Origin of the sequence: Streptomyces diastatochromogenes, from assembly GCF_002242805.1 — a bacterium.
Classification (GTDB): domain Bacteria; phylum Actinomycetota; class Actinomycetes; order Streptomycetales; family Streptomycetaceae; genus Streptomyces; species Streptomyces diastatochromogenes.
In genome coordinates, this window is record NZ_MCGQ01000017.1 from 55,488 (window position 1) to 112,039 (window position 56,552).

General features: G+C 72.0%; 54 protein-coding genes (2 of these 54 cut by a window edge). 29 read left to right on the plus strand and 25 right to left on the minus strand.

All coding sequences use genetic code 11. The annotated features are described in order from the left end of the window. The 6 genes from BEK98_RS21865 to BEK98_RS21890 form a co-directional block, all read left to right on the plus strand. Positions 1–1,401, plus strand: the 3' portion of a protein-coding gene (locus tag BEK98_RS21865; protein ID WP_094218323.1) for a phosphatidylglycerol lysyltransferase domain-containing protein. The gene continues 414 nt to the left of window position 1, outside the view; 1,401 of the gene's 1,815 nt are visible here — the last part of the coding sequence; the start codon falls outside the window, past its left edge; its stop codon occupies positions 1,399–1,401. A 136-nt stretch (positions 1,402–1,537) separates the two neighbouring features. Then, the gene (gene folP, locus BEK98_RS21870) at positions 1,538–2,398 is read left to right on the plus strand and encodes a dihydropteroate synthase (RefSeq protein WP_094218324.1); all 861 of its coding nucleotides are present in this window, start codon (positions 1,538–1,540) and stop codon (positions 2,396–2,398) included. Continuing rightward, positions 2,395–2,934 carry a nuclear transport factor 2 family protein gene (locus BEK98_RS21875; protein WP_094218325.1) on the plus strand — a complete coding sequence of 180 codons (540 nt, stop codon included), beginning with the start codon at positions 2,395–2,397 and terminating at the stop codon, positions 2,932–2,934. Before folP ends, BEK98_RS21875 begins: the two co-directional genes overlap by 4 nt. A gap of 249 nt (positions 2,935–3,183) precedes the next feature. Further along, positions 3,184–3,543, plus strand: coding sequence for a dihydroneopterin aldolase (folB, locus tag BEK98_RS21880; RefSeq protein ID WP_094218326.1), 360 nt, complete (start codon positions 3,184–3,186; stop codon positions 3,541–3,543). Next, positions 3,540–4,151 (plus strand): 2-amino-4-hydroxy-6-hydroxymethyldihydropteridine diphosphokinase, encoded by a 612-nt coding sequence (gene folK / locus BEK98_RS21885; protein ID WP_094218327.1) that lies wholly within the window; start codon positions 3,540–3,542, stop codon positions 4,149–4,151. The genes folB and folK overlap by 4 nt, the downstream gene beginning before the upstream one ends. Before the next feature lie 58 nt (positions 4,152–4,209). Then, complete coding sequence (locus BEK98_RS21890; RefSeq protein WP_094218328.1) at positions 4,210–4,698, plus strand: DUF3180 domain-containing protein; 489 nt, start codon at positions 4,210–4,212, stop codon at positions 4,696–4,698. Between the two features lie 46 nt (positions 4,699–4,744). On the opposite strand, the gene folE is transcribed toward BEK98_RS21890, so the two are convergent. The 6 genes from folE to dacB all read right to left on the minus strand — a co-directional run bounded on the left by folE (position 4,745) and on the right by dacB (position 12,366). Continuing rightward, complete coding sequence (folE, locus tag BEK98_RS21895; protein ID WP_094218329.1) at positions 4,745–5,350, minus strand: GTP cyclohydrolase I FolE; 606 nt, start codon at positions 5,348–5,350, stop codon at positions 4,745–4,747. Between the two features lie 130 nt (positions 5,351–5,480). After that, a complete protein-coding gene (ftsH, locus tag BEK98_RS21900; protein WP_094218330.1) occupies positions 5,481–7,520 on the minus strand; it encodes an ATP-dependent zinc metalloprotease FtsH in 2,040 nt (679 codons plus the stop codon). Between the two features lie 195 nt (positions 7,521–7,715). Continuing rightward, entirely contained in the window at positions 7,716–8,276 is a 561-nt protein-coding gene (hpt, locus tag BEK98_RS21905; protein WP_094218331.1) for a hypoxanthine phosphoribosyltransferase, read from the minus strand. A gap of 84 nt (positions 8,277–8,360) precedes the next feature. Beyond that, the gene (gene tilS / locus BEK98_RS21910) at positions 8,361–9,398 is read right to left on the minus strand and encodes a tRNA lysidine(34) synthetase TilS (RefSeq protein WP_094218332.1); all 1,038 of its coding nucleotides are present in this window, start codon (positions 9,396–9,398) and stop codon (positions 8,361–8,363) included. 193 nt (positions 9,399–9,591) lie between these two features. Next, positions 9,592–10,740: a zinc-dependent metalloprotease gene (locus BEK98_RS21915; protein ID WP_094218333.1), complete on the minus strand. Its 1,149-nt coding sequence runs from the start codon at positions 10,738–10,740 to the stop codon at positions 9,592–9,594. 69 nt (positions 10,741–10,809) lie between these two features. Continuing rightward, entirely contained in the window at positions 10,810–12,366 is a 1,557-nt protein-coding gene (dacB, locus tag BEK98_RS21920) for a D-alanyl-D-alanine carboxypeptidase/D-alanyl-D-alanine endopeptidase (protein WP_094218334.1), read from the minus strand. A gap of 124 nt (positions 12,367–12,490) precedes the next feature. Between dacB and BEK98_RS21925 the strand changes: the two genes are divergently transcribed. Both BEK98_RS21925 and BEK98_RS21930 read left to right on the plus strand, forming a co-directional pair. Then, entirely contained in the window at positions 12,491–12,982 is a 492-nt protein-coding gene (locus BEK98_RS21925; RefSeq protein WP_010044289.1) for an inorganic diphosphatase, read from the plus strand. A 108-nt stretch (positions 12,983–13,090) separates the two neighbouring features. Next, positions 13,091–14,746, plus strand: coding sequence for a threonine/serine exporter family protein (locus BEK98_RS21930; RefSeq protein WP_094218335.1), 1,656 nt, complete (start codon positions 13,091–13,093; stop codon positions 14,744–14,746). Between the two features lie 5 nt (positions 14,747–14,751). Here BEK98_RS21930 and BEK98_RS21935 read toward each other — a convergent pair whose 3' ends face one another. Further along, a complete protein-coding gene (locus BEK98_RS21935) occupies positions 14,752–15,687 on the minus strand; it encodes a DedA family protein (RefSeq protein WP_094218336.1) in 936 nt (311 codons plus the stop codon). Between the two features lie 141 nt (positions 15,688–15,828). On the opposite strand from BEK98_RS21935, the gene BEK98_RS21940 reads away from it, so the two are divergent. Next, positions 15,829–16,194, plus strand: a complete 366-nt coding sequence (locus BEK98_RS21940) for a YbjQ family protein (protein WP_094218337.1) — start codon at positions 15,829–15,831, stop codon at positions 16,192–16,194. A gap of 17 nt (positions 16,195–16,211) precedes the next feature. Here the strand turns inward: BEK98_RS21940 and BEK98_RS21945 are convergent, their stop codons facing one another. Further along, complete coding sequence (locus BEK98_RS21945; RefSeq protein WP_094218338.1) at positions 16,212–16,982, minus strand: MerR family transcriptional regulator; 771 nt, start codon at positions 16,980–16,982, stop codon at positions 16,212–16,214. 123 nt (positions 16,983–17,105) lie between these two features. On the opposite strand from BEK98_RS21945, the gene BEK98_RS21950 reads away from it, so the two are divergent. Further along, positions 17,106–18,389, plus strand: coding sequence for an ion channel protein (locus tag BEK98_RS21950; protein ID WP_094218339.1), 1,284 nt, complete (start codon positions 17,106–17,108; stop codon positions 18,387–18,389). A gap of 29 nt (positions 18,390–18,418) precedes the next feature. Beyond that, the gene (gene gad, locus BEK98_RS21955) at positions 18,419–19,825 is read left to right on the plus strand and encodes a glutamate decarboxylase (protein WP_094218340.1); all 1,407 of its coding nucleotides are present in this window, start codon (positions 18,419–18,421) and stop codon (positions 19,823–19,825) included. On the opposite strand, the gene BEK98_RS21960 is transcribed toward gad, so the two are convergent. The 6 genes from BEK98_RS21960 to BEK98_RS21985 form a co-directional block, all read right to left on the minus strand. Beyond that, complete coding sequence (locus BEK98_RS21960; RefSeq protein WP_094218438.1) at positions 19,822–20,550, minus strand: ABC transporter permease; 729 nt, start codon at positions 20,548–20,550, stop codon at positions 19,822–19,824. The genes gad and BEK98_RS21960 overlap by 4 nt on opposite strands. 29 nt (positions 20,551–20,579) lie before the next feature. Further along, complete coding sequence (locus tag BEK98_RS21965; protein ID WP_094218341.1) at positions 20,580–21,530, minus strand: ATP-binding cassette domain-containing protein; 951 nt, start codon at positions 21,528–21,530, stop codon at positions 20,580–20,582. A 74-nt stretch (positions 21,531–21,604) separates the two neighbouring features. Further along, the gene (locus BEK98_RS21970) at positions 21,605–22,246 is read right to left on the minus strand and encodes a PadR family transcriptional regulator (protein ID WP_094218342.1); all 642 of its coding nucleotides are present in this window, start codon (positions 22,244–22,246) and stop codon (positions 21,605–21,607) included. 24 nt (positions 22,247–22,270) lie between these two features. Next, complete coding sequence (locus tag BEK98_RS21975) at positions 22,271–22,810, minus strand: DinB family protein (protein ID WP_094218343.1); 540 nt, start codon at positions 22,808–22,810, stop codon at positions 22,271–22,273. Positions 22,811–22,910: 100 nt separating this feature from the next. Continuing rightward, complete coding sequence (locus BEK98_RS21980) at positions 22,911–24,371, minus strand: aldehyde dehydrogenase family protein (protein ID WP_094218344.1); 1,461 nt, start codon at positions 24,369–24,371, stop codon at positions 22,911–22,913. 92 nt (positions 24,372–24,463) lie between these two features. Further along, a complete protein-coding gene (locus tag BEK98_RS21985) occupies positions 24,464–25,288 on the minus strand; it encodes a helix-turn-helix domain-containing protein (RefSeq protein ID WP_094218439.1) in 825 nt (274 codons plus the stop codon). A 333-nt stretch (positions 25,289–25,621) separates the two neighbouring features. Between BEK98_RS21985 and BEK98_RS21990 the strand changes: the two genes are divergently transcribed. Continuing rightward, a complete protein-coding gene (locus tag BEK98_RS21990) occupies positions 25,622–26,116 on the plus strand; it encodes an ATP-binding protein (RefSeq protein WP_244201926.1) in 495 nt (164 codons plus the stop codon). Between the two features lie 110 nt (positions 26,117–26,226). Here the strand turns inward: BEK98_RS21990 and BEK98_RS21995 are convergent, their stop codons facing one another. From BEK98_RS21995 to rpmG, 6 genes are all read right to left on the minus strand, one after another. Further along, entirely contained in the window at positions 26,227–26,511 is a 285-nt protein-coding gene (locus BEK98_RS21995; protein ID WP_094218346.1) for a DUF397 domain-containing protein, read from the minus strand. A 49-nt stretch (positions 26,512–26,560) separates the two neighbouring features. Beyond that, positions 26,561–26,824 (minus strand): SRPBCC family protein, encoded by a 264-nt coding sequence (locus tag BEK98_RS50070; protein WP_244201927.1) that lies wholly within the window; start codon positions 26,822–26,824, stop codon positions 26,561–26,563. A gap of 68 nt (positions 26,825–26,892) precedes the next feature. Beyond that, the gene (rpsR, locus tag BEK98_RS22005; RefSeq protein WP_094218347.1) at positions 26,893–27,126 is read right to left on the minus strand and encodes a 30S ribosomal protein S18; all 234 of its coding nucleotides are present in this window, start codon (positions 27,124–27,126) and stop codon (positions 26,893–26,895) included. Further along, on the minus strand, positions 27,126–28,301 hold the full coding sequence (locus tag BEK98_RS22010) for a CobW family GTP-binding protein (protein WP_094218348.1): 1,176 nt from the start codon (positions 28,299–28,301) through the stop codon (positions 27,126–27,128). Before BEK98_RS22010 ends, rpsR begins: the two co-directional genes overlap by 1 nt. Continuing rightward, positions 28,298–28,552 carry a type B 50S ribosomal protein L31 gene (locus BEK98_RS22015; protein WP_094218349.1) on the minus strand — a complete coding sequence of 85 codons (255 nt, stop codon included), beginning with the start codon at positions 28,550–28,552 and terminating at the stop codon, positions 28,298–28,300. The genes BEK98_RS22010 and BEK98_RS22015 overlap by 4 nt, the downstream gene beginning before the upstream one ends. Positions 28,553–28,561: 9 nt before the next feature. Beyond that, entirely contained in the window at positions 28,562–28,726 is a 165-nt protein-coding gene (gene rpmG, locus BEK98_RS22020; protein WP_094218350.1) for a 50S ribosomal protein L33, read from the minus strand. 61 nt (positions 28,727–28,787) lie between these two features. Between rpmG and rpmB the strand changes: the two genes are divergently transcribed. The 4 genes from rpmB (at position 28,788) to BEK98_RS22040 (ending at position 30,527) form a co-directional block, all read left to right on the plus strand. After that, on the plus strand, positions 28,788–29,024 hold the full coding sequence (rpmB, locus tag BEK98_RS22025; RefSeq protein WP_094218351.1) for a 50S ribosomal protein L28: 237 nt from the start codon (positions 28,788–28,790) through the stop codon (positions 29,022–29,024). Continuing rightward, positions 29,024–29,329, plus strand: a complete 306-nt coding sequence (gene rpsN, locus BEK98_RS22030) for a 30S ribosomal protein S14 (RefSeq protein ID WP_094218352.1) — start codon at positions 29,024–29,026, stop codon at positions 29,327–29,329. Before rpmB ends, rpsN begins: the two co-directional genes overlap by 1 nt. Positions 29,330–29,429: 100 nt before the next feature. Then, positions 29,430–29,909 (plus strand): hypothetical protein, encoded by a 480-nt coding sequence (locus tag BEK98_RS22035; protein WP_244201928.1) that lies wholly within the window; start codon positions 29,430–29,432, stop codon positions 29,907–29,909. 102 nt (positions 29,910–30,011) lie between these two features. Beyond that, entirely contained in the window at positions 30,012–30,527 is a 516-nt protein-coding gene (locus BEK98_RS22040; RefSeq protein WP_094218354.1) for a DUF4232 domain-containing protein, read from the plus strand. A gap of 3 nt (positions 30,528–30,530) precedes the next feature. On the opposite strand, the gene BEK98_RS22045 is transcribed toward BEK98_RS22040, so the two are convergent. After that, positions 30,531–31,637: a DUF2786 domain-containing protein gene (locus tag BEK98_RS22045; RefSeq protein ID WP_208643189.1), complete on the minus strand. Its 1,107-nt coding sequence runs from the start codon at positions 31,635–31,637 to the stop codon at positions 30,531–30,533. Positions 31,638–31,793: 156 nt separating this feature from the next. Between BEK98_RS22045 and BEK98_RS22050 the strand changes: the two genes are divergently transcribed. The 3 genes from BEK98_RS22050 to BEK98_RS22060 all read left to right on the plus strand — a co-directional run bounded on the left by BEK98_RS22050 (position 31,794) and on the right by BEK98_RS22060 (position 35,044). Next, positions 31,794–32,420, plus strand: coding sequence for a LysE family translocator (locus BEK98_RS22050; RefSeq protein WP_094218355.1), 627 nt, complete (start codon positions 31,794–31,796; stop codon positions 32,418–32,420). A 72-nt stretch (positions 32,421–32,492) separates the two neighbouring features. After that, positions 32,493–33,263, plus strand: a complete 771-nt coding sequence (locus BEK98_RS22055; RefSeq protein WP_094218356.1) for a Clp protease N-terminal domain-containing protein — start codon at positions 32,493–32,495, stop codon at positions 33,261–33,263. A 95-nt stretch (positions 33,264–33,358) separates the two neighbouring features. Further along, complete coding sequence (locus BEK98_RS22060) at positions 33,359–35,044, plus strand: bifunctional 3'-5' exonuclease/DNA polymerase (protein ID WP_094218357.1); 1,686 nt, start codon at positions 33,359–33,361, stop codon at positions 35,042–35,044. A gap of 7 nt (positions 35,045–35,051) precedes the next feature. Here the strand turns inward: BEK98_RS22060 and BEK98_RS22065 are convergent, their stop codons facing one another. The 3 genes from BEK98_RS22065 to BEK98_RS22075 all read right to left on the minus strand — a co-directional run bounded on the left by BEK98_RS22065 (position 35,052) and on the right by BEK98_RS22075 (position 40,985). Next, complete coding sequence (locus tag BEK98_RS22065) at positions 35,052–38,279, minus strand: AfsR/SARP family transcriptional regulator (RefSeq protein WP_094218358.1); 3,228 nt, start codon at positions 38,277–38,279, stop codon at positions 35,052–35,054. 420 nt (positions 38,280–38,699) lie between these two features. Beyond that, a complete protein-coding gene (locus BEK98_RS22070) occupies positions 38,700–39,593 on the minus strand; it encodes a glycosyltransferase family 2 protein (protein ID WP_094218441.1) in 894 nt (297 codons plus the stop codon). Positions 39,594–39,698: 105 nt separating this feature from the next. Then, entirely contained in the window at positions 39,699–40,985 is a 1,287-nt protein-coding gene (locus tag BEK98_RS22075) for an MFS transporter (protein WP_094218359.1), read from the minus strand. A 131-nt stretch (positions 40,986–41,116) separates the two neighbouring features. Here BEK98_RS22075 and BEK98_RS22080 point away from each other — a divergent pair, with 131 nt between their 5' ends. Continuing rightward, the gene (locus BEK98_RS22080) at positions 41,117–42,322 is read left to right on the plus strand and encodes a PucR family transcriptional regulator (RefSeq protein WP_094218360.1); all 1,206 of its coding nucleotides are present in this window, start codon (positions 41,117–41,119) and stop codon (positions 42,320–42,322) included. Here the strand turns inward: BEK98_RS22080 and BEK98_RS22085 are convergent. Then, positions 42,312–44,153 carry an alkyl/aryl-sulfatase gene (locus BEK98_RS22085; protein WP_244201929.1) on the minus strand — a complete coding sequence of 614 codons (1,842 nt, stop codon included), beginning with the start codon at positions 44,151–44,153 and terminating at the stop codon, positions 42,312–42,314. The two genes, BEK98_RS22080 and BEK98_RS22085, sit on opposite strands and share 11 nt — an antisense overlap. Before the next feature lie 237 nt (positions 44,154–44,390). Between BEK98_RS22085 and BEK98_RS22090 the strand changes: the two genes are divergently transcribed. From BEK98_RS22090 to BEK98_RS22130, 9 genes are all read left to right on the plus strand, one after another. Continuing rightward, complete coding sequence (locus tag BEK98_RS22090; RefSeq protein WP_143684142.1) at positions 44,391–45,398, plus strand: glycosyltransferase family 2 protein; 1,008 nt, start codon at positions 44,391–44,393, stop codon at positions 45,396–45,398. Continuing rightward, complete coding sequence (locus tag BEK98_RS22095; protein ID WP_094218363.1) at positions 45,395–46,807, plus strand: NAD(P)/FAD-dependent oxidoreductase; 1,413 nt, start codon at positions 45,395–45,397, stop codon at positions 46,805–46,807. Before BEK98_RS22090 ends, BEK98_RS22095 begins: the two co-directional genes overlap by 4 nt. After that, positions 46,800–48,218 carry an aspartate aminotransferase family protein gene (locus BEK98_RS22100; RefSeq protein ID WP_094218364.1) on the plus strand — a complete coding sequence of 473 codons (1,419 nt, stop codon included), beginning with the start codon at positions 46,800–46,802 and terminating at the stop codon, positions 48,216–48,218. The genes BEK98_RS22095 and BEK98_RS22100 overlap by 8 nt, the downstream gene beginning before the upstream one ends. After that, complete coding sequence (locus BEK98_RS22105; protein WP_094218365.1) at positions 48,215–48,589, plus strand: hypothetical protein; 375 nt, start codon at positions 48,215–48,217, stop codon at positions 48,587–48,589. The genes BEK98_RS22100 and BEK98_RS22105 overlap by 4 nt, the downstream gene beginning before the upstream one ends. Then, positions 48,586–50,067 (plus strand): GMC family oxidoreductase, encoded by a 1,482-nt coding sequence (locus BEK98_RS22110; protein ID WP_094218366.1) that lies wholly within the window; start codon positions 48,586–48,588, stop codon positions 50,065–50,067. The genes BEK98_RS22105 and BEK98_RS22110 overlap by 4 nt, the downstream gene beginning before the upstream one ends. Continuing rightward, positions 50,064–51,248 carry an MFS transporter gene (locus BEK98_RS22115; protein ID WP_094218367.1) on the plus strand — a complete coding sequence of 395 codons (1,185 nt, stop codon included), beginning with the start codon at positions 50,064–50,066 and terminating at the stop codon, positions 51,246–51,248. The genes BEK98_RS22110 and BEK98_RS22115 overlap by 4 nt, the downstream gene beginning before the upstream one ends. A gap of 88 nt (positions 51,249–51,336) precedes the next feature. Continuing rightward, on the plus strand, positions 51,337–53,100 hold the full coding sequence (locus tag BEK98_RS22120; protein ID WP_094218368.1) for a glycoside hydrolase family 35 protein: 1,764 nt from the start codon (positions 51,337–51,339) through the stop codon (positions 53,098–53,100). Beyond that, entirely contained in the window at positions 53,100–55,496 is a 2,397-nt protein-coding gene (locus BEK98_RS22125; RefSeq protein ID WP_094218369.1) for a beta-galactosidase, read from the plus strand. Before BEK98_RS22120 ends, BEK98_RS22125 begins: the two co-directional genes overlap by 1 nt. A gap of 126 nt (positions 55,497–55,622) precedes the next feature. Beyond that, a protein-coding gene (locus tag BEK98_RS22130; RefSeq protein WP_094218370.1) for a LacI family DNA-binding transcriptional regulator crosses the window boundary here: on the plus strand, positions 55,623–56,552 show its 5' portion. The gene runs 132 nt beyond the window's last position; the window shows 930 of its 1,062 coding nt (coding positions 1–930); its start codon is at positions 55,623–55,625; its stop codon lies off the right edge, out of view.

Below are 56,552 nucleotides of genomic sequence, written 5' to 3' on the forward strand. Positions count from 1 at the left end.
CCCGACCCGCGCAGCCGCTGGCGCGCACTCGCCAACTTCGTCCTCATGGCCGCCGGTTCCCTCGCCCTCGGGCTGGTCATCGTCAGCGTCCACCCGAACCGCATGCTGGGCGACCCGAGCCTGGCCGACCGGCTGACGCACGTCGTCTACGGCCTGTTCGGCTTCGAGGGCCCCCTGGACTACGACGGCAACACCTCCTGGACGGTCGCCTTCTCCCTCGGCGCCCTCGGCTGGCTGACCGCGGTCACCACCATCTACCTGGCCTTCCGCCCCGAGCACCCGGCCGCCCGCCTCACCGAGGAGGACGAGACCCGGCTGCGCGCCCTGCTGGACAAGCACGGCGGCCGCGACTCCCTCGGCCACTTCGCGCTGCGCCGCGACAAGGCGGTCGTCTTCTCGCCCAGCGGCAAGGCGGCGGTCACCTACCGCGTCGTCTCCGGCGTGATGCTCGCCAGCGGCGACCCGATCGGCGACGTCGAGGCCTGGCCCGGCGCCATCGAACGCTTCATGGACGAGGCCAAGGCCCACTCCTGGACCCCGGCCGTCATGGGCTGCTCGGAGACGGGCGGCGAGGTGTGGACCCGCGAGACCGGCCTGGACGCCCTGGAACTGGGCGACGAGGCGGTGGTCGACGTGGCGGATTTCTCGCTCGCCGGACGCGCGATGCGCAACGTGCGCCAGATGGTCAAGCGCATCGAGCGGGCCGGCTACGAAACCCGGGTACGGCGCATCCGTGACCTCGGCGAGGCCGAGCTGGAGCGCATCCGCCTGGCGGCGGAGGACTGGCGCGGCACCGACACCGAGCGCGGCTTCTCCATGGCGCTCGGCCGCATCGGCGACCCCACCGACGGCGACTGCCTGATCGCCACCGCCCACAAGCAGGACGACGAGCCCGGCGAGTACGGCGACCTGAAGGCGATCCTGCACTTCGTGCCCTGGGGCGAGGACGGCGCCTCCCTGGACCTCATGCGCCGCGACCGCACCGCCGACCCCGGCATGAACGAACTGCTGATCGTCGCCGCCCTGCAGGCCGCCCCCAAGTTCGACATCACGCGGGTCTCGCTGAACTTCGCGATGTTCCGCTCCGCCCTCGCGCGCGGGGAGAAGATCGGCGCCGGTCCGGTGCTGCGCGCCTGGCGCGGACTGCTGGTGTTCCTCTCGCGCTGGTTCCAGATCGAGTCGCTGTACAAGTTCAACGCCAAGTTCCAGCCCCGCTGGGAGCCGCGCTTCGTCGTCTACCGCGCCTCCGCCGACCTGCCCCGCATCGGCTTCGCCGCCATGCAGGCGGAGGGCTTCGTCAATCTCGCCCTGCCGCTCCCGCGCTTCCTGCGCCGGCGCAGGGCGGCCGCCGAGCGCCCCTGCGCGCACTCGGTCGCGGAACGCGACGTCCGAGCCGCCTGACCCGGGCTCTGCCCACGCGCAGAGCCCGGTCCGGCGCCCGACCGGCCCGGGCGGAAGCCCCACCCCCTCCAGCACCGGGGGCTTCCGCCCGGGCCGCCGCGCGTTGAGGGCACCCCCCTGGGCCTACGCTGAACGTATGAACAACCTCAGCGGGCGCGGCCGAGTGACAGGCCTTCCGGCATGGGACCGGTGTGCGGTCATGGGGGTCGTGAACGTGACCCCCGATTCCTTCTCCGACGGCGGCCGCTGGTTCGACACGACCGTCGCCGTCAAGCACGGCCTCGACCTGGTCGCCGAGGGCGCGGACCTGGTGGACGTCGGCGGCGAGTCCACCCGCCCCGGCGCCACCCGCGTCGACGAGGCGGAGGAACTCCGGCGCGTCATCCCCGTCGTGCGCGGCCTCGCCTCCGAGGGCGTGGTCGTCTCCGTCGACACCATGCGCGCCTCCGTCGCCGAGCAGGCCCTCGCCGCCGGCGCCGCCCTCGTCAACGACGTCAGCGGCGGCCTCGCCGACCCCGCGATGATCCCCGTGGTCGCCGCCACGGGCGCCCCCTTCGTCGTCATGCACTGGCGCGGCTTCCTCCAGGGCGGCAACGTCAAGGGCGTGTACGAGGACGTCGTCGCCGAAGTCATGGACGAACTGCACGCGCGCGTGGAGGCCGTTCTCGAGGGCGGCATCGCCCCCGACCGCATCGTCGTCGACCCCGGCCTCGGCTTCTCCAAGGAGGGCGAGCACGACCTCACCCTCCTCGCCCACCTCGACCGCCTGCACGCCCTCGGCCACCCGCTGCTCGTCGCCGCCTCCCGCAAGCGGTTCCTCGGCCGCGTCCTCGCCGGCCCGGAGGCCGCGCCCCCGCCGGCCCGCGAGCGCGACGCCGCCACGGCCGCCGTCTCCGCGCTCGCGGCGCACGCCGGCGCGTGGGCGGTGCGTGTGCACGAGGTACGCGCCACCGCGGACGCGGTACGCGTCGCGCGAGCCGTTGAAGGAGCCCGGTGAGCGCCCCCCACACGGACGTCGAACAGGTGGAGGCCGCCAACACCGCCTTCTACGAGGCGATGGAGCGCGGTGACTTCGAGGAACTGTCCTCGCTCTGGCTCACGCCCTCCGACCTGGGCGTCGACGAGGAGTACCACGACCCGGCGGACACCGGCGTGATCTCCTGTGTCCACCCCGGCTGGCCGGTGCTCACCGGCCGCTCCGACGTCCTCAGGTCGTACGCGCTGATCATGGCGAACACCGACTACATCCAGTTCTTCCTCACCGACGTGCATGTCTCCGTCACGGGCAACACGGCCCTCGTGACCTGTACCGAGAACATCCTCAGCGGCGGCCCCGCCCCCGAGGAGGGCGCGGAACTCGGCCCCCTGGTCGGTCAGCTCGTCGTCGCCACGAACGTGTTCCGGCGCACCCCCGCCGGCTGGAAGCTCTGGTCGCACCACGCCTCCCCCGTCCTCGCCGAAACCGACGAGGAAGAAGAAAACGACCAGAACGGAACGAACGGCATGGATCCGGACGACAACCCTCTCGGGTGACCGGGTACGCGCCCCACACGGACCAAGAAGTGGTTGGAATCACCTACCCGGGGGTATGTGCGGCTACCGGCCCATGACGCGGCCGGGTTCCCCAGGGGAAACACACGGTGAAGCCTCCGGGTGCCCGCCCTGGCACGCGCCCCCGTCACCCGGCTGTGTCAGCACCCGCAGGTAGATTCGTCAGAGGCCGGTGTGCCGCCCGCACGCGACACCGACCGGCCGTTCCCGACGATTGCAGGAGTGATTCGCGTGGATCGTGTCGCGCTGCGCGGCCTGAAGGCCCGCGGGCACCACGGTGTGTTCCCCAAGGAGCGCGAGGAGGGCCAGACCTTCATCGTGGACCTCGTCCTTGGCCTGGACACCCGGCCGGCCGCGGCCGACGACGACCTGGCGAAGACCGTGCACTACGGCATCGTGGCCGAAGAGGTCGTGGCCGTGGTCGAGGGCGAGCCGGTGAACCTCATCGAGACCCTCGCCGAGCGGATCGCCCAGACCTGCCTGAAGCACGAAGGAGTCCAGGAGGTCGAGGTCCGCGTCCACAAGCCGGACGCCCCGATCACCGTCCCCTTCGACGACGTGACCGTCACCATCACCCGGAGCCGAGTATGACCCGACCTTTCGCCCAGGGTCACAGCGACCCGACCGTCCAGCCGGTGCCCGCGTCGGTCGTCGAGCAGGTGGACGCCGCCGACACGACACTGAGCAACCCGAAATGGGCCGTGATCTCCATCGGCTCCAACCTCGGCAACCGCCTGGAGACCCTCCAGGGAGCCGTCGACGCCCTGGAGGACACCCCCGGCGTCCGTGTGAAGGCCGTGTCGCCGGTCTACGAGACGGAACCCTGGGGCGTCGAGCCGGGCAGCCAGCCCTCCTACTTCAACGCCGTCGTCGTCCTGAAGACCACCCTGCCCCCGTCCTCCCTGCTGGAGCGGGCCCACGCCGTCGAGGAGGCCTTCAACCGGGTCCGTGACGAACGCTGGGGACCGCGCACCCTGGACGTCGACATCGTCGCCTACGCGGACGTCACCTCCGACGACCCGCGGCTCACCCTCCCCCACCCGCGCGCCCACGAGCGCGCCTTCGTGCTCGCGCCCTGGCACGACATCGACCCGCAGGCCCAGCTGCCCGGCCGGGGCACGGTGGCCGAACTTCTGTCGGCCGTCACGCGCAACGGCATCGAGGCCCGCCGGGACCTGGAACTCCGACTGCCCGAGTAGTCGTTAAGGTCAAGACGACCACAGTCCGGGACCGGTCCGGGGGAGCTGAAGGGACACCGTGAGAGAGCTGCGTATCAGGGTGCTGGCCGGCGTGTTCGTCGTGGCCGGCGTCCTGTCCTGGGCGGGCGCCCGCCTCTGGAACTCGATCGGGACACTCCCCAGCGTCCCCCTGGCCGCCCCCATCGTCCTCGCCCTGATCGCGGTGGTCCTGCTCGCCACGGCGCTCTCGTTGCGCGCCCGCTTCAAGGCCCAGCGCGAGCGCCGCCCCGGCGCCAAGGGCGTCGACCCCCTGATGGCCGCCCGAGCGGTCGTCTTCGGCCAGGCCAGCGCCCTGGTGGCGGCTCTGGTCGCCGGTATGTACGGCGGCACGGGCGTCTTCCTGCTGGAACTCCTCGACATCCCCGCCCGCCGCGACCAGGCCTTCTACGCGGGCTTCTCGGTCCTGGCCGGCATCGCCGTGATAGCGGCGGCCCTGTTCCTGGAGCGCGTCTGCAAGCTCCCTGAGGACGAGGACCACAACCACGCGGGCGCGGAGCCGGCGGCCTGACCACCGGCTCCGCAGAGGTCGTGCGGGATCGTTCGGCGCAGGTCGTTCAGCGCGCCATGATGAGGCTCATCGCCTCGTTCCGCGTCGCCGCGTCCCGCAACTGACCGCGCACCGCCGAGGTGATCGTCTTCGCGCCCGGCTTGCGGATGCCCCGCATCGACATGCACATGTGCTCGCACTCGACCACCACGATCACACCCCGCGGCTCCAGGATCTCCATCAGGGAGTCCGCTATCTGCGTGGTGAGTCGTTCCTGCACCTGCGGGCGCCGGGCGTAGACGTCCACGAGCCGGGCCAGCTTGGACAGGCCGGTGATCTTCCCGGTCACGGACGGGATGTAGCCGACGTGGGCGACGCCCCGGAACGGCACCAGATGATGCTCACAGGTGCTGTAGACCTCGATGTCCTTCACGAGGACCATCTCGTCGTGCCCCAGGTCGAACGTCGTCGTCAGGACGTCCTCGGGCTTCTGCCACAGGCCCGCGAAGATCTCCTTGTACGCCCGCGCCACCCGGGCCGGCGTCTCCCTGAGGCCCTCACGATCCGGATCCTCACCGACCGCGATGAGCAGTTCCCGTACGGCGTTCTCGGCGCGCTTCTCGTCGAACTCGCCGATGGTGCCCTCACCGTCCAGGGTCACGGGGTCGGTCATCTGGTTCCTCGTTCCTGTACCTGTCACGCGTGCGTCCACGCGCGCTCTCTGCGGACATGCGAAATGCCGCGCCCCCCAGGCTAGAACCTGAGGGCCGCGGCATTCATTCCGGCCTAGTGGCTGAAAGTGTTCAGCTCTCGGGGCGGTCTTCCGGGGTCTTGTCCGTCACCGGGGCGGACTCCGACGCCGTCGACTTGGCCGTGCTGATCGCCGCCGTCGCTCCGTTCGCTCCGTTGGTCAGTGCCAGCTCCTTCGGGGAGAGCACCGGCGGGCGGGTGGAGGGGGTGCGGCGGGAGGAGCCGGTCCAGGCGGGCCGCGGCGGGCGCTTGTGGATCGGGGCGAAGATCTCGGCGATCTCCTCCTTGCCCAGGGTCTCCTTCTCCAACAGGTGAAGGACGAGCTGGTCGAGCACGTCGCGGTTCTCGACCAGGATCTCCCAGGCCTCGTTGTGCGCGTTCTCGATGAGCTTCTTGACCTCTTCGTCGACCAGCGCGGCGACCTCTTCCGAGTAGTCACGCTGGTGAGCCATCTCACGGCCGAGGAAGGGCTCGCTGTTGTCGCCGCCGAACTTGATGGCGCCGAGACGCTCGGTCATGCCGTACTGCGTGACCATCGCGCGGGCCAGGTTGGTGGCCTTCTCGATGTCGTTCGCGGCGCCGGTGGTCGGGTCGTGGAAGACCAGTTCCTCGGCGGCGCGGCCGCCCAGCATGTAGCCGAGCTGGTCGAGCATCTCGTTGCGGGTGGTCGAGTACTTGTCCTCGTCCGGGAGCACCATCGTGTAGCCGAGGGCGCGGCCGCGGGAGAGGATCGTGATCTTGTGGACCGGGTCGGAGTTCGGCGAGGCCGCCGCGACCAGGGCGTGACCGCCCTCGTGGTACGCGGTGATCTTCTTCTCCTTGTCCGACATGATCCGGGTCCGCTTCTGCGGGCCCGCGACCACGCGGTCGATCGCCTCGTCCAGAGCCTTGTTGTCGATCAGCTTCTGGTCGCCACGGGCGGTGAGCAGCGCGGCCTCGTTGAGCACGTTGGCGAGGTCGGCACCGGTCATGCCGGGGGTGCGGCGGGCGACGGCGGCCAGGTCGACGTCGGGCGCGACCGGCTTGCCCTTCTGGTGGACCTTGAGGATCTCCATGCGGCCCTGCAGGTCCGGCGGGTCGACCGCGATCTGGCGGTCGAAGCGGCCGGGGCGGAGCAGCGCCGGGTCGAGGATGTCGGGCCGGTTCGTCGCGGCGATGAGGATCACGCCGCCCTTGACGTCGAAGCCGTCCATCTCGACGAGCAGCTGGTTCAGGGTCTGCTCGCGCTCGTCGTGACCGCCGCCGAGGCCGGCGCCGCGGTGGCGGCCGACCGCGTCGATCTCGTCGACGAAGACGATCGCGGGGGCGTTCGCCTTGGCCTGCTCGAAGAGGTCACGGACCCGGGAGGCACCGACACCGACGAACATCTCGACGAAGTCGGAACCGGAGATCGAGTAGAAGGGCACCCCGGCCTCGCCGGCCACGGCGCGCGCGAGGAGCGTCTTGCCGGTGCCGGGGCGGCCGTAGAGGAGCACGCCCTTGGGGATCTTGGCGCCGACGGCCTGGAACTTGGCCGGTTCCTGGAGGAACTCCTTGATCTCGTGGAGTTCCTCGACGGCCTCGTCACAGCCGGCGACGTCGGAGAAGGTCGTCTTCGGGGTGTCCTTGGTGATGAGCTTGGCCTTGGACTTGCCGAAGTTCATGACCCGGGAGCCGCCGCCCTGCATCTGATTCATCAGGAACAGGAAGACGACCACGATCAGGACGAAGGGGAGCAGGGAGAGCAGGACGCCGAGGAACGGGTTCTGCTTGGACGGCGAAACGGTGTAGCCGTCCGGAATCTGCTTGTCCTGGTACTTGGTCTGCAGTGTGCCGGCGATGGCCACGCCCTGGTCGCCGATGTAGCTCGCCTGGATCTTCGAGCTGCCCTCGACCTTCTGGCCGTCCTTGAGGGTGACCTTGATGGTCTGCTCGTCACCGGTGGTGAGCTTGGCCGATTCGACCTTGTTCTCGTTGATCGCCGCCACGACCTGGCCGGTGTCCACCGTCTTGTAGCCGCCGGACGAGCCGACGACCTGCATCAACACGACCACGGCAAGGACGGCCAGCACGATCCACATGACCGGCCCACGGAAGTATCGCTTCACGTCCATCCATACGGAGCGGTGCCGCCCCGTCCCTCCTGCCATAGTGAGTTTGATAAGACAGTTCTTCTGACGGTACCCCAGCATTGTTGTCCGAAGCCGCACGGAGTGGCACGGACGGCTGGCATTCCCGTCTCTGCTTGCTCCAACGGCGCGAAACCCGCTGGGGTTCCCGATCGTCTTACAAGGGCTGGCCCGGTTGGCTCAACCGCCGTAGACGTGAGGCGCGAGCGTACCGACGAACGGCAGGTTGCGGTACTTCTCGGCGTAGTCGAGGCCGTAGCCGACGACGAACTCGTTCGGGATGTCGAAGCCGACCCATTCCACGTCGATGGCGACCTTGGCGGCGTCGGGCTTGCGCAGCAGCGTGCACACCTTGAGGGAGGCGGGCTCGCGGGAGCCGAGGTTGTTGATCAGCCAGGACAGCGTCAGACCGGAGTCGATGATGTCCTCGACGATCAGGACGTGCTTGCCCTTGATGTCGGTGTCGAGGTCCTTGAGGATCCGCACGACACCGGAGGACTGGGTGCCCGCGCCGTAGGAGGACACGGCCATCCAGTCCATGGTGACGGGGGTGGACAGCGCCCGGGCCAGGTCCGCCATGACCATGACTGCGCCCTTCAGGACGCCGACGATGAGCAGGTCCTTGCCCGCGTACTCCGCGTCGATCTTCGCGGCCAGCTCAACCAGCTTCGCGTCGATCTCTTCCTTGGTGATGAGTACCTGCTTGAGGTCGGCACCCATGTCTTTCGCGTCCACCCGCATCACTTTCGGTCGTCCCGCACTTACGGCCGCTCTTACGGCCACCGGCTGTCCGGCCCGTCGGAGGGTCGCTCCGTGGGTCGGGATTCAGCCTTGCCGGATAACCAGTCTGCCACCCTGACGCTGGGCGACGACTTTGCCCGGGAGATTGATGGCTCCCTGACCGCGCCAGCCGGTGATCAGCCGGTCGACCTCCTCGATGTGACGGGCGAAGAGGGAGCCCGCCGGGGCGCCGGCCTCGATGGCGGCGCGGCGCAGGATGCGGCGGCGTACGGCGGGCGGGAGGGCGTAGAGCTTGGCGCACTCCAGGAGGCCCGTGGCGTCGCGTACGGAGGCCTCGGCCTGGCCGGCCCAGGCGTCGAGGGCGTCGGCGTCGTCGCGGGAGAGCTGGGCGGTGCGCGCGAGGGCTTCCACGACGCCCTTGCCGAGGGCCTTCTCCAGGGCGGGCAGGCCTTCGTGCCGCAGCCGGGAACGGGTGTAGGCGGGGTCGGCGTTGTGCGGGTCGTCCCAGACGGGCAGGGCCTGGACCATGCAGGCCTTGCGGGCGGTCTGCCGGTCGAGGTGCAGGAAGGGCCGCCGGTAACGGCCGCCGGCCCCCGAGACCGCGGCCATTCCGGACAGGGAGCGGATGCCGGAGCCGCGGGCGAGGCCGAGCAGGACGGTTTCGGCCTGGTCGTCGCGGGTGTGGCCGAGCAGGACCGCGGCGGCGCCGTGGCGCTCGGCCGCGGCGTCGAGGGCGGCGTAGCGGGCGTCGCGGGCGGCGGCCTCGGGGCCGCCCTCGCGGCCGACGGTCACGGCGATGGACTCGGCGGGGTCGAGGCCGAGTTCGCGCAGCCTGAGGACGACCTCCTCGGCCCGGAGGTCGGAGCCGGGCTGAAGGCCGTGGTCCACGGTGATGCCGCCGGCGCGGATGCCGAGCTTGGGGGCCTCGAAGGCGAGGGCCGAGGCGAGGCCCATGGAGTCGGCGCCGCCGGAGCACGCGACGAGCACGAGCGGGGAGGGGGTGCGCTCGTGCCGGCTGGGTTCGCGGGCTTCATCGGTGGTGCGGCTGAGGTCGGTGAGGAGGTCGTGGAGGACGCGGCGGACCGCCAGGCGTATCGCCGCGACCGCAGGATGGGGACCCATGTCCGGTTCCCTTCATGAAGTTTTCGGGGGGTGAGCCCGAGGTTCGGTCACTCAGAGTGTGTAGATGGTGACAGAAGCGGGCCGTTCCCCGAGCATTGCACGCCTACCCATGGCTCACGGTCCCTCGGACGGGTGATTGAAGGGGCGTTCGCCTGCCGTCGGCCGGATTCGTTTCACGACTTCCTCATGCGGTTCACGACTCGGCCTTGCGGTGCACCCGTGCGACCCAGTCCGCCGGTTTGGCGATCTCCGCCTTGGTGGGCAGGGTGTTGGGAGATGTCCACACGCGGTTGAAGCCGTCCATGCCGACGTGGTCGACCACGGCACGCACGAAGCGTTCGCCGTCCCGGTACTGCCTGAGTTTGGCATCCAGACCGAGCAGCTTGCGCAGGGCGAGGTCGAGGCGGGAGGCGCCCCTGGCGCGGCGCTGCTGGAACTTCTCGCGGATCTCGGAGACGGTCGGTACGACGCTCGGGCCCACCCCGTCCATGACGAAGTCGGCGTGGCCCTCCAGCAGGGACATGACCGCGGTGAGGCGGCCGAGGATCTCGCGCTGGGCCGGGGTCTGCACCAGCTCCACGAAGGAGCGTCCGCCGTCGTCCTCCTCGCCCTCGGGGCGGCCGCCGGCGAGGGACTGGGCGGCTTCCCGGACGCGTTCCAGGACGGTCATCGGGTCGACGTCGGTCTCCGCCAAGAACGACTGGATTTCACCCTCCAGGTGGTCGCGGAGCCAGGGCACGGCGGTGAACTGCGTGCGGTGGGTCTCCTCGTGCAGGCACACCCAGAGCCTGAAGTCGTGGGGCTCGACGTCGAGTTCGCGCTCCACGTGGACGATGTTCGGCGCGACGAGGAGAAGGCGGCCGCCGCCACTCGGTGAATCGGGGGAGCCGCCGGCCGGGAGGTCGCGGGAGGCGGGGGCGAAGGTCTCGTACTGGCCGAGGACGCGGGAGGAGAGGAAGGACAGCAGCATGCCCAGTTCGACGCCGGTCACCTTGCCGCCGACGGCGCCGAGGACGGCGTTGCCGGGGCTGCTGCCGCGGCGCTCCTGCATCTTTTCCAGGAGGGGCTTGAGGATCTCCCGGAAGCCGGCGACGTTCGCGCGGACCCAGCCGGGGCGGTCGACGACGAGGACGGGGGTGTCGTGGGTTTCCGCGGTGCCCATACGAGTGAAGCCCCGGACGTGTTCCTCCGAGGCTTTCGCGTGCCGGCGCAGCTCCGCCACGACGGCCCTGGCCTCGTCGCGGCTGACCTCGGGGCCCGGTCGTACGAGCCGTGTCGCGGTCGCCACCGCGAGGTTCCAGTCGACCATCCCGGGAGATGCGGTGCCACCGAAGCTCGTCATGTGTCAACGGTACGTGAGCGCTCCCGCTTGGGGCAGGGAGCGGGGGTCGGGTGAGGTGCGGTTTCTCAACTAGCCGCAGCCACAGGCCGCCAACGCCGTGGCCGTTCTGTCCAGGGCCGACTGGGCCTCCTGGGCGTTGGTCGTGTTGGAGGCCAGGAAGGCGAAGGCCAGGAGGTGGCCGTCCTGGTCGACGACCGTGCCCGCGAGCGTGTTCACGCCGGTCAGGGTTCCTGTCTTCGCTCGTACGACTCCTGCGGCCCCGTCGGTGTAGCGGGCGGCCAGGGTGCCGGTGAAGCCGGCCACGGGCAGGCCGGTGAGGACCGGGCGGAGGCCGGGGCGGGCCGGGTCGGCGGCCTTGACCAGCAGGGCGGTGAGGAGGTTCGCCGTGAGCCGGTCGTCGCGGTTGAGGCCGCTGCCGTCGTGGAAGGCGGCGCCGGACATCGGCAGGCCGAGCTTGGTCAGCTGGGTGGCGATGGCCTTCGCGCCGCCGTCGAAGCTCGCCGCCCGGCCGCTCGCCAGGGCGGTCTGGCGGGCCAGGGCCTCGGCGATGTCGTTGTCGCTGTTGGTCAGCATGCGCTCGACCAGGGCGGACAGCGGGGGCGAGGAGACGGTGGCCAGGGTCTCGGCGCGGTTGGTGGCCTTGGAGGGGCCGGGGGGCGTGGTCTTGACGCCGGCCTTGCGGAGGTAGTCCGCGAACTTGCCGGCCGCGTCCGCCGCCGGGTCGCTCACGCGGGTTACCGGGCCGCTGGTGGAGTTGTTGGTGCGGCCCTCGTCGGCGGTCAGGGCGCTGACCGGGGCGAGGTTGTCGTTGACGCCGACGGGGTGCACGGCGGGGCCGGAGAAGAGCGTGGTGTCGTAGGAGAGCGTGATCTTGTCGATGCCGCGCTTCTTCAGGGCGGCGGCCGTGTCGGCGGCGAGCGTGCGCAGGCTCGCCCAGCCCTCGGCCTTCGGGTGCGCGGTGAGGGTGGGGTCGCCGCCGCCGACCAGGACCAGTTCCCCGGTGTCGGGTTCGAGCGCGGCGCGGGTGGTGAGGCGGTGGTCGGGGCCGAGGGCGGACAGGGCGGCGACGGCGGTGGCGATCTTGGTGGTGGAGGCCGGGGTGAAGGCCCGGTCGGCGGCGGTGCCGTACAGCTGCTTGCCGGTGCTGACGTCGACGACGGCCGCCGCGTGGCCGCCGCCGAGCGCGGAGACGCCCAGGAGCGGCCCCAGGACGTCCGCGAGGGCCTTCTGGCCCGGCGGGGCCTTCTTGGTGCTGACCGTGCCCGTGGTGCCGCCCAGGCCCGTCAGGACAGCCGGGGCGCTCGGTGCGGGCCGGGGCCCCCGCGCGCGCGTGCCGGAGTCGCCGTGATCTGCGCCACCTGACCGCTCCAGAGCGACTGCGCGGTCCCGCTCGGCCGTACGCTGACCGTTGGCGTCCCAGGGGCCGGCGAGGGTCACCACACCGGCGGCCAGTGCCAGCCCGGCGGTGGCGGCGCCCGCGGTGTACTGCCAGGTCCTGACGGCTCGCGGCCCAGGGAGGTGTGCAAGCCCGGGGCGCACTGCCTTCGTCAGCCGCGCGATCCGTGGTTGCGCGGCCGTCGCGGCGCGCGCCAGTCGCGGTCGTACGGCGTTCGCGATCCGCACCACATGCGGTCTCGCGGCTCGCCAAGACCTCAGCTCTGGCACGACCACCAGCCCCTTTCGCGATCACACACCTGCGTGAGGGACACTTAACCACCAGAACTATGTGCTGATCATGGAGGAGCCACCGGTGGAGTTCGACGTCACGATCGAGATCCCGAAGGGTTCGCGGAACAAGTACGAGGTGGACCACGAGACCGGTCGGATCCGCCTGGACCGTCGCCTCTTCACCTCGACCGCCTACCCGACCGACTACGGCTTCGTCGAGAACACTCTCGGCGAGGACGGCGACCCGCTGGACGCGCTGGTCATCCTGGACGAGCCGACCTTCCCGGGCTGCCTGATCAAGTGCCGGGCGATCGGCATGTTCCGGATGACGGACGAGGCGGGCGGCGACGACAAGCTGCTGTGCGTTCCGGCCACCGACCCGCGGGTGGAGCACCTGCGCGACATCCACCACGTGTCGGAGTTCGACCGCCTGGAGATCCAGCACTTCTTCGAGGTGTACAAGGACCTGGAGCCCGGCAAGTCGGTCGAGGGTGCCAACTGGGTGGGCCGCACGGACGCCGAGATCGAGATCGAGCGGTCCTACAAGCGCTTCAAGGAGCAGGGCGGCCACTGACTGAGGCTCCCTGTTGCCACGGGCCGCACGCGCACGCGTGCGGCCCGTTCGCGCACCCATGCGCATACTGAGCCCTAACGGAATGTTGCGTTCAGGGAGCGGTGCGAGGTGACGGAGGCGGAGGACCGCAAGCCGCGGTCCGACGAGGCGCGGTACGACCCGGAGATCACGTCCGAGTTCGCCATTCCCCAGGGCATCGAGGTCCCCGAGGGCGGCGGTGAGCCGGAGACCACGTCCGAGTTCGCTGTGCCGGAGGGGCTGGCGGTGCCGCAGCCGCCGGGTGCCGAGCCGGAGGGGTCTGCGTTCACCCTGCCGAGCACCTACAGCGCCCAGGACGCCCCGCCCGCGTTCACCCCGGCGACCGGGATACCGGCCGTCAGCCTGATCAAGGACGCGCCCTGGCAGGACCGGATGCGCACGATGCTGCGCATGCCGGTGGCCGAACGGCCGGCGCTCGAGCCGGTGCAGCGGGCCGAGGAGGGCGGGCCCGCGATCCCGCGCGTGCTGGACCTGACCCTGCGTATCGGGGAACTGCTGCTGGCGGGCGGTGAGGGCGCGGAGGACGTGGAGGCCGCGATGTTCGCGGTGTGCCGGTCCTACGGCCTGGACCGCTGTGAGCCGACCGTCACCTTCACGCTGCTGTCGATCTCCCACCAGCCGTCCCTGGTGGAGGACCCGGTCACGGCGTCGCGGACGGTACGCCGGCGGGGCACGGACTACACACGGCTCGCGGCCGTGTTCCGGCTGGTGGACGACCTGACCGACCCGGAGGCCCATGTCTCCCTGGAGGAGGCCTACCGGCGCCTGGCGGAGATCCGCCGCAACCGGCACCCCTACCCAGGCTGGGCCCTGACCCTGGCGAGCGGGCTGCTCGCGGGTGCGGCCTCCGTGCTGGTCGGCGGTGATCTGATCGTGTTCGTCGCGGCGGCGCTGGGCGCGATGCTCGGCGACCGGCTGGCGTGGCTGTGCGCGGGGCGTGGGCTGCCGGAGTTCTACCAGTTCACGATCGCCGCGATGCCGCCCGCTGCGATCGGTGTGGCGTTCGCGCTGGCACACGTCGACGTGGCGGCGTCCGCGGTCGTCACCGGTGGGCTCTTCGCGCTGCTGCCGGGGCGGGCGCTGGTGGCGGGCGTGCAGGACGGGCTGACCGGCTTCTACATCACCGCGGCCGCCCGCCTGCTGGAGGTCATGTACTTCTTCGTCGGCATCGTCATCGGTGTGCTGCTCGTCCTGTACTTCGGTGTGAAGGTGGGCGGCAAGCTGAACCCGGACGCGGCGCTGAACATCTCCGAGCGACCGCTGATCCAGATCGCCGCGTCCATGCTCCTGTCGCTGACGTTCGCCGTGCTGCTGCAGCAGGAACGATCCACCGTGCTGGCGGTGACGCTCAACGGCGGTGTGGCCTGGTCGGTGTACGGCGCCATGCACTACGCGGGCGGCATCTCCCCCGTCGCTTCCACGGCGGTGGCGGCTGGGCTGGTGGGGCTGTTCGGGCAGTTGCTGTCGCGGTACCGGTTCGCGTCGGCGCTGCCGTACACGACGGCCGCGATCGGGCCGCTGCTGCCCGGTTCGGCCACGTACTTCGGGCTGTTGTCCATGGCGCAGAGCGAGGTCGACAAGGGGCTGGTGTCCCTGGCCAAGGCGGCCTCGCTGGCCATGGCCATCGCCATCGGGGTCAACCTCGGCTCGGAGATCTCCCGGCTGTTCCTGCGGGTCGGCTCCGCCGGCAAGCGCCGGGCCGCCAAGCGGACCAGGGGGTTCTGAGCCGCCTAGTGGTTCCGGGGGTACCCGTTCTGGTCGTACTGCTGCTGCGGGTACTGCTGCTGGTCGTAGTACTGGTTGTCGTAGCCCTGGTGGCCCTGCTGACCCTGCTGGCCCTGGTTGTCGTAGCCCTGGTTCCAGTACTGCTGCTGGTCCTGCTGCGGCTGGTACGGCTGCTGCTGCTGGTACGACTGCGGCTGGTACGGCTGCTGGTAGGGCTGCTCCGGCTCGATGCGGCGGAGCTGAGTCGTGGCGTCGTCCATGACCGGGGCGTGCTGGTACTGGGGCTGCTGGGGAGGCTGAGGCGTCTCCTGCCGGGCCTTCTTCTCCTTGCCGCGCGCGCGGAGGAACTCGATCGCGATCGGGACCACCGAGATGAGGACGATCAGGATGAGCATCGCCTCGATGTTCTTCTTGACGAAGTCGATGTTGCCGAGCCAGGAGCCGAGCAGGGTGACGCCCGCGCCCCACAGGACGCCGCCGATGACGTTGAAGGTCAGGAACGAGCGGTACTTCATGCCGCTGACGCCGGCGATGATCGGCGTGAACGTGCGCACGATGGGCACGAAGCGGGCCAGGACCAGGGACTTGGGGCCGTACTTCTCGAAGAACTCGTGCGCCTTGGTGACGTTCTCCTGCTTGAAGAGGCGGGAGTCCGGGCGGTTGAAGAGGGACGGGCCGACCTTCTTGCCGAACATGTAGCCCGCCTGGTCACCGAGGATCGCGGCGAGGCAGATCAGGCCGATCGCGCCCCACAGCGGGAAGTCCAGGTCCCCGGACGTGATCAGCAGACCGCAGGTGAACAGCAGCGAGTCGCCCGGCAGGAAGAAACCGATGAGCAGACCGGACTCGGCGAAGACGATGAGCAGCAAGCCCCAGATGCTGTACGTGTCGAGCAGGTAGTTGGGATCCAGCCAGCTCGGGCCGAGGGCGAGTGTCATCACGGGTCCGGGCTCCTGTGGGGGTGAGGGCGGCTACGGCGTCCTTGTGCGGGCGCACAAAGCTATCAACGCGATGTGTCCGCCCCAGGTTCCACCGGTGACTCCAGGATGCACTGTGGGGCAACTGGGGCAAAGCTGTGAGCCATGGGACTCGATGACTACGGCGGCGGCCAGGGGCCCCAGCCCGACGTGCTGGTCGTCACCACCAACGACGTGCCCGGATACCGGGTGCAGCAGGTGCTCGGTGAGGTCTTCGGGCTCACCGTGCGCTCGCGGCACCTGGGCAGCCAGATCGGCGCCGGACTGAAGTCGATGATCGGCGGCGAGCTGAAGGGGCTCACCAAGACGCTCGTACAGACCCGCACCCAGGCCATGGAGCGGCTGGTGGAGCAGGCACGCGCGCGTGGTGCCAACGGCGTCCTGGCGTTCCGGTTCGACGTGACGGAGGCCGCGGACGTGGGCACCGAGGTGTGCGCCTACGGCACGGCGGTGGTCCTGGCCCGGGAGTAGCCCTCCCGGGCCAGGGGTCACGCGGTGTGCCGGTCGGCGTTCGCGGTGATCGCCGCGCTCAGGTGGTCGGCGAGCCCGGGCCGCATGGAGTCGTAGAACGCCTTGAAGCGCTCGTCGGCGACGTACATCGCGCCCAGGCAGCGGTGCATGGCGTGCGGGCACTCGTAGTACCACGTGCCGATGTGCCGGCGGTGCTCCTCGGCCAGGTCCATGGCCGCCTCGCCGGACGGCTGCTCACCGGCGGTCATCAGGGCGACGTAGCGCTCGCTCCAGTCGTCGGCCTCGGCCATGAGCCGCTTCCAGTCCTCCTTGGTGTAGCCGGCGGCGCGGCGCTGCGACTCGGCGTACGCCTCCGTGCCGCCCCAGCGCTGCTCCGCCTCCTCGGCGTACTGCTCGGGATCCTTGTCCCCGAAGACCTCGAACCGCTCCTCGGGCGTGAGGTTGATGCCCATCGTGCGTGCCTCCATGGCGTGCTCCACGGCCGCCGCCATCTTCTGCAGCTTCTCGATCCGGGCGGTCAGCAGTTCGTGCTGGCGGCGCAGGTGTGCGCGCGGGTCAGCTCTGCCGGTGGCCTGGTCGTCTAGCAGGGCGGCGACCTCGTCGAGCGGGAAGCCGAGTTCCCGGTAGAACAGGATCTGCTGGAGCCGGTCGAGGTCGGCGTCGCCGTAGCGCCGGTGGCCGGCGTGGGTGCGCTCGCTGGGCACGAGCAGGCCGATCTCGTCGTAGTGGTGCAGGGTGCGCACCGTGACCCCGGCGAACCCCGCGACCTGTCCCACGGAGTAACTCACTTTTCCGCTCCTTGTCGTCGGTACGCCCTCCACGCTGAGGCCTCACGCAACGTGAGGTGCAAGCCGGTTTCCCTTCGGGATGTTCAACATCTTTTGTCCGCTTATTCCGCTTATGGTGACCCCGTGGCCCAGGACAGCGCGCAGGCGCCCACCACCGCTCCCGCGACCCCCGCGCGCGCCCTGCTGCCGTTGATCCTGCCCGCTCTCGTCGTGGGCGTGGTGTCCAGCCTGCTCTTCGTCGGGGTGAGCGTCGGGGCCGAGCAACTCCAGGGCGTGCTGTGGCAGAACCTGCCCGACGCCCTGGGAATCGGCCGCTACTCCGTACTGTGGATCTTCGTCATGCTCATCGCGACCGGTATCGCGGTCGGTCTGGTGGTGTGGAAGGTGCCGGGGCACGCGGGGCCCGACCCGGCCACCATGGGGCTGAACGCGCCCGCGCTGCCGCCCGTCGTGCTGCCCGGCCTGCTGCTGGCGGCGGCCCTGATGCTCGCGGGCGGCCCGAGCCTCGGCCCCGAGAACCCGATCATCGCGACCAACGTCGGGCTGGCGGTGTGGCTGGGCCGCCGGTTCCTGCCCAGGCTGCCGGGCCCGCTGTGGATGGCACTGGCGGAAGCGGCGACGCTGGGCGCGCTGTTCGGCACCCCGGTGGGCGCCGCCCTGGTCATCTCGGAGGCGCTGGCCGGGCAGCGCATCAAGGGGCTGCTCTGGGACAACCTGTTCGCCCCACTGGCCGCCGCCGCGGCGGGCGCCCTGACCACCGACCTGCTCCACCACGCGACCTTCGACCTCCATCTGCCCCCGATCGGCCGGCCGGACGCGGGCGACGTACTGGCGGCGATCGTCATCGCGTCGGTCGGCGCGCTGCTCGGCATGTGCGCGGTCCACGCCTTCCCGTACCTCCACCGCGCCTTCCAGCGGCTGCGGCACCCGATGCTGATGCTTCCGGTGGGCGGAGCCGTTCTGGGGGCACTGGGGGCCCTGGGCGGCCCGCTGACGCTCTTCAAGGGGCTGGACCAGGTCGCGGAGCTGGCGCGCGACCCCGAGGGCTGGTCGGCCGGGCAGTTCGCCACGATGACCGTGGTGAAACTGGCCGCCATGACGGTCGCCGCGACCTGCGGCTTCCGCGGGGGCCGGATCTTCCCCTCCGTATTCGTGGGCACCGCCCTCGGTCTGTGCGCCCACGCCCTGGTGCCCGCCGTCCCGCCCGCCGTGGGGGTGGCGGCGGGCGTGCTGGGCATGCTCCTGGCCGTCACCCGGCAAGGCTGGGTGAGCCTGTTCACCGCGGCCGTCCTGGTCGCCTCGCCCGTCATCCTCGCCCTGCTCTGCATCGCCTCGCTGCCGGCCTGGCTGCTGGTGACGGGGCGGCCGCAGATGCAGTTGCGGACGGACGGCACACCGATCCGCTGACTCACTCCCCTCTCTCTGGAGGCACGTAAATGGCCCTGCACAAAGGTCCCGAGAAGCACGACGAGCGGCCGATGTCGGTCAACCCGTTCTTCGGGGAGGCGAACCCGGTCGTCGAAATGGCCGAGGCTCCGCCCAAGCACCGGCTCCCCGACACGCCCCTGCCTCCCACCACGGCGGCGCAGATCGTGCACGACGAGCTGATGCTGGACGGCAACTCCCGGCTGAACCTGGCCACGTTCGTCACCACCTGGATGGAACCGCAGGCCGGGGTGCTGATGGCGGAGTGCCGGGACAAGAACATGATCGACAAGGACGAGTACCCGCGCACGGCCGAGCTGGAGCGGCGCTGCGTGGCGATGCTCGCCGACCTGTGGAACGCGCCGGACCCGTCGGCCGCCGTGGGCTGTTCGACCACGGGGTCCAGCGAGGCGTGCATGCTCGCCGGGATGGCGCTCAAGCGGCGCTGGGCGACGCGCAACGCCGACCGCTACCCGGGGGCGCGCCCCAACCTGGTCATGGGCGTCAACGTCCAGGTCTGCTGGGACAAGTTCTGCAACTTCTGGGAGGTGGAGCCCCGGCTGGTCCCGATGGAGGGCGACCGCTACCACCTGGATCCGCAGGCGGCGGCCGAGATGTGCGATGAGAACACCATCGGGGTCGTCGGCATCCTCGGCTCCACCTTCGACGGGTCCTACGAGCCGATCGCGGACCTGTGCGCGGCCCTGGACGACCTCCAGGAGCGCACCGGTCTGGACGTCCCGGTGCACGTGGACGGCGCGTCCGGGGCCATGGTGGCGCCCTTCCTGGACGAGGAGCTGGTGTGGGACTTCCGCCTCCCGCGCGTGGCCTCGATCAACACCTCGGGCCACAAGTACGGCCTGGTCTACCCGGGCGTGGGCTGGGCCCTGTGGCGGGACAAGGAGGCGCTGCCCGAGGAACTGGTCTTCCGGGTGAACTACCTGGGCGGCGACATGCCGACCTTCGCGCTCAACTTCTCCCGCCCCGGCGCCCAGGTGGTGGCGCAGTACTACACGTTCCTGCGGCTGGGCCGGGAGGGCTACCGGGCGGTGCAGCAGTCGACACGGGACGTGGCGCGCTACGTCGCCGGCAGGATCGGGGCGCTGGACGACTTCCGGCTGCTCACCCAGGGCGACGAGCTGCCGGTGTTCGCCTTCACCACCGCTCCGGACGTGACGTCGTACGACGTCTTCGACGTCTCCCGGCGGCTGCGCGAGAGCGGCTGGCTGGTGCCCGCGTACACCTTCCCGCCCAACCGGGAGGATCTCTCCGTGATCCGGATCGTGTGCCGCAACGGCTTCTCCCACGACCTCGCCGACCTGTTCGTGGAGGACCTGACCCGCCTGGTGCCGGAGCTGCGCCGGCAACCGCATCCCCTGACCCGGGACAAGGCGGCGGCCACCGGCTTCCATCACTAGCTGCCCAGGCGCGCGAACTTCCGTACCGCCAGCGGGAAGAACACGGCCAGCAGGACGAGGGGCCAGGTCACGGCCGCGCCCACGTGGCCCGGCTCGCCACCCTGGCCGCCGAGCAGGTCCCGTACCGCCGTCGCCGTCTGGGACAGGGGGTTCCACCGGACGGCCGTGCCCAGCCAGTCGGGCATGGCGTCCGGGGTGGCGAGGGCATTGGAGAGGAAGCCGACCGGCCAGACGAGGATCTGGACCGCCTGGACCATCTCGGGCCGGCCGGCGACCAGGGCGAGGTGGATGCCGATCCACAGCATCGCGAAGCGGAGCAGGAGGAGCAGGCCGAAGGCGGCCAGGAGGGCTCCGGGGCCACCGTGCGCCCGCCAGCCGAGCGTGTACGCCACTGCCGTCAGCAGCGCGAGCGCCACCGCCGACTGGAGCATGTCGGCCGCCGAACGGCCCACCAGGACCGCTCCGTTGGTCATCGGCAGGGAACGGAAGCGGTCGATGACGCCCCTGGTGAGGTCCTGGGTGACGTTGAGCATCGTGCCCTCCAGGCCGAAGGCCATGGTGAGCGCGAGCATGCCGGGCACCAGGTAGTCCATGTAGTCGCCGGCGACGCCCCGGCCGCCGCCGATCAGGTAGCCGAACATCAACAGCAGCATCACCGGGAAGACCAGGGCGACCAGCGCCTGCCCGGGCTGCCGTGCCCAGTGGGCGAGTTCGCGTCGGGTCATGGTCCAGGAGTCGGTCAGGACGTGGGCGGTCACGCTGCCTCCTTCGCTCGGTTCGCGTCGCCGGTCAGGTGCAGGAACACCTCGTCCAGCGTGGGCCGGCGCAGGGCGACGTCCGCCGCCTCGATGCCGGCCGCCTCCAGGGCGCGTACGACCCCGGAGAGCGCGCTCATGCGGTCGGTGACCGGGGCGCTGAGCAGTCGGCGGTCGGTGTCCACCGTGACGCCGGTGACGGGCAGCAGGGCGACGGCCGCGCCGAGCCGGCCCGCGTCGCGCAGGACGACGTCGATGCGGTCGCCGCCGGTGAGGCTCTTCAGCTCGTCGGGGGTGCCGTCGGCGACGACCCGGCCGTGGTCCACGAACGCGATGCGGTGGGCGAGCTGGTCGGCCTCCTCCAGGTACTGGGTGGTGAGCAGCACGGTCGTACCGCCGCCGACCAGGGAGCGGACGGCCGCCCAGACCTCGGCGCGGCCGCGCGGGTCCAGGCCGGTCGTCGGCTCGTCCAGGAAGAGCACCTCAGGGTCGGTGATCAGGGAGGCGGCGAGGTCGAGGCGGCGGCGCATGCCGCCGCTGTAGCGGGCGACCGGGGTGCGGCCGGTGTCGGTGAGGTCGAAGCGGTCCAGGAGTTCGGCGGCGCGCACGCGCGCGTGGCGGGCGCCGAGGTGGTGCAGGCGGGCGAACATCTCCAGGTTCTGCCGGCCGTCCAGCTGCTCGTCCAGGGCCGCGTACTGGCCCAGCAGGCCGATGCGCCGCCGTACCGCGCGGGCCTCGGTGCGCACGTCGTGCCCGGCGACCTCGATACGGCCGCCGTCCGGCCTGAGCAGGGTGGACAGGATCCGGACCAGGGTGGTCTTGCCCGCCCCGTTGGGGCCGAGCACCGCGTGCACGGTGCCGCGGGTGACGTGCAGGTCGAGCCCGTCCAGGGCGTGTTTGGTGCCGTAGGTCTTGCGTGCGTCCTCGACGGTGATCGCCGTGTCGGCCACGTGCCACTCCCTCGCTAGTCAAACTTGACTACTTCATCGAAAGTAACGGCAGCAGGCCCATTGGTCAAACTTGATTAGCGGTCGTCCCCCGCATGCCGCTCCCCCGTCGCGTACGGGTTCTCCTGGCCCTCGGCGAGTACGCCCACGAAGCGCTCGCCCTCACCGGCAAAGGTGTACGCGCCGGCCTCCAGGCGGTCGATCAGCCCCCGGGTCCAGGCCGCGTCGGAGTCGGCCGTGTGGACCCAGAGGTTCATGATCTCGCCGATGTGGCCCAGCTGTCCGGGGCCGCCCTCGGGGACGTAGTGCTCGGTGACGGCGGCCCGCCACTCCTCGATCCGCCGGATCCGCTCCCGGAGCAGGGCCAGCGCCTCGGCCCGCTCCAGCTCGACCAGGAAGCCGACGGCCGCCGACTGGATGTCCATCTTCTGGTCGTAGGAGACCAGGGACTCGCGCAACAGCCGGAAGAACTCCTCCTCGCCCCGGTCCGTGATCTCGTACTCGGTGCGCGGCGGGCCCCCGGCCGTGGACGGCGCGATCTCGTGCGCGTGCAGCAGCCCCTGCTTCTCCATCTGCTTCAGGGCGTGGTAGATCGAGCCCGGCTTGGCGTTGGACCACTCGTGCGCGCCCCAGTACTCCAGGTCGTTGCGCACCTGGTAGCCGTGGGCCCGCCCGTGCTGGCGGACCGCACCGAGCACGAGAAGACGGATCGCTGACATGCGGTCCAGGTTATTGCCGCAGAGCTAGCCCGCCTGCTCCAGGGCCACCAGCTCGAACGCGGTCTTCCCGTCCAGGGACTCGCGGATGATGTCGGCGTGGCCCGCGTGCCGGGCCGTCTCGCGGATCAGGTGCAGGCACAGCCAGCGCAGCGAGACGCGGCCCTCCGGCGGGAACCACGGGTCGGGCGGCAGCGGGAAGGAGTCGTCCAGGCTGGGCGCGGAACGGATGAGCTTCTCCGTCTCGGCGGCGACCTCCGCCCAGTACGCGAGCTGCGAGGCGACCGTCTCGTCGTCGGTCAGCCGGAAACACTCGTGCCAGTTCGACTCGTCGCGATGCACCGCCGGCGGCTCCTGCCGGGCGCGGGCCACCCAGCCCTGCTCGACCTCGGCGACATGCTTGAGCAGTCCGCCCAGGGACAGCTCGCTGGCACTGGGGCGGGAGCGGGCCTGCTCCTCGGTCAGCCCCAGCAGCGCCCGGCGGATGCCGCCGCGCTGCTCCTCCAGGAACGCCAGCAGCGCCCCGCGCTCGTCGCCCTGCGTCTCCGCCGCCACATGAGTGACCATGACCGGCCGCCTTTCATCGGGTCCGTTTGCCTGACACCGATGAAGCTATGGGCCCTTGCGGTCAGCTTCTGTCCGCAAGGGCCCGCCATGCGAAGGAGACCTAGAACGGGAAGCCGCTGCGGCCGTGCTGCACCGAGATCCACTTGATCGTGGTGAAGGCCTCCAGGGTCGTCTCGCCGTTCAGGCGGCCGAGGCCGGAGTGCTTCTCGCCGCCGAAGGGCACGAGCGGCTCGTCGTGCACGGTGCCGTCGTTCACGTGGAACATGCCCGTGTCGATCTGCTTGGCGAAGGCCACACCGCGCTCGATGTCACCCGTGTGGACGGCGCCGCTGAGGCCGTACGGGGTGTCGTTGACGATCCGGACCGCCTCCTCCTCGCCGTCGAAGGGGACGAGGAAGACGACCGGCCCGAAGACCTCCTGCTGGAGCAGGGCGGAGTCGGCGGGGACGTCGGTGAGCACGCTGGGCTCGACCAGGTTGCCGGTGGTGGTGCCGTGCACCAGGGCGGTGGCGCCCTCGGCGAGCGCCTGCTCGACGGCACCCGAAATGGCGTTGGCCTGCGCGGAGTTGATCACCGGGCCGATGACCGTCTGCGGGTCGCGCGGGTCGCCGACCTTGAGGGTCTTCACCTTGGCGACAAACTTCTCGGTGAACTCGTCGGCGACCGAGCGGTCCACGAGCACCCGGTTCGCGGCCATGCAGACCTGGCCCTGGTGGACGTACCGGCTGAAGACCGCCGCGTCCACCGCGTAGTCGATGTCGGCGTCGTCCAGGACCACCAGCGCGCTGTTGCCGCCCAGTTCGAGCACCGAGCGCTTGAAGTGCGAGGCACAGACGGTGGCGACGTGCCGGCCGACCTTGTCGGAGCCGGTGAAGGAGATGACCTTGGGGATCGGGTGCTCGATGAAGGCGTCGCCGATCTCGGCGATGTCGGTGACGACGACGTTGAGCAGGCCGCCGGGCAGGCCCGCCTCCTCGAAGATCTTCGCGACCAGGGTGCCGCCGGCGATCGGGGTGTTCTGGTGCGGCTTGAGCACCACGCCGTTGCCGAGGGCGAGGGCCGGGGCCACCGACTTGATCGACAGCAGGAACGGGAAGTTGAACGGGCTGATCACGCCCACCACACCCACCGGCACCCGGTAGACGCGGTTCTCCTTGCCGTCGGCCGGGGAGGGCAGGATCTTGCCCTCGGGGCGCAGCGCCAGGTGGACCGACTCGCGCAGGAACTCCTTGGCGAGGTGCAGCTCGAAGCCGGCCTTCACGCGGGTGCCGCCCAGCTCCGCGATGATCAGGTCGGATATCTCCTGCTCGCGGTCCTCGATCAGCCTCAGGGCCCGCTCGAAGACGGCGCGGCGGGTGTACGGGTTGGTCGCGGCCCACTGCTTCTGGGCCCGAGCGGCCGCCTGATAGGCCTGGTCGACCTGGTCGACGGTGGCCACCGTGATCGAGGCCAGCTTCTCGTCGTCGTACGGATTGAAGTCGATGACGTCCCAGGAACCGGTGCCCGGGCGCCATTCACCGTCGATGTACTGCTGGGCCAGCTCGCTGAAGTAGGACGACATGTGATCCCTCAATCACTAGCGATGCCAGATCCTGGTCACGGTCTGATCGCTCGTCATCGTACTTGTGATTCAAGAGAGTTGGAGGAGACCTCTCAAGACAGCTGAAGCAGACCGCGCAGCAGGTCCCGGCTCTCGGACGGGCCCGGGCTGTCCTGCTGCAGCTCCTTCAGCGCCTGCTCGTACTGGGCGACGTCCTCCCGCTTGTCCAGGTAGAGGGCGCTGGTCAGCTGCTCCATGTACACCACGTCGGACAGGTCCGACTCGGGGAAGCTGAGGATGGTGAAGGCACCGCTCTCGCCGGAGTGCCCGCCGAAGCCGAACGGCATGATCTGCAGCCGTACGTTGGGCCGCTCGGAGACCTCGATCAGGTGCTGGAACTGGCGGCGCATCACGTCACGGTCGCCGTACGGACGGCGCAGGGCGGCCTCGTCCAGGACGATGTGGAACTCGGGTGCCTTCTCGTCGAGCAGGTGCTTCTGCCGCTCCAGGCGCAGCGCGACCCGCCGCTCCACGTCGGCCGCGCTCGCGCCCTTCATGCCGCGCTGCACCACCGCGCGGGCGTACTCCTCGGTCTGCAGCAGACCGTGCACGAACTGCACCTCGTACACCCGGACCAGGGAGGCGGCGCCCTCCAGGCCCACATAGGTGGGGAACCAGCTGGGCAGCACGTCGGTGTAACTGTGCCACCAGCCCGCTACGTTGGCCTCCCGGGCGAGGGAGAGCAGCGACTCGCGCTCCGCGTCGTCGCTGATGCCGTACAGCGTCAACAGGTCTTCGACGTCCCTGGTCTTGAAGCTCACCCGGCCCAGCTCCATCCGGCTGATCTTCGACTCGGACGCACGGATCGAGTACCCCGCCGCCTCGCGCGTGACCCCCCGCGCTTCACGCAGTCGCCTGAGTTGCGAGCCGAGCAGCATGCGCCGCACCACCGATCCGGGCTCTCCCGCGCTCACGTTCGCCAGCCTCCCCAACCGTCTTTGGGGCCGAAGTCTGCCACTAAAACACTTCGAGCAGTACTCGTCCGGTTACAGAAACGGAAAGAGGTCAGCCGTTTTCCGCAGGAAGAGGTCAGGACCTCTGGCAGTCGAGCGATCCAAGTTGGCGGAAAAAATGGCCAAGAAGCGGTACGGGCAGGTTCAATTCGGTCGCGTGCACGTGCATCTGCCCTTGCATCTGCCCTCCCTATCCGAAACCATGGTGCAGCGCCACCGCTGCATCGCAACGACCGCGAATTCCCGGGAGTGCCTCGCATGGGAACGAATGGATCGACCATGCTCAAGCCGTTACGGCAGGGCCTTCCGCCGCTGGATCCCGCGGCCGTGTCCGATGCCGCCTCCTGCGCCCTGCCCGCCCGCTACGAAGCGGTGCGCGAGGCCCGCCGCTTCACCCGCTCCACCCTGGACCAGTGGGACGTGGGCGACCGCTTCGACGACATATGTCTCGTCGTCTCCGAACTCGTCACCAACGCCCTGCGGCATGCGCTGCCGGCGGACGCGGCATGCTCCGAGCACGCGCCCTCGGTACGGCTGCACCTGCTGCGCTGGGCCGAGCGGCTGGTGTGCGCGGTGCGCGACCCCAGCCACGAGTCGCCCGCCCCGCGCGACTCGGACGACTTCTCGGCCGAGTCGGGCCGCGGACTGTTCCTGGTCGACTCCTTCGCCGACAGCTGGGGCTGGCACCCGCTCGCGGGCAGCCTCGACGGCAAGGTCGTCTGGGCGCTGTTCCGGCTCGGGACCGCCGGCTGACGCGACGCGGCGTCGACCTACGCCGCGTTTCTACGCGCGTACACCCCGACTTCGCCCGGCCGTCACCCGGCTGTCGCGACCGCCCCGGCCGAACCGGCCGGTGAGTCGTTTCAGCCGGCGATCAGATGGTCGAACTCGCCGTCCTTGACGCCGAGGAGCATGGCCTCGATCTCCGCGCGCGTGTAGACGAGCGCGGGCCCGTCCGGGAAGCGCGAGTTGCGTACGGCCACCTCGCCGCCCGGCAGCCGCGCGAACTCCACGCAGGAACCCTGCGAGTTGCTGTGCCTGCTCTTCTGCCAGGCCACTCCCGCCAGCTGCGTGGCAGCCATGCCGTTGTACACGTCGTCGTTGTACACGTCGTACCCCCCGTACACGTCGTCAACGTCGCGGTCCACAGGTCGCTCCCCGGTGGTGCACTGGCTGGTGTGGCCATGGATGCTGTAGTCAACTGACCCGGATCATAACCCCGTTCACGTGCAGATGCATGAGCAGATGCACGTGCACGGGGGGTGGTCCCGCGATTACAGCTTTGACGCCCGCTTTACCGAAATTGTTCCAGCGTCTGTCCATGATCTTCCACGCCGGCACCTGCGCCGGGTCGTCCGGATCCAATCCTTCGTGCACTAGGAAGAGACGCGTTCCGCGCCGTTCCTGTTCCAGCGTCCATGTGAGGGTCCGGTCCGTGGGATTGGCGGGATCGGTGTCCAAGCACCGGAGGGAGGGCATCCGCACCTGCCTCCGGTGGTTTGGCCGGGGGTGCGGGCGCGTCCGGTGCCTCAGCGGCTGGAGTACGGCAGCAACGCCATCTCGCGGGCGTTCTTGATCGCGCGGGCCAGCAGGCGCTGCTGCTGGGCGGTGACCCGGGTGACGCGGCGGCTGCGGATCTTGGCGCGGTCGGAGATGAACTTCCGGAGGAGATCCGTGTCCTTGTAGTCGATGTAGGTGATCCCGGCCTGGTCCAGCGGGTTGGGCCGGTTCTTGGCGGGCTTGCGGTCGCTCTTGCGGGGCATCAGACCTCCAGCAGGGTGTCGAAGGCGGGCGGCAGCCTCTTCCAGGCATCCCGCCCGGCGGCGTACTCGGCGTCGGTGAGCAGGCAGGACTCCAGCAGGTGCGCGAGTCCGTCGCGGTCGAGACCGGGCGAGGTGAACACGAGGTGGTTGCCGCAGTCGCCGTGCTCCGGGTGCCAGTCCAGCGCGGCGGCGGCCCGGCGTACCGGCGGGACCATCTCCCAGGCCGCGTCGGGCAGCGCGGCCAGCCACGGCCCGGCGCTCTCGACGCACAGCGCGCCGCCGGCCGCGTCCCAGTGCAGCAGCACGTCGGGCTTGTCGGCGAGCCAGAACCGGCCCCGGCTGCGGGCCGCGGCGCAGGTCAGGTCCTCCAGCGCGGCGTACAGCCGCTCGGGGTGGAACGGGCGGCGCCGGTTCCAGACCAGCGTGGAGACGCCGTGGTTGTCGGCCTCGGCGGGCAGCAGGGCGCAGGCCGGGTGCTGGGCGGCCGCCGCGGCCTCCACGTCGAAGCCGGCGAGGGCGGCTGCGGCCAGCGGGGAGACCGCAGCGGATGCACGTGCAGACACGGGTGCGCCCGCCAGGCCACCGTGGCCGATCGGAACCTGGCGGGCCGTCGGATGGAGCTGCGCCAGCAGCTCGCGGTCCTCGTCGTCGGCCTCCGGGGAGTCCGCCACGGCGAGGACGGGGGCGTACTCCAGCTGGCGGGCGAAGGTGTCGGCGACCGTGCGCTGGTCGGTGGCGGCCGCGGCGAGGCCCACTTCGGCGAGGTCGTCGCCGTTGCCCAGGTACGGCAGCACCAGCGCCGGGTCGACGGCGGTGATCACGCCGGTGACGGTGAGGCCGCCGGCCGTGACTACCTCGGCCATCGCCTTGGGCTCGACCGAGTCCCACAGCTCGACGATCGCGAGCCGGGTCGTGCCGTCCCCGGCGAGGCGGCGCAGCTCCGGCACCAGGTCCTCCCGCAGGGCGCAGCAGGCGCAGTCATTGACCAGGGGCGTCTCGCCGGTGGAGCGGATGCCGAAGCGGTCGCGGACGGTGCGGACGACCGTGCCGCCGACGGCACTCGCCAGGTCGTGGTGGAGTACGACACTGCCGGGCACGTCGGCGAGCAACCGCGCCACGGCCGCCCTGCGGGCCTCGGCGTGCAGCCCGCCGACTGCGGCCACCGACAGGCTCACGCCCCGCCCCGCTTCCCGTAGCGGCGCTCGAAGCGCTCCACCCGGCCGGCCGTGTCCAGGACGCGGGCGGTGCCGGTGTAGAAGGGGTGGCTGACGTTCGAGATCTCGACGTCCACGACCGGGTAGGTGTGGCCGTCCTCCCACTCGATCGTCTTCTCGCTCGTCATGGTCGATCGAGTGAGGAAGGCGTGGTTCGCGGCCCGGTCACGGAACACGACGGGCCCGTAGCCGGGGTGGATTCCCTTGCGCATGGTGGTGCCTCAGCGCTCCTCTCGGAACTCGACGTGCCGCCCGACGACGGGGTCGTACTTGCGCAGCGTCAGGCGGTCGGGGTCGTTGCGGCGGTTCTTGCGGGTCACGTAGGTGTGGCCGGTCCCGGCGGTGGACCGGAGCTTGATGACCGGGCGGAGTTCGTTGCGTGCCATGCTGCTATGTTACTGAAAATGAATCCCATTACCAATCACTGAGTGCGAGAGGTACGTCACCATGTCCGCCCACTGCATGCTCACCGGGGCCGCCCCCGGCTTCGGCAACCGCATCTCCCGCTCCCACCGGCGCACCTCCCGCCGCTTCGACCCCAACATCCAGACCAGGCGCTACTGGCTGCCCGGCGAGGGCCGGTACGTCCGGCTGCGGCTGAGCGCGAAGGCGGTCAGGACCGTGGACACGATCGGCGTCGAGGCGGCCGTGGCCCGGATCCGTGCCCGGGGGGTGAGGGTCTGATGGCGAAGAAGAGCAAGATCGCGAAGAACGAGCAGCGCCGGCAGGTCGTCGCCCGGTACGCCGGGCGCCGCGCCGAGCTGAAGGAGATCATCCGGCACCCCGCCACGACGGAGGCCGAACGGCTGGCCGCGCAGCGGGAGTTGCGCGGGCAGCCACGGGACGCGAGCGCCACCCGCGTCCGCAACCGCGACCAGGTGGACGGCCGTCCCCGGGGCTACCTGCGCACCTTCGGCCTGTCCCGGGTGAACCTGCGCGAGCAGGCTCACAACGGATTCCTGCCCGGCGTCCGGAAGTCCTCCTGGTAACGGCTGGTAACTTGCTGGCGGTCCCTCCGGTCCGGGGGACGGCGTCCGCGACGGGCCGACGGCCCCGGGCGGCCGGCCCGCTAGAGCTTGGGAGCTTGACGTGACTACGGCGACTGCAAGGGTGCGGACCGCGGCCGCGGCCGCGGGGCTGGTGGGCGCGCTGGCGCTGACCGCGTGCAGCGGGGGCGGCTCCAAGGACGACTCCTCGCCCACCCCGAGCGCGACCCCGACGTCCACGGGTACGGGTGCCGTGACGGGGTCCTCCGGCAAGCTCCAGGGCAGCTGGATCACCACCAGCAAGGGCGCCGTCGTGGCCCTGGTGATCACCGGGAAGAAGGCCGGGCTGTTCGCGACCGGCGGGGCCGTGTGCAGCGGCGCCGCGGGCACCGAGGCGGGCATGCAGATGATTCACCTGACCTGTGCCGACGGCAGCAAGGACCGGGTCACCGGCATGGTCGACTCGGCGACCGAGGACGCCATGAAGGTGACCTGGTCGGGCAAGCTCGGCCAGGAGACCTACACCAAGGCCGAGGGCGGCAAGCTGCCGTCGGGGCTGCCGACGGCGCCCGTGAAGCAGTGAGAGCCCCCTGAAGCAGTGAATTCGCCCGGGGCGCGTGATCGCGCCCCGGGCCGAGGGGCCATGATGCGGGGAGACCGTCCCGACCTCGATGGGGATCTGCTCATGCGCGCCATTCCGCTCACCGTCACCGCCCTCGCCGCCGCCCTGCTGCTGACCGCCTGCAACGACGGCGGTGGTGGCAAGAACGGGAAGAGCAGCTCCGCCTGCGAGATCGGCGGGGTCTCCGTGCAGATCGGGTCGGCGAGCGTCGCCCCGGCCGCCGGTGACACGGGCGAGGTGCCCGTCAGCATCACCAACCAGAGCGCCCCCTGCACCCTGGACAAGTTCGCGAGCGCCGTGCTGGACACGGGCAACGCCGAGGTCACCGTGCCTGTGCAGCAGGGGGCGAAGGCCCAGAAGCTGAAGCTCGCCAAGGGCGACTCGGCGACCTTCAGCATCAGCTATGTGCGCGGCAAGGCGGGCGAAAAGAGCAGCGTGGCGGCGAAGACCGTGAAGATCGCCCTGCCCGGCTCCACCGCCACCCGGAGCTTCCCGTGGTCGTACGGGCCCATCGCCGCCCAGGGCACGCAGGGCACCCCGAACGCCTCCGTCAGCGCCTTCCAGCAGGTCGGGGACTGACCCTCACGGCAGCCTGGGGCGGGCCCTGACCTGGGCCTCGTCCGCCGCCCGGGCACCCTCCGTCCAGCCCGCCGCGTCGGTCACGCCGCGCAGCCGGGTGGTGGTGGTCTCGGGGAACATGCGCTCCAGCCGGTCGGTGACGGCTATCTCCCGGGTGGCGAGCACGGGCAGCAGGTCCTGGGTCACCTGGGTCTCGGCCACGGTCGCGAGGCGGTCGCCGACGCGGTGGGCGTAGGCCGCGAGGAAGGACTGCCGGAAGGTCTTGGTCCGCTTGCGGCCGCCGGCTCTCTGGGCGGCCTCCGCCCGGGTCATCGCGTGCGTGGCCTGCACCAGCAGCGAGGTGTAGAGCAGCTCGACCGCCTCCAGGTCGGCCTCGAAGCCGACGACCGTGGAGAAGCCCAGCGGTTCGTTCCACACCGCGCGGCAGTGGTTGGCGGTGGCGACCGCGTCCAGCAGCACCGCCTTGGCCTGCTCGTACGGCGGCTCGACGCCGATGCGGCAGGCGCCGGGCGCGTCCGGCGCGGGCGCACCGGCGGCGAGCAGCGCCTCGTCGACGCTGTGCCGGGCCATCAGCTCCTGGGCCTTGGCGCTCAGCGCCTCCGCCTCCTCCGGATATCCGGTCGCCTCGGCCTTGGCGAGCAGGGCGCGGATCCGGGTGAGCATGCGGGAGGCGGCGGGCCCGTGCTCCCGGCGGGGTTCTTCGAGGGGCTCAAGAGCGGGCAGCCGCAGCAGCAGGCGGTACAGCTGGAGGACGGCGGTTGCGTGCGAGAAACGGTCGCTGCCGCGCGCGGGGTCCTGCGGCAGGGCCTCCAGCTGGGCGGCCCAGCGGCGCCCGCGCGGTCGGTCCTGCCCGGCCTGCGCCCGGATCATCCCTGCGGCCAGGTGTACGTGACCGTCCTCCAGCTCGCGCCGTACGAGCCGTACGACGTCGGCGGGCTGCCAGCCGCGCTGCCAGGCCGTGGCGACGAACTCCTCGCCCCGCCGCGTGAGTTCGGCGTCCGCTGCGGGGTCGGCGGCGAGCAGGGAGGCGCCCGTGTCGAGTCCGGCGTCGGTGTCGTCGTACAGGGCAGCCCGGAAGGCCCGCTCGACGGTGCTGGAGGTGCTGGTCACGGTGTCGATCGTGCCATGCGCCGGTGACAGCGGGCCGAGGTCGTCCACACCCTGTGGACAGACGACTTCCGGCGCGGGCGGTCGGCTCCAGGGCTTCGGCGTCTCACTCCACGGAATTCGGCCTCCCGCGCGCGGGAGCGCGCCGAGCATGACCCCATGATGGACATGTCTCTCTACGCGGCCTTTCTGGTGGCCGCCTTCGCGCTCTGTGTCACTCCCGGTCCGGACATGATGTTCATCGTGGCGATGGGCGGCCGGGGCGGTCCGCTGACCGGTGTGACGGCCGCCGTCGGGGTGGCCTGTGCGATGTTCGTGCACGCGGTCGCCGCGGCGCTCGGCCTGTCGGCGCTCTTCCTGACCCTGCCGTCGCTGTATCACGTGCTGCGCTGGGCGGGCGCGGCCTATCTGCTGTTCCTCGCGGTCAGGGCGTTCCGCGGCGACGGCGGCTCCGTCGAGGCGGAGGACGCGCCGCGGTCGGGGCGCCGGCGGGCCTTCTGGCGGGGAGCCGTCACCAATCTGCTCAACCCCAAGGTGATCCTCTTCAACGTCTCGTTCCTGCCCCAGTTCGTGAACCCGGACCTCGAGCACGTACGCGAGCAGTTCCTGGTCCTGGGGTTCACGATCACCGTGATGGGCCTCCTGGTGGACGGCTCGGTCGGGCTGCTCTCGGGGAAGCTCGCCTCGCTGCTGCAGCGCAGCCGGCGGGTGGCGAGGGGGCTCGACTACTTCAGCGGGACGGTGTTCGCCGGGCTGGCGGTGCGTCTGGCGGTCGTGCCCAAGTAGCCGTTGCGGGCAGGAGAACTGGACTGTCAACCTTCGGTTGACAGTCCGGGGGTGGCAACCTACGGTTGACACATGGCGACCAATCCGAACATCACGGCATCCGTACGCCTCGACGACCTCATCGAGGCGATCAAGAAGGTTCACGCCGAACCCCTCGACCAGCTCCAGGACGCGGTGATCGCCGCCGATCACCTCGGTGACGTGGCCGACCATCTGATCGGTCACTTCGTCGACCAGGCCCGCCGCTCGGGGGCGTCCTGGACCGACATCGGCAAGAGCATGGGCGTGACGCGGCAGGCGGCGCAGAAGCGGTTCGTGCCCAAGGAGTCGGCCGACCTCGACCCCAGCCAGGGTTTCAGCCGCTACACCCCGCGCGCGCGGAACGTGCTCATGGCCGCGCACAACGAGGCGGTGGCCGCGCGCAACCCCGAGGGCCGGCCCGAGCACCTGGTCCTGGGGCTGCTGGCCGAGCCGGAGGGCCTGGCCGCGAAGGCGTTCACCGCGCAGGGCGTCCTGCTGGACTCCGTCCGCCAGGCCGCGACGGCCGCGCTCCCGCCGGCCGCCGAGGAGGTCCCCGACCTCGTCCCCTACGGCCCGGAGGCCAAGAAGGTCCTGGAACTCACCTTCCGCGAGGCCCTCCGGCTCGGCCACAACTACATCGGCACCGAGCACCTCCTGCTGGCCCTGCTGGAGCACGAGAACGGCACGGGCGTCCTCAGCGGGCTCGGCATCACCAAGGCGGGGACCGAGGAGTACGTCGGCAGGGTGCTGGCGCTGCTGCTGGAGCAGAAGAAGGCGGCCTCGGACGCGGCGGAGGCCGCGACCGACGGACCGGCGGACTGAGCCGGGGCCGGCACAGCACCCCGGGAGCACCCTGCCCCGAGAGGCGAATGCGCAGGTCGGAACCATTGTCAGTGCCGCCTGCCACACTCGCAGTCATGACCGACCGGTGGGCTCTCGCGCCGGCCGAGGACGGTGGCGTGGACGTCGCCCCCCTCGGCCCGGACGGGCTGCCCGCCGGTCCGGTGCGGCGGGAGAGCGATCTCGCCGGGGCGGTGCGGAGCCGTCCGGAGGTGACGCGCTGGGTGTGGCGGTCGACCCCCGAGGTCTATCCGCGTCTGCTCGCCACGGGGGTGCGAGTGGAGCGGTGCTACGACATCGAGGACGCCGAGACCCTTCTGCTGGGCCACGAGGGCCGGTCCGGCGAGCCGCGCTCGGCCGCCGCCGCCCTGGCCCGCCTCCGCGGCGGCCCCGTACCGCCCGATCCGCCGCTGCGCCCGGCTGAACCGGGCGCCCAGTCCCCGCTGTTCGAGCCGTCCGGCACCCGGCTGCCGCTGGCGGACCTGCTCGCCGTCTACGCCGACCAGCAGCGGCGGCACGAACGGACCGCCCACCCCGACCGGATGCGGCTGCTGACCGCCGCCGAGTCGGCCGGGATGCTGGTGGCCGCCGAGATGAACCACGCCGGCCTCCCCTGGAGCGCCGAGGTCCACCGCGAGCTGCTGCACGACCTGCTGGGCGAGCGGTACGCGGGCGGCGGCGAGCCGCGCCGCCTGGCCGAGTTGGCCGACGAGGTGTCCGCCGCCTTCGGCCGCCGGGTCCGGCCCGACCTGCCCGCCGACGTCGTCAAGGCCTTCGCCCAGGCCGGGATCAAGGTGAAGTCCACCCGCCGCTGGGAGATCGAATCCCTCGACCACCCGGCGGTGAAACCGCTGCTGGAGTACAAGAAGCTGTACCGCATCTGGGTAGCGCACGGCTGGTCCTGGCTGCAGGACTGGGTCCGCGACGGCCGCTTCCGGCCCGAGTTCCTCGCCGGCGGCACGGTCACCGGGCGCTGGGTGACCAACGGCGGGGGCGCGCTGCAGATCCCCAAGGTGATCCGGCGGGCGGTGGTCGCCGACCCCGGCTGGCGGCTGGTCGTGGCCGACGCCGACCAGATGGAGCCGCGCGTGCTGGCGGCGATCTCCCGCGACCCCGGCCTGATGGAGGTGGCCGGCCGCGAGAGCGACCTCTACCAGTCCGTCTCCGACCGCGCCTTCTCCGGCGACCGCGACCAGGCCAAGCTCGCCGTGCTCGGCGCGGTCTACGGCCAGACCTCGGGCGACGGCCTGAAGAACCTCGCCGCGCTGCGCCGCCGCTTCCCCAAGGCGGTGGCCTACGTCGACGAGGCCGCGCGGGCCGGTGAGGAGGGCCGGCTCGTACGTACCTGGCTGGGCCGGACCTGCCCGCCCGCCGCCCGGCCGGGCGAGGACGCGGAGGAGGAGGCGGGCATCCCGGTCGGCGAGGACGACCCCGACGCCCAGGCGTGGGTCCCCGGTTACGCCTCCACCAACTCCCGCGCGCGGGGCCGCTTCGCCCGCAACTTCGTCGTCCAGGGCAGCGCCGCCGACTGGGCCCTGCTGCTGCTCGCCGCGCTGCGCCGGTCCTGCGCGGACTTGACGGCCGAACTGGTGTTCTTCCAGCACGACGAGGTGATCGTGCACTGTCCCGCCGAGGAGGCCGAGACCGTCGTCCGGGCCATCCGGGACGCCGCCGAACTCGCCGGGCGACTGACCTTCGGCGACACCCCGGTGCGCTTCCCGTTCACGACGGCGGTGGTGGAGTGCTACGCCGACGCCAAGTGAGGGCCCCTCAGGGAGCCGCGGCCTCGGCCAGCAGCTCGCGCAGCTCCTCCAGCACCGCCTGCTCGTCCGTGCCGTCCAGGGCCACGAGGGCCGCGCGCCAGGCGTCGTGCGCCTCCGGCCGCCGCCCCTGCTCGCGCAGCAGCAGGCCGTGCTGGTGGCGGGCGAGGCCGCCCATGTAGCGGTCGGCGCGGGCGTCGGCCCGGCGCAGCAGCTCGGCGCACTCCGCCGCGGCCCGCTCGGCCTCGCCCAGCCGGCGCAGCGCGCGGACCAGGCCGAGCCGGGTCTGCGACTCGCCGTGCCAGTCGCCGTGGGCGCCGAGGATGCGCAGGCTCTCCTGGAAGTGCTCCGCGGCTGCGGCCGGTTCGCCGAGGGTGAGGTGGGCGTAGCCGATGTTGCAGTGCGCCGAGTGCTGCACGATGACCGCGCCGATCGCGTCCCCGATCGCCAGCGAGCGCCGGTGCTGCTCGATGGCGGCCCGCGGATCGGTGTGCTCGTAGAGGTTGCCGAGGTGGCTGCGGGTGACGGCCTCGCCGTAGGGGTCGTTCAGCTGCCCGGAGTGGGCGAGGCTCTGCCGCAGCGCCTCCCCGGACTCCTCGAACCGGCCGAGCCCCTCCAGCAGCAGCCCGCGGTTGTTCAGGCAGCGCCGGATCCAGGAGACCGTGCCGAGCCGCCGCCAGATCACGAGGGCCTGGTCGGTGAGGGCGAGGGCGTCGTTCTGGCGGCCGGTCAGGAAGTGCAGGCCCGCGAGGTCGCCCAGGGCGTACGCCTCGGCCGCCGCGTCCCCTAGCCGCCGTGCCGCGCCGAGCGCGACCCGCCCCAGCACCTCCATCTCGGCGACCCGGCCGCTGCGCTGCGCATAGGGGAAGAACAGCCGGACGAGCGTGGAGAGATGGGCGGCCCGGCGGTCGTCGCCCGGGCCGGCGTTGCGCTCCACCAGCGCGACGATGTTCTCCAGTTCCACATCGCCCCAGGCGAACGCCCGCTCGGCGGACTCGAAGGTGCCCAGGGTCGCCACCTCCGCCGCGTGCTCCGGCGGCTGCGCGGAGGTGGGCCGCAGGCGGTCCTCCTGGTCGAGACCGGGCTCCACGATGGCGACGAGGGCGCGCTCGGCGGCGGCCGCGTACCAGCGCAGGGCGGTGAGGTCCGGATCGGCGCCGCCGGCCGGCTCGGGGCTCTGGCCTGCCAGTTCGCGGGCGAAGTCACGGACCAGGTCGTGCGGGGCGTAGCGGCCGTACTCCGTCTCCTCCAGCAGGGCCACGTCGACCAGCCGGTCCAGGGCGGCCTCGGCGCGGCGCGCGTCGGTGCCGGTGAGGCGGGCGACCAGCGGGGCGCCGTAGGTGGGCAGGTCCAGCGCGCCGATGCGGCGCAGGGCCAGGGCCGCGTCCCGGTCGGCCTCGCGCTCGGCGGCGGCGAGCGCGTCGTGGGCGACGGCCAGGGACCGGCGGACGCTCAGGTCGTCGTACTCCAGGTGGTGCAGGCGGCCTTCGGTGGCGGCCAGTTGACCGGCCAGCACGTCCGGGGTGAGGGCCCGGCGGGCGGCCAGCCGGGCGGCGACGACCCGCAGCGCGAGCGGCAGCCTGCCGGTCAGCTCGACCAGCGGGTGGCCGGCGTCGAGCCCCTCGCGTCCGCTCACCGCGCGCAGCAGTGCCGCGCTGTCCTCTCCGGTCAGCGGGGAGAGCGGGAAGCGCCGGGCGCCGTCCAGGGCGGTCAGCGGGGAGCGGCTGGTGATGATCACGGCGCAGCCGGGCCCGGCCGGCAGCAGGGGCCGTACCTGGGCCGCGCTCGCCGCGTCGTCCAGCACCAGCAGGATGCGGACGGGGGCGAGCAGGGAGCGGAGCAACGCGGCTGCGGCGTCGGGGTGTTCGGGGATGTTGCGGGGCTCGGCGCCGAGGTCGCGCAGCAGGGCGATGAGGGCCTGGGCCGAGGTGAGCGGGGCCATGCCGGGGGTCGCGCCGTGCAGGTTGACGTACAGCTGGCCGTCGGGGAAACGTTCCCTCAACTCGTGGGAGACGTGTAGGGCGAGGGCGCTTTTGCCTACGCCGGCCATGCCGCTGATCACGGCGACTTGGCTCCGCCGGTTGGCGAGGGTGTCGTGCAGGGCGTTGATTTCTTTTGCTCTGCCGGTGAAGTTTGCGGGGGGTGCGGGGAGTTGGGCTGGTGCGGGTGCGTGGGGGTGTACCCGGCCTTCGGCCGGGTTTGGGTTCCCACCCGCACCGCCCGTGCGGCTTTCGTTGTCGGGTGCGGGTGGCCCCTGTGGGGGGTGTTCGCCGTCGGCGGGTGCAGGAGCGTGGGTGCCGTGCGTGGCGTGCGTGCCAGGCGTGCGTTGCGCAGGGACCCTGGGTACCGCTCCCCCGGCCTCCGACCTCGGGGAGTCCCGCAGGACCTCCACGTGGGCCTCGCGGACCGATGGGCCCGGTTCGATGCCCAGTTCCTCCACCAGGCGGGCGCGGAGGTCGCGGTGGACGGCCAGGGCCTCGGCCTGGCGGCCGGTGCGGTGCAGGGCGAGCATCAGCTGGCGGTGGTACGCCTCGCGCAGCGGATGCTCGGCGACCAGGGCCGCCAGCTCGGGGACGAGTCCCGCCAACCGGGCTCCGCCGAGCGCGAGTTCGGCGTCGTGCCGCCACTCCAGCAGGAGCAGCCGCGCCTCCTCCAGGCGCTGTACGAGGGCGTAGCCGCCGAGGTCGGCGGGGAGTCCGCTCAGCGGGGTGCCACGCCAGAGCGCGAGCGCGGCCGTGCAGGGGCGCACGACACCCGCCCAGTCCCGCCGGGCGTGCGCGGCGCGCGCCTCGGCGACCCGGGTGTCGAAGACGTGCACGTCCAACTCGCCGTCGTCCACGCGCAGCAGATAGCCGGGCGCCACGGCCCTGAGCCGCTCGGGGTCGTCCAGGAGCCGGCGCAGCCGGGTGACGTGGTTGTGCAGCGAGGCCTGCGCGGAGACGGGGGGTGCCCCGCCCCACAGGGCGTCCTTCAGCGACTCGACCGAGACGACCCGGCCGGCCTCCAGCAGCAGCGCGGCGAGCAGGGCGCGGACCTTGGGGCTGCCGATGGCTCGGACGTGGTTGTCGGGAGCGTCGCCAGGGGTGACGTCAGGGGCGTCGACATGGGTGCCGTCACGGGGGTCGACATAGGGGTCGACATGGGGGTCGACATGGGTGTCGTACGAAATCTCGTACAGGTGTCGGTCGTACAGGACGGGCGGTCCCAGCAGTCCGAACCGCAGCTCGCACCGCCGCATCCCGCTCCACTGCCTTCCCGCGCGGTCCCCTTCGACCGTGCTGCGCGGCGGGCGTGTGCCCGCCGGTCCCTGGCGGAATTCCGCCCCATTCACAACGGTTTCCCGCCAGCCTGCACCTGTTGGCCGGGGCCGGAATCCGTTAGGGTTCCTGCCTACTGCGCCGGTCGCCCGACAACTTCCGGCCAACCGAACCGCGACCTGCGGACGAACCGTTGGCCACATGTTAGCGATCTGTTGGCGGGCCCTGATGTGATCTTTCCATCGGATCCGGCCCGACGGCGCGCGCGGCAAGTCGCGTAACTCGGGGGAGTGTCGCCGCAGGCCTGATCCGGGGACGCAGGGGCCCCGGTCGTCGGAGGTGAACGACCGGGGCCCTGTCCCGTCCCTTCCGGGCTCTCCGCGCCCTGTGCCGCCCGTCGCTCAGATGACGGGCGGGCGCCCGAGCCGGGTGAGCCGCCACACCGTCCGCCAGCGCATCGGCCGCCGTTCGCCGGGCGTCTCCCGCAGCCCTTCCGCGAACCCGCCGAACCAGGCCCGCAGCCCGGCCACCGAGCGGGTGCGGGCGAGGGTGAGCAGCAGCCACGCCCCCAGATGCACCGGGATGAGCGGCAGGGGCAGCCTGCGCCGGACGAGCCAGACCCGGTTGCGGGCGTTGACGCGGTAGTAGATGGCGTGCCGGGCCGGCGAGGTCTTGGGGTGCTGCAGCAGCAGCTCGGGGGCGTAGAGGATCTTCCAGCCGGCGTCGGCGGCCCGCCAGGCGAGGTCGGTCTCCTCGTGCGCGAAGAAGAACTCGGCGGGCCAGTCCCCGGTCTCGGCCAGCATCGCCATGCGGAAGGCGTGGCCGCCGCCGAGGAAGCCGGTGACGTAACCGCCGCGCAGGGGGTCGGACTTGCCGACCCGGGGCACGTGCCGCTGCTGGGTCTCGCCGTTCTCGTCGGCGATGCGGAAGCCGATGATGCCGAGGCGCGGGTCGGCCGCGTACAGGTCGCGCACCCGGCGCAGCACGTCGGGGTCGACGAGCAGTCCGTCGTCGTCCAGTTCCACGACGATGTCGACGTCGCCGTACTCCCGCAGCCGGGCCAGGGCGACGTTGCGTCCGCCCGGGCAGCCGAGGTTCTCCTCGACGTCGAGGGTGGTGACCTCGCCCGGCAGGGACAGCCGCTCGGCGAACTCGGGCAGCCGGCAGCCGTTGCCGACGATCACGATGCGGGCGGGGGCCACGTCCTGTTTGGCCACGGACTCCAGCAGGGCGTCGACTTCGGCGGGCCGGTTGCCCATGGTCACCACGGCGACGGCGATCCTCGGCTCCACCACGTCCCTCACCCCATCCGGCCAACGGCGGCTCCGGCGTCCTGACCGCGCGGCGCTCGCCGTTCACCAAGATGTTGCCTCAGGTGCGCTGGTTCACCTGACGCAGATTCACTTTGCAGCCCCTTTGCTCCGGTTTTGTGCGCACCTTTCCTTGAGCCGCAAAGCTTCCGCGGCGAGTGCGAGCGCGTCCCGCTCGGGCCGCAGTCGCCACACCGCCAGCAGCCCGGTCGTGCCGAGCAGGGCGGCGGAGAGGAGGAACGCGGTCCGGTAGCCGGCGTCCACGGAGGCGGCGGTGTCGACGATCCGGCCGACCGTCCAGGGGGCCAGCACCCCGGCGAGGGCGTAGACGAAGGCCAGTGCGCCGAGGACGACACCGCGCTGGGGCGGCGAAGCGATCCGGGCACAGGCGGTCTGGGCCACCGTCATCACGACGTTCGCCAGGGCCATCGGACCGAGCATCAGCACCACCTTGAGCCAGACGGCGTCGGTGACGGCGAACAGCCCCACTGCCAGGGCGGCCAGACACATCGCCGCCCCCGCGCCCGCCCCGTGCGGCGGCCGGGTCCGGCGGCGGGCCAGCAGCCCGTGGCCCACCAGCACCACCCCGCCCGCCAGGGCCGCGGCGGTCACCAGGGTCCCGGACCGGCGCAGGCTCAGCCCCACGACCGTCTGCAGATAGTCCGGCATCCAGGTCAGGCCGGCGCTGAGCATCCAGTACGCGGCGAACGCGCCGAGTGCCGCACTGAGCCAGGTGCCGGACAGCAGGATCCTCCGGTACGGGACGGCACCGTCCGCGCCCGTACCGGCGCCACCGGCCTCCGGCGCGTACGGGCCCTCGATGCCGCGCCACGCCCAGTACCCGGCCCACACCAGCCCGGCCAGACCCACCGCGCCGAACGCCCACCGCCAGCCGAAGCGGTCGATGACCAGGGTCAGGGTGGGCGCGGCCACGGCGACCCCCGCGGCCGCGCCGGTCAGCAGCACCGCGGTGGGCAGGGTGCGCCGGTGCTGCTCGAACCAGCCGTGCAGATGGTGGGTGGCGACGGGCAGGGCCGGGCCCTCGGCCGCGCCGAGCAGCACCCGGGTGGCCAGCAGCGTGCCGAAGCCGGCCGCCGGCCACAGCATCGGCAGCTGGGCGGCGGACCACAGCAGCGCCAGGGCCAGCAGCAGCACCGTGGTGCGCACCGTGCGGGTCAGGTACGACACCGCGAGGGCCGAGACGCTGAAGAGCGCGAAGAAGGCCGCCGACGCGGTGCCGAACTGCTCGCGGCCGATCCCCAGGTCGGCCATGACCGGTCGGGCGGCCAGTCCCAGCACGGTCTTGTCGGCGAAGTTGACCAGCATGAAGGCGAGCAGCGCCCAGGTGGTCCGCCACCCCGTCATGTGCTGCGTCATAGGGCTCCTCCAGAGGACGGCGGCGTCGGCGTGGCGTCGATCCTGCTGGCAGCGGACAGGGCGGGACAGCCGTCGGCATCACAGTCCTGGCGGCCCGCTACTGTGACGGATCACAACGCGCGAGGTGATCCATGGCCCGAGACGAACCACCGCGCCACCCCGGGGCGCCCGCCCTCTCCCCCGCCGCGCGGGCGCTGGCCGCCCGGTGCGAACCACGGGTGAACGAGCTGGCCCGGCATCTGGCCCGGGGCGCCTTCGAGCAGCTGCGCGGCTATGCCGAACTGCCCGCCGACGTCAAGGACGTGGAGATCGCGGCCACGGCCCGGCACGCCCTGCGGCTGTTCCTGCGCACCGCCGTCCACGGGTCGCCCTCGGAGGGCCTGGAGTTCTTCGAGGAGCGCGCCGCCCAGCGGGCCGAGGAGGGCATGCCGCTGCACCTGCTGCTGCGCACCTACTGCCTCGGCATCCACCAGCTGTGGCAGGCCCTGCGCTCCGCCGCCCGGCCGGGTGAGGAACCCGCGCTGGCCGAGCTGGCGGAGGCCCTCTTCGCCGCCGAGGAACGCGTCGTCGGCGCGGTCACCGAGAGCTATCTCGACGAGCAGGCCGCCCTCGCCGCCGAGCGCCACGAACGGCGCCGCTCCCGTGCCCGGGCGCTGCTCGACGGTACGGCTGCCCCGGACGCCTCCGCTCCCGACGGGCCCGCCCTCGTGCTCCACCTGAGCTTCCCGGACGCCCGTGACGCGCGGTCACCGGTGGCCGTACGGCGGCTGCACCGGCGCGTCCAGACCGCGCTCGACCGCGCCTTCGGCACCGAGGCCCTGGCCCTGCTCGACGCCACGGGCGGACACGTCGTCGTACCCGGGACGTCCCAACTGCCCGAGCGGATCGGGGAGGTGCTGCGCGAGGCGGTGGCCGGGCCGGGTCTGCGGCTGGCCGCCGATGCCGTACCGGACACCGCCGGTATCCCGCGTGCCGCGCGGCTGACGGCGGAGATCGTGCGGGTCGCGGCCGCGTGCGGCCGGCCGCCCGGGCTGCACCGGCTCGACGACGTCCTGCTGGAGTACCACCTGTCCCGCCCGAGCGAGGGCAGCGGCCGGATCGCCGCCCGGCTCGATCCGCTCGCGGGCCGCCTCGACCTGCTGGACACCCTGCGCACGCACCTCGCCCAGCGTCAGGACCGGCGGGCCACCGCCCGCCTGCTCAGCCTGCACCCCAACTCCGTGGACAACCGCCTCACCCGCGTCCAGGAGCTGACCGGCCTGGACCTGGCCGACCCGCGCGACACGGCGCTGGCGCTGGCGGCCCTGCTGCTCAGGGACGCCCCCGTCAAGGCGTGACGATGGCGAAGTCAGGGTCGGGCTTGTCCAGCAGCGTCCCGAAGGTGAGCAGCGCCCCGGCGTCGCCGTCGAGGGCCACCGCACCGCCCGCGATCTCGTCGGCGAACGTCGTCCGGCCGCCCAGGACCGCGTCGAGCGTGGCGCGGGCCAGCCGGAGCGTGACGGTGGGCGGCTCGCCACGCGGGGCGTCGCCGCACATCGGGGTGAGCGCCCCGTTGGACAGCAGCAAGGTCCAGATGTCACCGGTGTCGGTGAACTCCCAGCCCAGCAGCAGCCGTCCAGCCTCGGCGGCTCGGGGGCCGTTGATCCGTACGGCCATGGACTGGAAGATCTGCTCGGCGGTGAGCGCGGCGAGCAGGTCGGGGGCGCTGCGGGTCGGGGTGCCGAGGACACCGTCCCGCAGCTCGGCCGCCCCCATGAGGTAGAAGTTGCGCCACGGACCGCACTCCGAGCCGTGTCCGAGCCGCTCGAAAGTCGCGGCCTGCAGCTCCCGGGCCCCGGCGTGGTCCGGCTCGGCGAACAGCACGTGCCCGAGCACCTCCGCCACCCACCTCAGGTCCCCGGCGTCGTACGACGTAAGGGCCTTGGCGACCACCGCGTCCGTGCCGCCCATGAACTCCACGTACCGGCGGGCGGCTTCGACGGGCGGGTGCTGCCACAGATGGGCCGGATTGCCGTCGAACCAGCCCATGTAGCGCTGGTAGACCGCCTTGGCGTTGTGGCTGAGCGAGCCGTAGTAGCCCCGCGTGTGCCACGCCCGCTCCAGCGCGGGCGGGAAGCGCAGTTCCTCGGCGATCTCGGCGCCCGTGTACCCGGCGTTGATCAGCCGGACCGACTGGTCGTGCAGGTAGGCGTAGGCGTCCCGCTGTTCCTCCAGGAAGCGGACCGCACGGCCCTGGCCCCAGGTGGGCCAGTGGTGGGAGGCGAAGACGACGTCGGTGGTGTCGGAGAACAGCCGGATCGTCTCCGTCAGATAGCGGGCCCAGGCGCTCGGGTCCCGTACGAGCGCGCCGCGCAGCGTGAGCACGTTGTGCAGGGTGTGGCAGGCGTTCTCGGCCACGCACAGCACCCGCAGGTCGGGGAGGTGGAAGTTCATCTCCGCCGGTGCCTCGGTGCCGGGCGTGAGCTGGAAGACGATCCGCACCCCGTCGGGGGTCTCCTGCTGGCCCGTGGCGGTGATGTCCAGCGTGGGCGCGATCAGACCGACGCCACCGGTCGACGTCGTCTGCCCGAGCCCGCAGCCGATCTGCCCGGCCGGGCCCTTGGGCAGCGCCGCGCCGTACATGTAGGCGGCGCGGCGGGCCATCGCCGTCCCCGTGAACACGTTCTCGCCGGCCACGTGCTCCAGGAAGCCGGCCGGCGCGATGACCGGCACCCGTCCGGCGGCCACGTCGGCCGCGTCCACGACACCGCGCACGCCGCCGAAGTGGTCCACGTGCGAGTGGGTGTAGATGACGGCGGTGACCGGCCGTTCCCCGCGGTGCTCCCGGTACAGCGCGAGCGCGGCGGCCGCGACCTCCTCGCTGATCAGCGGGTCGACGACGATGACACCGCGCTCGCCCTCCACGAAGGTGATGTGGGACAGGTCGAGTCCGCGCACCTGGTGGATGCCGGGCACGACCTCGTACAGCCCCTGCCGGGCCACGAGCCGGCTCTGCCGCCACAGCGAGGGATGCGCGGTGGCCGGGCACTCCTCGTCCAGGAAGCCGTACGCGTCCGCGTCCCACACCACCCGGCCGTCCGGCGCCCGCACCACCCCCGGCACCAGCCGGGCGACGAAGCCCTGCTCGGCGTCCACAAAGTCCTGTTGGTCCCGCTCACCGCCTGTCACGCCGACGATCCTCACACCGGGCGGCCCGGCCGCACCCGGTGACGCGTCACAGAGGCACCGCTGACCCGTCACAGCGCGGACCTGCCCTCAACAGCCCTCCACGACAGGCGAGTAGAAGATCTTGACGGGGTTCATGTTACCGGTAACAATCATCGACGCCACGGCGCCCCAGGTGCCGCGGAGAACCGCGTACCACCAGTTCATTTCCCTACGTGTTCCTTGCGCGAAAGGTGTGCTGTGCCGCGGAACATTCGAGTCTTCGACCATGGACGCCCCACGCTCAGCGTGGTCGTTCCCTGCTACAACGAGGCGGAGGTCCTCGCCCAGACCCACGCCCGCCTGAGTCGTGTCCTCGCCTCGCTCGCCGCGTTCGACTGCGAGCTGATCTACGTCGACGACGGCAGCGCCGACGACACCTGGGACGTCGTCAACTCCCTGGCGAAGAAGTCCGGTTCGGTGCGGGCCGTGAAGCTGAGCCGCAACTTCGGGCACCAGGCCGCCTGCCTGGCCGGTCTGCGGGAGGCCGTGGGCGACGCGGTCGTCGTCATCGACGCCGATCTGCAGGACCCGCCGGAGCTGATTCCCGAGATGGCGGCGCTGTGGCGCGACGGCTGGGCCGTCGTCTCCGCGCGGCGCCGCAGCCGCGAGGGCGAGACCCTGTTCAAGAAGGCCAGCGCGTACGCCTTCTACCGCCTGCTCAACACGCTGTCCGACCACTCCCTCGCCCTGGACACCGGTGACTTCCGGCTGCTCGACCGCGAGGTGGTCACCCTGCTCGCCGAGGCCGGCGACAAGAGCCTCTATCTGCGCGGTGCGGTGAGCTGGTTCGGGCTTCCCGAGGCCAGCGTCTCCTACGACCGGGATCCGCGGCAGGCGGGCGAGTCGAAGTACACCCTGCGCAAGATGCTCGCCCTGTCCCGGCGCGGCCTGCTGTCCGGGTCCGTGGCGCCGCTGCGCCTGACCACCTACCTGGGCGCCGCCGTCCTCGCGGGCGGTCTCGCCGCCGCGGCCGTCCAGCGCGACGCACGGCTGCTGGCCCGGCCCGGTGCCTTCGGCGCCCAGGCGCTGACCCTCGGCATCGTCGGCGAGTACCTGCACGCGGTGTTCCGCCAGGTCCAGGGCCGCCCCGACTACGTCGTCGAAGAGCGCCTCGGCGGCCGCGCGCAGCTCGGCCCGTCCGCCCCGTCCTCCCCGTCCGCCCCGTCCTCCGCTGTCCTTCCCGCAAAGGAGCGTGTTTCCCTGTGAACGCGCAGGCATCCGCACCGGCACCGCGCGCGGCCGACCCGGTCGACGTCGTCATCGTGGGCGCCGGTTTCACCGGTCTGTCCGCCGCCCTGGAACTGGCCACGCAGGGGCGCAGCGTCCGCATCATCGAGCGCGAGGAGATCGTCGGCGGGCTCGCCGCGAGCTTCGACATCGGCGACGGCAAGCGCCTGGAGCGCTTCTACCACCACTGGTTCTCCTCGGACACCGAGATGATCCGGCTGTGCGAGAGCCTCGGCATCTCCCATCTGCTGGAGGCCCACGAGACCCGTACGGGCGTGTACTACGCCAACTCCGTCTACCGGCTGTCCGCCCCGCTCGACGTGCTGCGCTTCGCACCGCTCGCGCTGCGCGACCGGATCCGCCTGGGGCTGCTGGCCCTGCGCGCCCAGAAGGTCAGGCACTGGCGGGAGCTGGAGTCCCGTACGGCCGAGGAGTGGCTGGTCTCGCTGGGCGGGCGGCGCGTGTACGAGGTCGTCTGGCGGCCGCTGCTGGAGGGCAAGTTCGGCAAGTACGCGAGCCAGGTGGGCGCCACCTGGATGTGGACCAAGCTGCACCTGCGCGGCGGCAGCCGCACCCGTTCCGGCAAGGAGACCCTGTACTACATCAAGGGCGGCAGCGAGGCGCTGCTCGGGGCGCTGCGGCGCCGCCTCGAGTCCCTCGGCGTCGACATCCGCACCGGCGTGGACGTCGAGGCCGTGCACACCGAGGGCGCCGGGGTCAGCGGGGTACGCGCCGGGGGCGAGTTCCATCCGGCCCGGCACGTGCTCGTCACCACGGCGCCGCAGGTCGCGGCGGGGCTCCTCGACCACGAGGGCGCGGACCACCCGGCGGTGCCGGAGCTGCTGCGGCGCTGGTCCTCGGTCGACTACCTGGGCAACGTCTGCCTGGTCCTGGAGAACCGGCACAGGCTCTCCGACACGTACTGGCTCAACGTCAACGACCCCGACTTCCCGTACGTCGGCGTCATCGAGCACACCAACCTCGACCGGCCCGAGCGTTACGACGGCCGGCACGTCGTCTACCTCTCCAAGTACCTGCCGACCGACGCCGAGCTGTACCGGATGACCGACGAGGAGGTCTTCGAGTACAGCCTGCCGCACATCCGGCGGATGTTCCCGGACTTCGACCGCGGCTGGGTCGAGCGCTTCCATGTCTGGCGCGCCGAGTACGCCCAGCCGGTGATCACCCCGTACTACACGCGGACCATGCCGTCGGTCGAGTCCCGGGTCCGGGGCTTGTACCTCGCGGGCATGGCGCAGGTGTTCCCCGAGGACCGCGGCACCAACTACGCGGTGCGCGACGGCCGTCGTACCGGGCGGCTGATCGCCGACCGCCTCGCCGCCTCCCCGTCCCCCGCCGGCACCACCTCCGGGAGCCCCGATGCCTGAGCTGCTCACCCTGGACCAGGCCGAGGCGCTGACCACGGACCAGGTGCACGACCTGTACCGGAAGTACGTCAGCCGCAGCCAGGTCTCCCTCATCGGCTCGTTCGGCTTCGGCCGTGACCTGGTCGACCACGCCGAGGGCGCCTGGATCCACCTGCGCGACGGCCGGCGCGTCCTCGACTTCACGGGCGGGGTCGGCGTCCTGAGCCACGGCCACAACCACCCGCGCATCCTCGCCGCCCGGCGCCGCTTCCAGGAGCGGCGGCGCATGGAGGTCCACAAGAACTACTTCTCGCCCTACGTGGCCGCCCTCGGCCACAACCTGGCGGCCCTGCTGCCCGGCGACCTGAACATCAGCTACTTCCCCAACTCCGGTGCGGAGGCGGTGGAAGGGGCGGTCAAGCTCGCCTACAAGTACCACCAGGGCCGGCGCGGCACCGTGCTGCACACGGACATCGCCTTCCACGGCAAACTGCTCGGCGCGGGCAGCCTCACCGCGTCGCCCGAGATCCACTTCCCGTATCCGCAGATCCCGGGAACCGACACCTTCGCCTACGACGACCTGGGCTCGTTCCTGCTCGCCCTGGACCGGCACACCACCTCAGCGGGCGAGTGCGACGTGTACGCCGTCGTGCTGGAGCCGTTCAGCGCCTCCAGCCTGCGCGAGTGCTCGCCCGAGTTCCTGCGCGAGGTCCGCCGGGTGTGCACCGAGCGCGACATCGTGCTGGTCTTCGACGAGGTGTACACCGGCTGGGGCAAGACCGGCGCCCTGTTCCACTTCATGCACCACCCGGGCCTCGTCCCGGACATCGTGACGACCTCCAAGTCCTTCGGCGGCGGCAAGGCGTCCATCTCCGGCTACATCGCGCGGGAGCCCGTCTTCCGTGCCGCGTACGACAACCTGGCCGACGCGACCCTGCACAGCACGACGTACTACGGCTTCGGCGAGGAGACCGCGACCGCGCTGGAGGCCGTGGCCATCGCCGTCGAGGACGACTTCCCCGGCCGGGCCCGCGCACTGGAGGAGCGGCTGAGCCAGGGGCTCGCCCGGGTGGCCGCCCGCCACCCGAAGCTGGTGCGGCAGGTCACCGGACGCGGCGCCCTGCACGGCGTGTTCCTCACGCCGGGACCGCAGCTCCCGGACGCGCTGCGCGAGAAGCTGCCGACCTCGGCGGCCAGGGACCCGCAGGCCGTCTCCAAGCTGCTGACCGGCGCCGTGATCGCCGCCCTCTACCGCGACCACGGCATCCTCACGTTCTTCGGCTCCAACCGCCTCATCGCCCTGATCGTGTCGCCGCCGCTGGTGGCCGAGACCGACGAGGTCGACCTGTTCGTGAACGCCCTGGACGAGGTGCTCGACCAGGGACCGGCCCGCCTGCTGGCCGGTCTGGTGAAGGAGAAGGTGACCGCATGAGGCTCACCGACCGCGCCCTGCACGACTCGGGGCTGCCGGCGTGCTGGGCGCACCTGTACGAGGCGCTGCGCCCCGCTCCCGCCCTGCACCGGGCGGTCCGGCACACCACCGAGAGCCTGAACCGGATGCCCGCCGGCTACCGCTGGGGCACGGCGGCCGCGCTGCGGCTGTTCCCGTCGGCGTTCTACGCCGTCACCCGCCGCAGCCCCCACACCGCCTCCGCCGAGGACGCCCGCCGGGCGCTGGCCCGGCTGCGCACCTGGCCCGGGTACGGCGAACTGCTGCGCGCCACCACGGCACTGGCCCTGTACGGCGCCCTCGACGGCGGCGTCGTACGGCCCGCCCCGCGCGCCCGGGAGGTCGTGCGATGAGCCCGTTGACGGTGCGCGGGAGCGTCGCCGAGGTGGAGTGCGACGCGCTGGTGGTCGGCTCCGGGGCCGGCGGCAGCGTCGCCGCCCTCGAACTGGCCCGCGCGGGACGGGCGGTGACCGTCCTGGAGGAGGGGCCGCGGGTCTCGACCGACGAGCTGGCGGCGGCGAGCCCCGCCGAGTCGATGCGCCGGCTGTACCGCAACGCCGGCGCGACCGCCGTGTTCGGCACGCCGACCATCGCCTACGGCGAGGCCCGTGCCGTAGGCGGCACCACGGTCGTCAACGGCGGTCTGTTCTGGGAGCCGTCCCGTGCCGTCCTGGACCGCTGGGCCTCCTGGTCCGGGTACGGCGGCTACCGGTCCGCGGTCGTGGGCGCCCACTTCGGCGACATCCAGCGGGAGCTGGGCATGATCGTCCAGGAGCACGGGGACGGCAACGAGGACTCCCGGCTGCTGGCGCGGGCCGCCGAGTCCCTGGGCTGGCGCTGGCAGCACCCGCAGCGGGTGGTGCGCGGCTGCGAGCACCGCAACCAGTGCGCCACGGGCTGCCCCAGCGGGGCCAAGCAGAGCATGGCGGTGTCGTATCTGCCGCAGGCCGAGGCCCTGGGCGCGGACATCGTCCCCGGGACGCGCGTCGAGCGGATCGCGCACCGCCGGGGCACCGTGCGCGGCGTGGAGGCGGTGGACGGTGCGGGGCGCCGGGTGCGCTACCGGCCGCGCGACGTGTTCGTCGCGGCGGGCCCCATCGGCACGCCCGTACTGCTGCGCCGCAGCGGCATCCACTCGCGCACGGCCGGACGGCACCTGGCCCTGCACCTCAACCTGCGCACGATCGCCCGGTTCCCGAAGGCGGTCGACGCCGTGCGCGGCACCATGTTCACGGCGCAGGTCCAGGAGCACTCGGCGCTCGGCATGCTCGTCATGCCGTCCAACCTGACGCCGGGCGGCCTGGGCGCCGCACTGGCCGGCCGCGACCCGGCCCAGGTCGACAAACTCCTCGCCGCCCGCGCCCACCTGGGCATGTTCACCACGCAGGTGCGCATGCAGGGCGGTGCGGGCATCGCCGCGGTCGTGGGCGGCGCCCCGGTGCTGCGCCACGGCATGACCCCCGCCGATCACCACGCGCTGCGCCTGGCGTTCCGGCGGACCGCCCGGCTGCTGTTCGCCGCGGGCGCGGTGGAGCTGTTGCCGCCGACCAGTGGCACGGGCCCGCTGCGCACCCCGGCGGACGTGGACGCGTACTGCGACCGGGTCCGGCCCGGCGACTGGGAGCTGGTGTCGGTGCACGGCATGGGCAGCTGCCCCATGGCCCTGCCCGAGCGCGGCGGGGTCTGCGACGAGGCCGGCCGCCCGCACGGCTTCACCAACCTGCGCCTGTGCGACGCGAGCGTCCTGCCGGGCGCCCCGGGCATCAGTCCGCAGGGAACGATCATGTCCTTCGCCCGCGAGATCGTGGGCCGTTATCTGGAGTCGGCGTGAGCGAGCAGGCAACGCGAGCACGGACCGCCGAGGCGGCCCCCGCTTTCAGTACCGCCGCAGTGGTCGCCTCCTGCGTCGGCTTCGTCCTCATCGGTGCGCTCCAGGCGCTGTACGGGCCCGCGATCCCGGCGCTGCGGCGGGAGTTCGGGCTGTCCCCCTCGGTCGCCGGGCTCGGCCTGAGCGCGCACTTCGTGGGCGGGGTCGCCGGGGTGCTGCTCTTCAACCGGCTGTACGGCCGGATCGGCAACCGGCAGATCCTGGGCAGCTCCTACGTGCTGATGGCCGCCGGTGCCGTCGGGTTCGCGCTCGCGCCGAACTGGCCCGTCGCACTTGCCATGGCCCTGCTCGCGGGGCTCGGCTTCGGCGGCATCGACTACGGCCTCAACCAGCTGTTCGCCGTCGGCTTCGGGCGCCGCTCGGCCGCGATGCTGAACGTCCTCAACGCGCACTTCGGCGTCGGCGCCATCCTCGGCCCGGCCCTGATCGGCGCGGTCGGGGCCGGGCACTACCCGGCCGTCTTCCTCGCCTTCGCCGCGGCCAACCTGCCGCTGCTGCTGTGCCTGAAGGGCGTGCGCGACCAGGCACCGGACCCGGCGGAGGAGGCGCAACAGGCCGGTGGGGACGGGGCCCTGAGGCGCAGTCTGGCCTCGGTGCTCGCCATGTTCGTCACGCTGTACGTCCTGCACGTGGGCATCGAGGCGGGGGTCGGCGGCTGGGAGCCCACCCACCTGGAGACGGTCGGCTACGGCGCCGGCGCCGCGGCCACCGCCACCTCGGTGTACTGGCTGATGATGACGGTGGGCCGGTTCCTCGTGGCACCGCTCGCCCTGCGGTTCTCGGCGCAGTCCATCATCACCGTGTCCTGCGCGGGCATGACCGGCTGCCTGCTCCTTGCGGTGGTGCCGGGGATCGCCCCCTACGCGTACGCGGGGGTCGGCCTGTTCATCGCGCCGATCTTCCCGACCGGCCTGCCGTGGCTGAACCGGGCGGCGCCCCGGGCCCGCCAGGCCGGCGCGCTGGTCATCGCCGCGTCCATGGTCGGCGGTGTCGTGGCGGGCCCCGCCCTCGGCAAGGCCATCGAGTGGTCCGGCATCAGGGCCGTACCGCTGCTGCTGTGCGGCGTCTCGGCGCTGTGCCTGGCCGCCACGCTCTGGCTGATCCGCGCCACCCGGGCCCGTTGAGCGCTTTGAGCCTTTTGAGCGCTTTCGACCCGCTGAGCCTTTTGAGCCCCGCCCCGAAGAGCCCCCCGAAGAGAAGGGAAGCCTCCGTATGCCCGCTCTGACGACGACGTCCGACGGTTTCCTGCTGCACGGAGAGCCGTTCCGGATCATCTCCGGCGCGCTGCACTACTTCCGCGTCCACCCCGGCCAGTGGGCGGACCGGCTGCGCAAGGCACGCCTGATGGGCCTCAACACGGTGGAGACGTACGTCCCGTGGAACCTCCACCAGCCCGACCCGGACGGCGGCCTGGTCCTCGACGGCCTCCTCGACCTGCCCCACTTTCTGCGCCTGGCCCAGGAGGAGGGGCTGCACGTCCTGCTGCGGCCCGGCCCGTACATCTGCGCCGAGTGGGACGGCGGCGGGCTGCCCGGCTGGCTCACCGCCGATCCGGACATCCGGCTGCGCACCAGTGATCCCCGCTTCACCGGCGCCGTCGACCGCTACCTCGACCTGCTGCTGCCACCGCTCCTGCCGCATCTGGCGGCCGCCGGCGGCCCGGTCGTCGCCGTCCAGGTGGAGAACGAGTACGGGGCCTACGGCGACGACACCGCCTACCTGGAGCATCTGCGGGAGGCCCTGCGCAGCCGGGGCGTCGAGGAGCTGCTGTTCACCTGCGACCAGGCAGACCCCGGGCACCTGGCGGCCGGCAGCCTGCCCGGCGTCCTGGCCACCGGAACCTTCGGCGGCAAGATCCCCGACGCCCTCGCCGAGCTGCGCGCCCACCGACCCGAAGGGCCGCTGATGTGCGCCGAGTTCTGGATCGGCTGGTTCGACCACTGGGGCGGACCGCACCATGTGCGGGACACGGCCGACGCCGCCGCCCGCCTCGACGAGCTGCTGTCCGCCGGCGCCTCGGTGAACATCTACATGTTCCACGGGGGCACCAACTTCGGCTTCACCAACGGCGCCAACCACTACCACGCCTACGCCCCGACCGTGACGTCGTACGACTACGACGCCCCGCTGAGCGAGCACGGCGACCCCGGCCCGAAGTACCACGCCTTCCGCGAGGTGATCGCCCGGCACGCCCCGGTGCCCGACGAGCCCGCCCCCGCACCGGCCGCGAAACTCCCGCCCACCCCGGTGGCGCTGGACCGCCGGGTCCCGCTGCTGCCGCAGGTGGCGGCGCTGAGCGACCCGGTACCGGCCGAACATCCGCCGACCATGGACGAGTTGGGGCTGCGCAGCGGATACGCGCTGTACCGCACCGCCGCTCCGGTCGGCGGCGACGGCCTGCTGCACTTCTCCGGCGGCATCGGCGACCGCGCCCAGGTGTTCGTCGACGGCGCCCCCGTCGGCGTGCTCGAACGCGAACGGCACGACGAGGCGCTGCCGGTGCGCGTCCCGCGGCCCGGCGCCGCCCTGGACGTGCTCGTCGAGAACATGGGCGGCGTCAACTACGGGCCGCGCATCGGCGCCCCCAAGGGCCTGCTCGGCCCGGTCTCCTTCAACGGCACCGAACTGCGGGACTGGCTCTGCCATCCCCTGCCGCTGGACGACCTCGCCGCCCTCCCCTTCACCCCCGACGCCACCACCACGTCCACCGGCCCCGCCTTCCACCACGGCACCTTCGACGTGGCCACCCCGGCCGACACCTTCCTGGCCCTGCCCGGCTGGACCAAGGGCCAGGCCTGGATCAACGGCTTCCACCTGGGCCGCTACTGGAACCGCGGCCCCCAGCACACCCTGTACGTCCCCGCGCCCGTCCTGCGCCCCGGCCGCAACGACCTCGTCCTGCTGGAACTGCACGGCACCACCGGCACACAGGCCCACCTGACCCCCGCCCCCGACCTCGGACCGGAGAAGTCCTGATGTCCCACCCGCACCACCACCTGCGCGTCCCCGCACCCGTCGCGGTCCCGCTCACCGGCCATCTGCCGTTCGCCGACGCCCCCGGGGTCGCCGACCCGATCGAGGTGACCAGCCGCTACCTCACGCGCGGCGGCCGTCCCTGGTTCCCCGTCTCCGGCGAGTTCCACTACAGCCGCTACCCCGCGGACCGGTGGGAGGAGGAGCTGCTGAAGATGAAGGCGGGCGGCGTGACGGCCGTCGCCGGCTACCTCATCTGGATCCACCACGAGGAGACCGAAGGCCGTATCCGCTTCGACGGCGACCGCGACCTGCGCCGCTTCGCCGAGCTGTGCGCGCGCCACGGCCTGGACTTCATCCCCCGCATCGGCCCCTGGTCGCACGCGGAGGTCCGCAACGGCGGCCTGCCCGACTGGCTGCTGGCACGCGCCTGCACGCCGCGCACCGACGACCCCGCGTACCTGGAGCCCGTCCGCACCTGGTTCGCGGCCATCGCCGAGCAGTTGCGCGGCCTCGACCGCGCGCACGGCGGACCGATCGTCGCCGTCCAGATCGAGAACGAGCTGTACGACCAGCCCGGCCACCTGCTCACCCTGAAGCGGATGGCGCAGGAGGCGGGGCTGAGCGCACCGCTGTGGACGTCCACGGCGTGGGGTGGCGTGCAACTGCCGGGCGACGAACTGCTGCCGCTGTACGGCGGCTACCCGGAGACGTTCTGGACCGAGGCGGACGGCGGCTGGCCCGACACCTGCCGCAAGCACTTCTTCTTCACCCACCAGCGCGACGACGAGGGCATCGGCGCCGACCTGCGCCCCACCACCGTGCGCGGCGCCGACCCCGAGGAGCACCGGGACCGGTTCCCCTGGGCCACCTGTGAACTGGGCGGGGGCATGGCCGTGGCCTATCACCGCCGGCCCCGCGTCGACGCCGCCGACATCGGCGCCCTCGGCCTGACCAAGATCGGCTGCGGCTCGGTGTGGCAGGGCTACTACATGTTCCACGGCGGCACCAACCCGGCCGGCGAACTGACGACCCTCCAGGAGTCGCACGCCACCGGCTACCCCAACGACCTGCCCGTCCTGACGTACGACTTCCAGGCTCCGCTCGGCGAGTGCGGCCAGGTCCGCCCCTCGTACCACGAACTGCGCCTGCAGCACCTGCTGCTGGCCGACTTCGGCCATCTGATCGCCCCCATGGAGTCGGTCCTCCCGGCGGAGCAGCCGACCGGGCAGCACGACCTCGACACACTGCGCTGGGCCGTGCGCGGCGACGGCACCTCGGGCTTCCTCTTCGTCAACAACCACCAGCCGCACGAGCCGCTGCCGGCCCACCCGGACACCTCGTTCACCGTGGAGTTCGCCGGCGCACCCGCCGTGACCCTGCCCAGCACCCCGGTCACCGTCCCCGAAGGCGCCTACTTCTGCTGGCCGCTGCACCTGGACGTGGCGGGCGCCCACGTGGAGTGGGCCACCGCACAGCCGGTGTGCACCATCGACTGCGACGGCCGTACGGTCCTGGTCCTGGCCGCGACGGACGGCATCGCCCCCGAACTCGCCCTGCGCGCGGACACGGTGAGCGCGCTGCGCACCCCGTCCGGCGACCTCACCACCGCCGACGACCGCGTCCTGATCACCGGGATCCGCCCCGGCACCGACGCCCTGGTCGAGGTGGACACGGCGGACGGCGGACAGGTCGGCCTGCTGATCCTGGACGCCGCTACGGCGCGCACCGCGTACCGGGGCACCGCCTGGGGTGCCGAGCGGCTGGTGCTGTGCGCCGACGGCGCCGTGCTCTTCGACGGTGACACGGTCCGCGTGCACAGCACCGCCGCGGAGCCGTCGTTCGCCGTCCTGCCCGCTCCCGAACGCCTGCCCGTCGCGGTCGGCGCGGCGATGAAGCAGACGGCGGACGGTGCGCTGACCCGCTACACCGTGCTGCCCGACGACGCGCCGGACACCGTTGCCGCACCGGTCACTCTGCTCCGGCCCGCGGACGACGCCCCCGAGCCCGTGACCGGCGTGCAGGGCCGGGCGAGCGCCCCCGCGGACGCCTTCTTCGACACGGTCGCGGCCGAGTACCGCATCGACGTACCGGATGCCGTCCTCGACCCGACGCGGCGAGCGCTGCTGCGCATCCGGTGGACCGGGGACGTGGCCCGCGCCTACGTGGGAGACACGCTCGTGTCCGACCAGTTCTTCTCCGGCCGCCCCTGGGACATCGCCCTGGACCGGCTGCCCGGAGAGCGGCTGCGCACGAGCGGCCTGCGCATCCGCGTGCTGCCGCTCTCGCCGGACGCCCGGGTGCATCTGCCCGAGCGGGCGGCGCAGCAGGCGTACACGACGGCGGTCTCCGACGCCGAGGTGATCGTCGCCCGGGTCCTGACCATCGACACAGCCTGAGAGTCACCGGTGTCCCCACCGAGTCCGGTGGGGACACCGCCTCGGTGAGCCCGCCGTACCCCCCGGAACCGCCGTGCGGGAGGATCGCCAGGACGACACCAGGCAAGCACGAAGGAAACGCGCGTCATGTCTCGCAGCACTGACGACGGGCCGGCGCCCAGAGGCCGCAGCCGACGCAGCTTCGCGGGAACGCGTCCCGTGATGGACGACGTGGCCAAACTGGCGGGCGTCTCCAAGCAGACCGTCTCCCGGGTCCTCAACGACCACCCCGCCGTCCGCCCGGAGACCCGGGAGGCGGTCCTGGAGGCCATGCGCACCCTCGGCTACCGGCCCAGCCGCAGCGCCCGCTCGCTCGCCAGCGGCCGGACCCGCATGCTCGGCGTGATCTCCTTCGACGCGGCCCGTTTCGGTCCCGCCTCCATCCTGACGGCGATCAACGGCGCGGCGCAGGAGGCCGGTTACCTGGTCAGCTCCATCGCCCTCGACACCGCCGACCGGGACACGGTGGTGCGCGCGGTGGACCGCCTCGGGGCCGAGGGAGCGGACGGCGTGATCGCCATCGCCCCGCAGCTCTGGGTGGGCAAGGCCCTGGCGGAGGCCGCCCTCGACGTCCCTCTCGTGGTGCTGGAGAACGACCTGGAGGACGGCACCCCCTGGGTGACGGCCGACTCGTGGGCAGGCGCCCGCGCCGCCACCGACCACCTCCTCGCTCTCGGACACGAGACCGTCCGGCACGTCGCGGGCCCCCAGGGCTGGACCTCCGCCGACCGGCGCGTGCTGAGCTGGACCGCCGCCCTGAAGGCGGCCGGCGCCCCCGTCCCGGCCCCGCTCTTCGGGGACTGGAGCCCCGACTCCGGCTACGACCTGGGCCGCCGACTGGCCGACCGGACCGACGTCACCGCCGTGTTCGCGTCCAACGACCAGATGGCACTCGGCGTCCTGCGCGCCCTGCACGAAGCCGGCCGCCGTGTCCCCGAGGACGTCAGCGTCGTCGGCTACGACGACATCCCCGAGGCCGCACACCTGCTCCCGCCCCTGACCACCGTCCGCACCGAC

What these genes read in the sequence shown, in the direction of transcription:
- folP (WP_094218324.1), top strand. Translation starts at nt 1,538, where the DNA reads ATGAACAACCTCAGCGGGCGCGGCCGAGTGACAGGCCTTCCGGCATGG.
- folK (WP_094218327.1), top strand. Translation starts at nt 3,540, where the DNA reads ATGACCCGACCTTTCGCCCAGGGTCACAGCGACCCGACCGTCCAGCCG.
- folE (WP_094218329.1), bottom strand. Translation starts at nt 5,350, where the DNA reads ATGACCGACCCCGTGACCCTGGACGGTGAGGGCACCATCGGCGAGTTC.
- ftsH (WP_094218330.1), bottom strand. Translation starts at nt 7,520, where the DNA reads ATGGACGTGAAGCGATACTTCCGTGGGCCGGTCATGTGGATCGTGCTG.
- hpt (WP_094218331.1), bottom strand. Translation starts at nt 8,276, where the DNA reads ATGCGGGTGGACGCGAAAGACATGGGTGCCGACCTCAAGCAGGTACTC.
- tilS (WP_094218332.1), bottom strand. Translation starts at nt 9,398, where the DNA reads ATGGGTCCCCATCCTGCGGTCGCGGCGATACGCCTGGCGGTCCGCCGC.
- BEK98_RS21915 (WP_094218333.1), bottom strand. Translation starts at nt 10,740, where the DNA reads ATGACGAGCTTCGGTGGCACCGCATCTCCCGGGATGGTCGACTGGAAC.
- BEK98_RS21940 (WP_094218337.1), top strand. Translation starts at nt 15,829, where the DNA reads ATGGGACTCGATGACTACGGCGGCGGCCAGGGGCCCCAGCCCGACGTG.
- gad (WP_094218340.1), top strand. Translation starts at nt 18,419, where the DNA reads ATGGCCCTGCACAAAGGTCCCGAGAAGCACGACGAGCGGCCGATGTCG.
- BEK98_RS21960 (WP_094218438.1), bottom strand. Translation starts at nt 20,550, where the DNA reads ATGACCCGACGCGAACTCGCCCACTGGGCACGGCAGCCCGGGCAGGCG.
- BEK98_RS21970 (WP_094218342.1), bottom strand. Translation starts at nt 22,246, where the DNA reads ATGTCAGCGATCCGTCTTCTCGTGCTCGGTGCGGTCCGCCAGCACGGG.
- BEK98_RS21975 (WP_094218343.1), bottom strand. Translation starts at nt 22,810, where the DNA reads ATGGTCACTCATGTGGCGGCGGAGACGCAGGGCGACGAGCGCGGGGCG.
- BEK98_RS21980 (WP_094218344.1), bottom strand. Translation starts at nt 24,371, where the DNA reads ATGTCGTCCTACTTCAGCGAGCTGGCCCAGCAGTACATCGACGGTGAA.
- BEK98_RS21985 (WP_094218439.1), bottom strand. Translation starts at nt 25,288, where the DNA reads ATGCTGCTCGGCTCGCAACTCAGGCGACTGCGTGAAGCGCGGGGGGTC.
- BEK98_RS21990 (WP_244201926.1), top strand. Translation starts at nt 25,622, where the DNA reads ATGGGAACGAATGGATCGACCATGCTCAAGCCGTTACGGCAGGGCCTT.
- rpsR (WP_094218347.1), bottom strand. Translation starts at nt 27,126, where the DNA reads ATGCCCCGCAAGAGCGACCGCAAGCCCGCCAAGAACCGGCCCAACCCG.
- BEK98_RS22015 (WP_094218349.1), bottom strand. Translation starts at nt 28,552, where the DNA reads ATGCGCAAGGGAATCCACCCCGGCTACGGGCCCGTCGTGTTCCGTGAC.
- rpmG (WP_094218350.1), bottom strand. Translation starts at nt 28,726, where the DNA reads ATGGCACGCAACGAACTCCGCCCGGTCATCAAGCTCCGGTCCACCGCC.
- rpmB (WP_094218351.1), top strand. Translation starts at nt 28,788, where the DNA reads ATGTCCGCCCACTGCATGCTCACCGGGGCCGCCCCCGGCTTCGGCAAC.
- rpsN (WP_094218352.1), top strand. Translation starts at nt 29,024, where the DNA reads ATGGCGAAGAAGAGCAAGATCGCGAAGAACGAGCAGCGCCGGCAGGTC.
- BEK98_RS22040 (WP_094218354.1), top strand. Translation starts at nt 30,012, where the DNA reads ATGCGCGCCATTCCGCTCACCGTCACCGCCCTCGCCGCCGCCCTGCTG.
- BEK98_RS22050 (WP_094218355.1), top strand. Translation starts at nt 31,794, where the DNA reads ATGATGGACATGTCTCTCTACGCGGCCTTTCTGGTGGCCGCCTTCGCG.
- BEK98_RS22055 (WP_094218356.1), top strand. Translation starts at nt 32,493, where the DNA reads ATGGCGACCAATCCGAACATCACGGCATCCGTACGCCTCGACGACCTC.
- BEK98_RS22060 (WP_094218357.1), top strand. Translation starts at nt 33,359, where the DNA reads ATGACCGACCGGTGGGCTCTCGCGCCGGCCGAGGACGGTGGCGTGGAC.
- BEK98_RS22065 (WP_094218358.1), bottom strand. Translation starts at nt 38,279, where the DNA reads ATGCGGCGGTGCGAGCTGCGGTTCGGACTGCTGGGACCGCCCGTCCTG.
- BEK98_RS22075 (WP_094218359.1), bottom strand. Translation starts at nt 40,985, where the DNA reads ATGACGCAGCACATGACGGGGTGGCGGACCACCTGGGCGCTGCTCGCC.
- BEK98_RS22080 (WP_094218360.1), top strand. Translation starts at nt 41,117, where the DNA reads ATGGCCCGAGACGAACCACCGCGCCACCCCGGGGCGCCCGCCCTCTCC.
- BEK98_RS22100 (WP_094218364.1), top strand. Translation starts at nt 46,800, where the DNA reads ATGCCTGAGCTGCTCACCCTGGACCAGGCCGAGGCGCTGACCACGGAC.
- BEK98_RS22105 (WP_094218365.1), top strand. Translation starts at nt 48,215, where the DNA reads ATGAGGCTCACCGACCGCGCCCTGCACGACTCGGGGCTGCCGGCGTGC.
- BEK98_RS22110 (WP_094218366.1), top strand. Translation starts at nt 48,586, where the DNA reads ATGAGCCCGTTGACGGTGCGCGGGAGCGTCGCCGAGGTGGAGTGCGAC.
- BEK98_RS22120 (WP_094218368.1), top strand. Translation starts at nt 51,337, where the DNA reads ATGCCCGCTCTGACGACGACGTCCGACGGTTTCCTGCTGCACGGAGAG.
- BEK98_RS22125 (WP_094218369.1), top strand. Translation starts at nt 53,100, where the DNA reads ATGTCCCACCCGCACCACCACCTGCGCGTCCCCGCACCCGTCGCGGTC.